This is a genomic window from Pseudomonas sp. GW821-FHT04D07, from assembly GCF_059420225.1.
In genome coordinates this window covers 694,604-751,485 of sequence record NZ_JBWKTH010000001.1, presented here as the reverse complement: position 1 = coordinate 751,485, position 56,882 = coordinate 694,604, and the positions used below count along the sequence as shown (strand labels likewise).

Genomic DNA, 56,882 nt, shown 5'->3' with positions numbered 1-56,882 from the left:
ATGGCCGGCGGGGTCGGCGACTGGCGCCAGCTGTCGAACATCAACGACCCGTTGCCCCAGGCGATGAAAGCGGTGGTCGGCAGCAACTCCAGCTGGATGCACATGCTGGTGTGGATCGGCCTGTTCGGCCTGGTGGCGAGCTTCCACGGCATCATCCTTGGCTACTCGCGGCAGTTCTTCGCCCTGGCCCGGGCCGGTTACCTGCCCGCCTACCTGGCCAAGCTGTCACGTTTCCAGACCCCGCATCGCGCCATCATCGCCGGCGGCGTGGTCGGCATCGCGGCAATCTACAGCGATGGCCTGGTCAACCTGCAGGGCATGAGCCTGACGGCGGCGATGATCACCATGTCGGTATTCGGTGCCATCGTGATGTACATCATCAGCATGCTGAGCCTGTTCAAACTGCGTAAAACCGAGCCGAACCTGGAGCGCAGCTTCCGCGCGCCGGGCTACCCGATCGTCCCGGGGATCGCGCTGGTATTGGCGGTGGTGTGCCTGATCGCGATGGCCTGGTTCAACACCCTGATCGGCCTGATTTTCCTCGGTTTCATGGCGCTGGGCTTCATCTACTTCCAGTTGACCGGGCAACTACGTGCCGCCGCACCGGCCGATGCGATGCTGACCGGGCTTTAAGGGCTATTCAGGCGGATCGGGCTTACAATGGAACCACTGAGAAATCTTTTGACTCAAAGTGGTAAGGGCCAACGTTGCGGATGAAATGCTCATCCGCAAACGGCCCCTCAAGGAGAACCTTATGCCCTGGTATGCCTGGCTGATCATCGTCATCGCCATCGGCTCCATCGTCGGCAGTCTGATGATGTTGCGCGACACCGCGAACAAAGTGGAACTGACCGACGAACAGCGTCGGCGCATCCAGGAACGTAATGCCGAGATGGACGCCCAGGACGCGAAAGATCGCTGATCGTCCATTCCCGCCGGTTATTTCTCCCAGGCCGCCTTGGCGATATGCAAACCATGCTGGCCTTTGTAGGCCGCTCGCTCGGGCGAGCTCCAACCGTCGAGCAATGACGGCTCCAGCCGATAGACCTCAACCCCCAACGGACGACAGACACTGAGCGGGTCCTGCGCCTCGGGCCCCCACATCGGCAGCGAGAGGTCACCGCCCGGACAGGTCGACAGCGCACACAGCAGATCGATCTCGGCGAAGAACTCCAGGTAATCGCCCTGCTGTGCCGGGCAGGCCTTCATGAAATACATGTCATCGTGATTGAGCCCGGTGCACTGGAAGATATTCAACACGTCGTGGACATCGAACTCGGTCAAACCATGGGGCAGGACGGCACGGGTCAGATTCGAGTGGCAGTGATGGTGGAAGTCCTCCCCGGTCAGCATCTTGTTCACATAGGGATCACAGCGCGTTCCCAGGAGATCGTGCAAACGCCCGCCATGCTCGTCGATCCCGTAGCCGGCCAGACTGTCGTCGGTGATGGTCACCAGCGGCCGCAGGAACGGCAGGTTCGACCAGAGCCGGTCATGGGTGCTGACATGGGCCCCTTGCAACTGACGGGTGCGAGCCGCCCAAAGGCGCTCGCGCGGGTCGTTGGCATTCCAGACGTTGAAGTCGCCGACCTGCGGGCCGACTGGCGTGGTCACCCGGAACACATGACCGGCCGGCACCTTCCAGGCGCGCCCGGTACGAATCGGCACCTCGAACTGTTCGATCAGCGTACGCCCTGCTTTTTCCTCGCGGATGCGCTCATAAAACGCAATGTCCACCTGCAAGGCCGAGCCTTTGCTGACCTGATAGGCGGCGGGATAGTCTTTATACATGCTCAAGATCCTCGATCAGTGATGGGGAGAACGGCTTAAAAAGTCGAGCAGCATCTGCTCGGAATCGTCGAGGTAGAGGCTCATCGCCTCCCCGGCGGCGCGCTTGTCCCCCTCGACGAGCAGGTCGTGGATATAGCGGTCTCGCGCCAGCCAGGGCGCTTGAAAACGCTGCTCATCGGGGGCCGCGCAAAACACCAGGCGCAACTGCGCGACGATGTTGGTGAAGAACTCATCGAACAGCGGGCTGCGCATCAAGCCGACGATATGCTGGTGAAATGCCAGGCTGTGGGTGCCCAGGGCTCGCCAGTCCTCCCGCTCGCGGGCCAGCTCGGCGGCCTCGATGGCTTCGAGCATGCGGTCGGACTGATATTCGCGCAGGGGCTTGCTGAGGCTGATGGCCTGCTGCTCCAGGGTGCGACGGACCTGAAACAGATCGCGCACCTCATCGAGGCCCAGGCGGCGCACCATCACACCCTTGTTCCGGACGTAACGGGCCAGGCCTTCCTGGCCGAGCCGATGGAGCGCCTCGCGAATCGTGTTGCGCGAGGCGTTGTAGGTATTGACCAGATCGCTCTCGACCAGCGGCATACCCGGCAGCAGGCGGCCGCCGATAATGTCGGCGCGCAACTCCAGGGTAATCTGGTCGGCCAGGGACAACTCCGCACTCATGATCATCGCCTTGGATTGTTCAACAATCGTAGATCAATGGGTAATCATTATTCATGCCATGTCTTCGCTTCCCACTCCGACTAGTCATTCCTCTCCCGGAAAAAACATGACGAATCGTCTATAAGTCACGGTTATCATGGCTTAATGATTTGGAGAGCCCGCCATGCGGTATTCGCAAGACCACAAAGCCCAAACCCACGAACGCATCATCAAGGAGGCTGCCGCACGCTTCCGACGTGATGGTATTGGCGCTACCGGCCTGCAACCACTGATGAAGGCGCTGGGGCTGACCCATGGCGGCTTTTACGCGCATTTCAAATCCAAGGACGAGCTGGTGGAAAAGGCGCTGCAGGAAGCCGCGGCCGAGCTGGACGTGCATTGCGATACGCTGTTCAGCCAGGACAAACCGCTGCAAGCCTTTATCGACAGCTATCTGTCCGAGTGGCACCTGACCACCCCGGATCACGGCTGCCCACTCCCGACCATGTGCCTGGAACTGGGGCAACGAGGGGAACCGAGCTCGACGACGGATACAGTGATAGAGTCGCGACTCAAGCAGGTAGAAGACGCCCTGGGGTCAGGGCCGGATGCACAGAATCAGAGCATTGTCATGCTGGCGACGCTGGTGGGGGCGCTGGTGCTGTCCAGAAGCGCCGAGGACGAGGCGTTGGCGCAGAAGATATTGGCGGTGACAAAGGCGCATCTGAAGGATCAGGTGGAGTAAACCGCGGCCTTGCGCCTGGAGAAGAGACCGATCACGGGAAAGGCCTCCTCTGCCGATGGCCGTCCTCAGTTGATATCAAGCTTGTCGCGATTCTTGTCGAGCAGCGACTTGCCGATGCCCTTGACTTCGAGCAACTCGTCCACTGAAGAGAAAGGGCCGTTCGCTTCACGATAGGCCACAATGGCCTGGGCTTTTGCCTCACCTATACCTGAGAGCTGGTGCTGGATGGCTTGAGCATCGGCGGTGTTGAGGTTGAGCTTGTCGGGCTTGGCGGCTGCCGCCGCCGAGCTTGAAGCGGGAGCCGCCGGGTCGGTCTTGGCGGTCGCGGCCGGCGCCGCATTGACCACACCCGTGATGCCCAGTAGCAGGGTGAACGCGAGGGACGAGAGAAAGCCTGTGTGCATAAGTGACACTCCATGACATCGTGAGAGGAAAGCAGCTTTTCCGAAGCTGCTTTCCAAACCTAGATGATGGGGCTCTCCTGTCAAAAATCACGTCATTACCAAGTGTGTAGCGATCAGGGGTCCATCCGCCGCTGCTGGTAAATCCAGTCGACAATCTCACCGTCGGGAGCGTAACCGCTTACGGTATCGCGCAACACTTGCCGTACGCGTACGTAATCATCGTTTTCAACGGCAGCCGTCAATTCATGCAGCCTGGACTTGAGCGCATCCCATGAAAGCATATCTTCGCGGGCACTCATGATCATCGGGTGCTGGGTCGCAGCGACGTTGTCACCGATCAGCAATTCTTCGTAAAGTTTTTCACCAGGCCGCAACCCGGTGAACTCGATCGCGATATCCCCATGAGGACTCTTGTCCGTGCGCACACTCAGGCCGGAAAGATGAATCATCTTTTCCGCCAGCTCGACGATCCTGACAGGCTCGCCCATGTCCAGAACAAAGACGTCGCCACCCTGCCCCATCGAACCGGCCTGAATGACCAATTGGGCGGCCTCTGGAATCGTCATGAAGTAACGCGTGATCTTCGGGTGAGTAACGGTCAGTGGTCCGCCTGCTTTTATTTGCTTGTGGAACAGCGGAATGACCGAGCCCGATGAACCAAGCACATTGCCAAAGCGAACCATGGTGAAGCGGGTCTTGTTTACCCGCGATACCTTGGCCTGATCGCCAAACAGCACAGGTGCAAGCTCACGACTGAGCGCCTGGAGCGTCATTTCGGCCAGGCGCTTGGTACTGCCCATCACGTTGGTTGGACGTACGGCCTTGTCGGTGGAAATCAGTACAAAGTTGGCAACACCCGCCTGCAAGGCGGCTTGTGCGGTATTCAAGGTACCGATCACATTGTTCAGTACGCCCTCGGCGATATTGTGCTCAACCATCGGCACGTGCTTGTAGGCCGCCGCATGGTAGACCGTCTCGACATGCCAGGTTTTCATGACCGACAGGAGTTTGTTCTGATTGCGCACGGAACCCAGGATCGGTAGCAAACGCACCGACAACGACTCTCGAGCAATACGCTGCTCAAGCTCGGAGAGGATACTGTAGAGATTGAACTCACTGTGCTCGTAAAGCAGAAGCATGGTAGGACGAAGCGCCAGAATCTGTCGGCAAAGCTCGGAACCGATTGAACCGCCGGCCCCGGTCACCAGCACCGAACGCCCGCTGATGCAGCGTTCAAGCAGCTCCTCCTGAGCGGGAACCGTATCGCGCCCAAGCAAATCCGCGATATCGACTTCCTGAATATCGTCGACCTTGACCCGCCCACTGGCCAGATCCATGAAGCCCGGCACACTTCGCACATGGAGCGGATAGCGTTCCAACAACGCCAGTATTTCACGGCGCCGGCCACGCGAAGACGACGGGATCGCCAGGAGTATCTCCTGCGCCCCCGTGGCATCGATCATCTGCTGGATATGCTTGGGCTTGTAGACCTGCAAGCCCGCGATATTGCGCTCGGCAATACCGCTGTCGTCATCGATAAAAGCCACAGGCCGCATGGCACGCCCCATGCGCAACGCGGCAACCAGTTGATTCCCCGCCGAGCCGGCGCCGTAAATCGCGACTTTGGGCAAACCATCATCACGATTGCTGAACGGCATATGCTGCGCGGTACCAAACCAGTCACCCAGGAAGTACTGACGCATCGCAAGCCGCAGACCGCCCACCATGACCAGACTCAGCCACCAATAGTTGAAAATGATCGAGCGCGGAACAACCACTTGGTGGTTGCTGTAGAGATAGACCACCACCCCCAGGATCAGCGACGAAAGGCTCACCGCCTTGGCAATGGTGATCAACGCATCATTGCCGAAATAACGCATCACCGCTCGATAAAGACCGAACCGAATGAAAAGTGGAATTGCGACAACCGGAGCGGCAATAAATAGCCAGCGGTGCTGGGTAAATGGATTGATCAGGTCGTCCACCCCCAAGCGCACGACAAACGCCATCCACAGTGCCAACCAAACCATGACGATATCGGTGAGCACCTGCAAAACGCGCTTCTTTCGACGTGGCAGACTTACCAAATAGGCTCGTATCTTATCCATAACCCCTCTATAGCTTACCTGCACAATGTCGTCGTCCTGGATCGACCATCAGCCAAACCTGTCCCAGGTCACGACAGATTAACCAACTCTCTCCAACTCACCCGCATGAAATCTGACCGCGATAAACACCAAAGGGACGTAAGCCAGCAGCATACCGGTGAAACCGTCCAGGACAGACAAGCCGACACACAAGCCGATGGGCAGCAACCAGACGACATTGATCCCGAGCACAGCCAGGGTCACGGGTAAATGACGCCCCACCTGACGCGAGGCAAATTGATAGGCGTGGCTACGGTGAGCTTCATACACCTTGTCTCCACGAAGCAGGCGCCGCCCCAGTGTAAAAGTCGCATCGACGATAAATACGCCCAGCAGAATCAACCATACCCACAGCAAATGGGGCGCCTGCCAAGCGGCTTGGAGCGAAAGCCCTCCCAGCATGACGCCCAGAAAACCGCTGCCCGCATCGCCCATGAAAATGCGAGCGGGTGGAAAGTTCCAATAAAGAAAGCCGGCAACGGCCATTGCCAGGCACAGCGGAGCCCAGAGCAAGCCCTCATACCCTCCCAGCTCATAGACAAGACAAGCACCGAGACATACAAAAATAGCCTCGATACTGGCAATCCCATCAATTCCGTCCATGAAATTATAGAGATTGAGCATCCACACCAAGTAAAAAGCCGCCAGGATATGACCCAGCCAGCCCAAATTGACCTCTGCTCCGAACAGATTGAAGGCTGGCGCGCCTCCCAGACAAAGCAGGATCCAAAAAGAGGCGAAAAAGTGCGCCAATAGGCGCCAACGAGCGGCTATATGTCCATGATCATCGAGAAACCCCACTATCGCGACAACAGCACCGGACGCAAAAAGTGCCCCGAACACCGGCCCTGGCAGCAGGCCCGCCCAGGCTAGAACCGGCAAAGCGATCAAGAAACCGAGCACGATCGCCACACCGCCACCACGCGGCGTAGCAACAGAATGAGAACTACGCCCATTGGGGACATCCAGCAAACTGCGCGCCAATGCATATCGGCGTAACACACCGGTCAACAATAATGAGCAGACCAATACGAACGCACACAGCAGCAAAATCATCATCTAGTTCAAAATTCCTGAAACATTGGCCACCCACAAGCCAAGGCAAAGAGCGAAGCCCGCGAATGCAATCGGCTATTCTACGCAACATCGCAATAGCGCGTCAGGCTCTGTCTGCCCGCAAAAAGCATTGGCAGCTCGCGGTCGGTATCGAGTCATCCGCCGTCAGGTGATGAGGCCAGCCTGGCCATAAGCCGCTGGCGAGTCTCAAGGCAAGTCTGTATCGCTCAACTCAAAGGGGCGGGGCAGGAAATCGAATTGGCGTTGAGCCTCGGCATGATCAAACACCAGATCCTCAACCATTCGCGAAGCCATGGCGGTGGATAGATGTCGATAACGAGGCAGACAACGTGCCACTGAAATGGCCAGGCGCAGAAAAGCCACGGGAATGCTGACAACACGCACCGGCAACCGTTGCGCCTCAAAGATACGTACCACCATCGCCCGATAAGAAAGCACTTCTCCCCCGGACAAGTTGTAGCCTCCCGCAACGACAGCGGGTACGGTCAAGGCCCGCAAGCAGACCTGTACCACATCCTCGACATGTATCGGCTGACGTAACCCCGTACCACCGCCAGCCAGCGGAAAAAAACCAAATCGACGAATGAAGCGGGCCACTTCAAAAATATTCTTGTCCCGCCCCAAGCCATAAATCATGGTGGGACGTAACACGACCCATTCGACCCCATGATCTCGAGCCCAATGCTCCAGCAACGACTCACTCGCCGCCAGGCGATCCGCCAGCTCACGCTCGGCACGGTCCGGTGATTCGCACTTGGTATATCGACTGGTTGAGGAGAGCGCAACGATACGTGTGACCTTGCTTCGAGCAAGATGCCGCAGATACTCGGGAAGGACCCAGATCGGCGCCAGGGAAACAAGGACGTCAAACTTCAGGTGTGGCCAATCATCAATGTGCCGCCACGGCACCAACGAGGAGGGACGTCGGGAACGGTCACGCGTAAAGGGGGTCACCTCAAAACGGGACTGCTGCAACAATGGAATCAGCCGCTCCCCGAGAAAACTCGCCCCCCCCAAGATCGCGACACGCACGTTATGCGTCTTTTTTCTGTTTAAAAAAGGCGACCACGCTCATGATCAAATGGCGAACAACAACCAAACTGAAGCGTAGCCAGACACCAGCCGCCACACCCACCCACAAAACCCCGGGATATTGGCGACGGAAAAATTTTTGATAAAAACGCAGCATTCCACGATGTTTGTGCCACGCCACGAAATAGGGACGACGCCGACTACACGCGCCAAACTGATGGCTTACCTTGGCACTCGGCACATACAAAACATCCCAACCCGCCTGTCGAAAACGCATGCACCAATCCAGATCCTCGCAGTGGAGAAAATAGCCCTCATCCCACAGCCCTACATCCGCAATGGCCTCACGCCGGACAAGCATGCAGGCACCGGAAATGGCCTCCACCACCACAGGTTGGCGTGGCAACGGTTGTTCGTGCAGCAAGAAGTCGGAAAATGAAGCCGGCAGGAACTTCGAAAACCGAGAGAGCCCGAATGCCCGCAACAAAGCCCTCTTGGGCGTCGGGAAAACGCGCCGGCCACCGGGCTGCTCCGTACCATCAGGGTTGCAGAGGAAGCCCCCCACCATCCCCGAACGCGGATAACTCACCAAGGCCTGAATCATGCCATTCAACGCATCGGCAGCCAGCACACAATCCGGGTTGAGAAATAACACATAAGAGGCCGATGTATGGTGGGTACCGATATTGCAAGCGGCAGAAAACCCGAGATTGGAGGCATTGCGCACAACGTGCAACTCTCCCCCCTGAACCGGCATCAAGGTGTCCAAGCTGCCATCCTTTGAGGCGTTGTCCACCACAATGACGCGGGAAGCGCCTGCCCGCCATGCGGACAAGACACTTTCAGAGAGAAACTCGCCTGCATTGTAGTTGACAATAACAACATCGCAATTATTGTCTAACGGTGCAGGCGACATTTCTGAAGAGCCCGATTCAAATGAAGCCAGCTCACGGCGGGTCAATAGAGAGTTCAAAACAGTTCAAATCCATATTCCACAGAGTAACAATTCCGATACCCACCTGTTACCTACTGCTAAAATCGTCGGCACGACGGTCAATGCGAATACTTCCCTGCAACCACAGTCCAATATATAGTAGCCACAGGCTTTGAAAATAGCTAATGATCGATAGATAAAGCGTATCGCCACTGAAATGACGCCACCGGAATGGCACCACAAAAAAAATAAACATTTCAACATCGCCCCATAAACACATCACCCATGAGTCGATGCTTGATCACGCGAGACACCAGCCTGATGCAGTCGTTCAACTCGTCCCCCCTCTCAATGCTGCGCAGCATTTTGAACAACAAGAGCCTGATCCGAGCGCTCATTTTCCGAGAGGTCACGGGTCGTTATAAAGGTTCAATATTCGGCCTTTTCTGGTCTTTCGCCACCCCGTTATTCATGTTATTAGTTTATACATTTTTCTTCAGTGTGGTCTTCAAGACCCGCTGGTCAGGAGGAAGCGACTCGAAGAGCGAGTTTGCACTGGTACTGTTTGCCGGCCTGCTACTCTTCAATCTGTTCTCCGAGTGTGTAAACCGTGCACCTGGCCTGATCTTGAGCAACCCCAATTACGTCAAGAAAATTGTCTTCCCCCTGGAAATCCTCCCGATCGTATCGCTCGGTGCCGCCCTATTTCACACCGCTATCAGCCTTCTGGCCTGGCTGCTTTTCTATGTCGTGCTGTTTGGCACGCCGCCTGTGACAGCCCTTTCACTACCGCTGATCATTTTCCCATTGAGTTTACTGATACTCGGGCTCAGTTGGTTCCTCGCGGCCCTGAGCATATACCTGCGTGATATTAGTCAGCTGATCGGCATCCTGACCACCGCGCTGTTGTTTATGTCACCTATTTTTTATCCTTTATCAGCACTCCCTGAAAATTATCATATCTTTCTCAAATCCAACCCTCTGACTTTTCCGGTGGAAATGGCCCGCAATGCTCTATTCTGGGGATCGTGGCCGCACTGGGAAGGCCTGGCAATCTATTATGTCGTCACATTCCTGGTGGCTTGGCTAGGTTTCGCCTGGTTTCAAAAAACACGAAAGGGTTTCGCTGATGTCATCTGAAATGGCGATCAGTGTTGAAAACCTCTCAAAGCATTATCACCTCTATGAAAAACCCTTTCACCGCTTGCTTCAAATGTTTGCGGGTCGGCGCAAACAGTATTTCAAAGCTATTCCGGTCCTGGATGATATTAACCTTCAAATAAAGAAGGGCGAAACCGTCGGCATCATCGGTCGCAATGGCAGCGGCAAATCCACCTTATTACAAATGATTTGCGGCACACTCAGCCCCAGCAGCGGCAGTATCAAAACGCATGGCCGTATCGCTGCACTGCTGGAGCTGGGGGCTGGTTTCAACCCCGAATTCACGGGACGTGAAAATATTTATCTCAACGGCATCATGCTGGGGTTGAGTGTTGGAGAGATCGACGAAAAATATGCCGCTATAGAAGCCTTCGCCGAAATTGGCGACTACATCGAACGACCGGTAAAAACGTACTCCAGTGGCATGTATGTCCGCCTGGCGTTTGCCATCCAGGCCAATATTGACCCCGAAATACTTGTCGTCGATGAGGCCCTTGCCGTTGGAGACGCCTTTTTCGTTCACCGATGCATGGACCGCCTGCATCAGCTGCAGGAGCGCGGAACCTCCATCCTGCTGGTGACCCATGACAGCCTGCTGGTCAAGCGTTTTTGTAACCGCGCCATCTGGTTGGACCAGGGTCGGATTCGCGCCATAGGCGCCTCCAGTCCGGTAGTGGATGAATATTTGACCTCACTGTTCCAGATTCAAAAGCCCGTGGAACCACCCTGCGTAGAACTGGCACACACAGCATCCGGTGTGGACATTGAAGAACACATCCCCAATCTAGGTCGACGCCTGGGGGACCAGAAATGCCAGGTCGTCGGTGCCCGGCTTTACGATAACCACAGAAATCCGATCGATAACGTCCAAGGAGGCTCGGATGTCATCCTCAGATTCTCGGTGGCCAACGTAAGCCTCACACCCGAGAATCAGCTGGTCTTCGGCTACATCGTCCGGAACATTCGAGGCGAGGAAATCGCCTCGACCAATACCCGTCTGGAGCAGATGGTACCGATGTCTTTTACCTCAATGCGCGAACGGATGACGGTGGAAGCCCGTATCCACATTCCGCTGCTTTATCCAGGCGATTACGCCCTCAGTGTGGGAGCCTCCTATGCGCCAGACACCAGAGCGCCACTGATAGTTGCGGACCGTATAGTCAATGCCATCATCTTCAACGTAAGCTGCCATAAAGAAATCTGCACACCAACCTATTTCGATACCACCTTCAGCATCGACCGGGTACTGTCGCCGGCCCTCCCCGACTGGCCAGAAAACACACATAAAAAGAAGACTCCAGGCTGTCGATCCAATGAATAGGCGCTCAGATCGACCGTTTTGCCCACTGGGAAATGAAAGCATGGAACAGATTGATCGCCTTCTCGAACGTATCGACAGGCTGACTTGCGCGGTAGAGCGTAAATCAGGCGAAAACGCGCAATTGCTCAAGGGCATCGAAAGCCGCGACCAGGCCATTGACCAGCTCCGCGTCGAGAAAAAGCGGCTCGATGATTGCCTGTCAGAGTTGGCGCGGCTGGCTGGGCACATAGAGCACAGCCAGCAACAGGCGCAAGCGGCATCGCAGAAACTCAAGAAAACCGAGAGGCTGCTCCAGGAGCAAAAAGCTCAAGCCCAGGCGCTGTCGGAGCAAGTCGCCAACCTGCATCACCAACTCGCGTCAAAGCAAACCGAATTACTAAGTCTCTCAGACTGGGCAATCACCATGGACCGTGCGCCGCTACGCCATCTGGTATACAAGCTTCTGTTTAATTCAGCTCGTTTTGTCTACATCCATCTACCACTTGCACACAGCAAGAAGAGTAAATTGGCCCACAGGGTCCGCCGCTGGCTGAAAGGCAACGCCGGGGCAATGACTCAAAACCGACCGTTTTCAACGCTGATGGCGACACCCGCGAACAGCCCTGAAGCGGCGTTTTGTGAACCGCAGGCCACCGTCCTAATTTTTGGGGTCATTGACTGGCATTTTCGTATCCAGCGTCCACAGAACCTGGCCAAAGAGCTGGCACGAACCGGCCAGGTGACGTTCTACATTTCCAATCAATTCATTGATAACGACAGCCCCGGTTTCGAAGTTGAACCCCTTGAAGGCGTGAGTGGACTGTTCCAGATCAAATTGAATGTATTGGGCGCGCCGGCCATCTACCACGCTCCGCCCACCCGCACCGCGATAAAACAACTACGCCTGAGTCTGGCAGAGTTGATGCAGTGGGCAAACGTCGGGAGGGCGCACTGCATTGTCCAACACGCCTATTGGTTTCCGCTCGCAAGATGCGTTCCGAACTCCACCCTGATCTATGACTGCATGGACCATCACGAGGGGTTTGGCAATGTCGCCCAGGAACTACTGAACCTGGAAAAAACCTTGATGCGCCGGGCAGACCTGCTGGTTGCCACATCGACCTGGATCGAACAGCACGGCAAACGCGAAAACCAGAACGTCAGCGTGATACGCAATGCCGCGGAGTACAGCGCTTTCTGTCAACCGCCAGAGCGGATTTATCGGGATCCGCAAAACAGAAATATCATTGGCTACTACGGAGCGATCGCGGAGTGGTTCGACCTTCAACTGGTCAAACAGCTCGCCCAAGCCTTTCCCCAACACCTGTTACTGCTCATAGGCAGCGATACGGTCAATGCAAAAAAATACTTCAAGGACTGCCCGAACATTATCATGCAGGGCGAAGTTCCCTATGCATCCCTGCCGTATTATCTTCATGCGATGGATGTGTGCCTGCTGCCGTTCAAGATCATTCCCCTGACACTGGCGACCAACCCGGTGAAAGTGTATGAGTACCTGAGCGCCGGCAAGCCCGTGGTATCGGTCAAGCTACCGGAACTGGATCAGTTCGGTAACCTGGTCAACACCGCTGAAAACCCGACGGCGTTTATTGCCGCCGTTCGAAGCGTCTTGGAACAGCTCCCCGAAACCTCCTTGGCGCGCTTGGCTCGCCAGCAGTTTGCGCAAGCCCAGACCTGGGAACATCGAGCCATCGCCCTGCGTCAGGCGATCGACAGTTTACCTGCGCCAAAAGTCAGCGTCGTGGTACTGACCTACAACAACCTGGAGTTGACCAAGGCCTGCCTCAACAGCCTGGTAAACGAAAGCGACTACGCAAACCTCGAGATCATTGTCGTCGACAACAACTCCACTGATGACACACCGGCCTTTCTGAGCGAATGGGCCGAGGCCGGTCCCGACCGCATTACCATTCTCAACCAAGATAACAAAGGCTTCGCCGCCGGCAACAACCAGGGGTTGGCAACCGCCAATGGAGACTATCTGGTCATACTGAACAATGACACGATTGTAACGGCAGGCTGGATCAAGGGTCTGATGCGCCATCTGATCGATAATGAGGATATTGGTATTATCGGCCCCGTCACCAACAATATTGGCAATGAGGCGCGCATTACCACACGCTATACCCACCTGGCGGCCATGCACGCCGAGTCCAAGAGCATTACCCGCAAACACATGGGGCAGTGGTTCGAAATCAATACGCTGGCCTTTTTCTGCGTGATGATACCGCGCTCACACTATGAGCAAATCGGCGGTTTATGTGAAGATTATGGATTAGGCTTTTTCGAGGACGATGACTATTGTCGTCGTATTCAACAACAGGGGCTACGCGCCGTCTGTGCCGAAGATGTCTTTGTCCATCATCACCTGTCAGCATCTTTCAACAAACTCGGTGCAGAAACAAAACAGGCACTATTTGAAAAGAACAAGGCAATTTATGAAGGCAAGTGGGGAGCCTGGATCCCCCATCGATATCGTGATGCATGAAAATATGCATCCGCCAGCCCTTCTGAATCTGCTGCCTACAAGAGAGACCTCATGTTGTTTAGAACCCCCATCCAACGCCTGCTAATAACGGCTGTCGTATTAGCCACCATCGCAGTCAGCTGGCACGGCCTCTCAACCCTCAGCTACCCGGCAGTGGACAACAGCATACGTTTCGTATTGTTGTTTGCCTTGAGCACAGCAGTGCTTTCGGCGTTACGCAAGGTGTCGCCGCTGATAATCGGTGCTGGCTTGATCGTGGCCATCACCCTGGCTTGCGGCCAAGCGTGGCCCATGCTCGTGGTTCTTCTGTTCGGCCTGTCTTCAAGCGTCTTGGGCCATAAGATTCTGGGGCGCTGGAAAAACAGCGAATGGTCGGTGCGGCTACTGCTCGGTGGCGGGATACTAGGCACCCTCACGGGGCTGGCGGCGCACTTCCCCATCAACTACCCCGGGTCATATACAGCGTTATTATTACTGCCCTTTCTAGTAAACAGCCAACACGCAAAAGAGCTTATCCGCCAGTTTTACAATGAAGCCGTAAACTATCGCCCAGCCTCGATATCTTGCAACGCTCTGGATATCGCTGCCTGTAGCCTGGCGGGCCTGTATGTCACTATTGCCTTCATGCCGGAAATTGGCTATGACGCACTGACCATGCACCTGTTTATTCCCGCTCATCTGGCACAGCAACACCAGTGGGGCTTCAATGCAGAACTTTATGTATGGGCCCTATGGCCCATGCTCGGTGATTGGATATATAGCCTTGTGTACATGCTCGCCGGCGAAACGGCAGCACGTCTGATCAACACGAGTTTTATACTGCTCGTGGCCTGGCAAATTCGTGAATTCGTAATATGGGCAGGAGGCAGTGCTAATCAATCTCGATGGGCCGCACTTATTTTTTTATCGACACCCATCGTATTTGCCGAGAATAGCAGTTTATTTATTGAGTCGGTCTGGACAGCGTTCACCATGGCGGGGACGCTATCGCTATTGAAAGTCTCTAGCAGTACACCTGACGAGCAAGACAGGTATATCCATCTGATGCTGGCCGGCGCACTGCTGGGCTTTGCCCTTGCCGCAAAAGCCGTGACGTTCAGCGTACTGCCCATTCTCATGTTGGTACTTTTATTACAATCCAAAGCCTGGATGAAGTCGGGTTTGCGCCCCTATCTGCTCTTGGGGCTTTTCTGCTTTCTACTGGTAGGCGTCATACCTTACGCCTACTCCTGGTACTCAACTGGCAACCCGGTCTTTCCTTTTTTTAATACGCTATTCCACTCCCCTCTGTGGCCCAGCACCGACTTTCAGGCACCGACAGCTTTTGAAAAAGGGGTCTCATGGGACACGCTCTACAGCATGACATTCTCGTCCAACCGCTACATCGAAGGGAAAGTCGGGGCAGCAGGATTTCAGTGGCTACTCATACCTGCCGCGATCATGATTTTGCTGTGCCGAAATCATAAAAAGGCACTCGGTATTTTACTGATAGCCATCGGTGCACTGGTCATGACCTACCATTCCACCGCTTATTTACGCTATGTGCTGCCCTCTTTTGCCATGATCAGCGCAGCACTGGCACTGTCTTTCTCGGGCGCATCGTGGCGGGCAAAAGCCTCGAGCGCTACGGTTGGAGGCATGCTACTAATCCTCAACCTCTGGTTTATCCAATCATCCACTTATTACGGGCAGCTACTCCTCTCCCCCCTATTCAGCACAGAGGGGCGAGATATCTATTTAACAAATATCCGCCCCACCCGAAAAATTATTGAAATGGTGAATATACTCAACGGCGCACGGCAGCCAGTTGCCCTCTTTGCCAATCCCTACAGCGCCGGTTTGAAAGGTGATGCTCTTTACCCGTCATGGTATAACTTGAAGTGGAGCACTGAATATAATGCGACCACCACCGAAAGCGCATTGGCTGACGCTTTTCTGAAAAGAAATGTCGAGTGGTTGATTATAGAACCTTCGATGCTTAAAGCCGAAAAACTACAGGCGCTGCTTAATATTTCAATCCCCATAGCAAAAGTTGGAGACGTGGAACTGAGAAGACTCAATGATGCGTATCGATACACTCAGGAAACGTTGAAAAATAGTGACCTTTCAAACCTGGAAGGATGGAATCTAAGCGCCCCCTCGAACTATGACCCTATCAACAAAATTTTTAATGTTGATGTAAAAAGCCCGGCCACTCAAGCCGTCAGCATAGAGGCCGGACGAAGCTATAAAGCGATCATTTCCGCTCGCTGCTCGACACAATCTACAAAAGGGCGAATTCAAGTCAACTGGATTAACGCTCAAGGCATTTTTATCACAACAAACATAGAGACCTATGAGTGCAGCAACGATTGGGTCACTCACGAAATGATCGTGACCGCACCAAAAGATGCAACAACGGCAATCATTTACGCTTCCGGCCACACGGAAACGCCGCTGGCGTTCAAGTCCGTCTCATTTAGAAAGTAGACAATGACCTCCATACCCCCAAAAATAGAGTTTTTCAGCGACGAAGAACGTGTTGCGGTAGTCATTCCTTGCTTCAAGGTGGTCGCTCACATACTGGAGGTCATCCGTAGCATAGGTCCCGACATATGGCGTATCTATGTCGTGGATGATGCCTGTCCGGAGAGCTCCGGCGCCCATGTGACAATGCACGCCAGCGACCCCCGCGTCCACGTATTGACTCATGAGTTAAATAAAGGTGTTGGTGGCGCGGTAATGACCGGCTATGCCGCGGCCATTGGCGACGGCGCAAGTATCATTGTCAAAATCGATGGCGACGGTCAGATGGACCCGCGTTTAATTCCGCTATTCATTGACCCCATCCTGGCGGGAGAGGCCGACTACACGAAAGGCAATCGGTTTTTCGATCTGGAACAAGTACAATCCATGCCCAAGGTACGCCTCTTTGGCAATGCTGTACTTTCCTTGATAGCCAAACTATCCACCGGCTACTGGGACCTGTTCGACCCCACCAATGGCTATACCGCCATACATCGTGACGTGGCCAAGCTATTACCCTTCGACAGAATCAGTCAGCGTTATTTTTTTGAAACCGACATTCTTTTCCGTTTGAACACGTTGCGCGCCGTTGCGATTGATGTGCCAATGGAAGCAAAGTACGGAAATGAGGTCAGCAACCTTAAAATATCCAATATAATCGGAGAGTTCCTGTTCAAGCATGCACGAAATTTCACAAAACGAATTTTTTATAACTATTACCTGCGCAATATGTCGTTGGCATCCATAGAACTCCCGGTGGGTATCCTTTTGCTATTGTTTGGTATCCTGTTTGGGGGACATCACTGGCTACAATCACTCTCCGATGGCCTTCCGACATCTGCGGGCACGGTCATGCTGAGCGCCCTTCCGGTACTCACCGGAATACAATTGATCATGGCATTCCTCGGTTACGATATTGCGGCAGTACCGAGCCGACCAAGGCACCTCAAGCGACGTAGAGCACAAGCGACAGGCGGCAAAACCCAGTGAGTATTATCAGGAATTTTTTAACCGATCCCACCTTGAAAAAGCTGGATATCGACGGTGCTGAACGTCTGGATCTGCATCAAAAAGTGCTGCAGCAAAAACCCATGCTGCGAGAAGTATTTAGCGACTTCCATCGTACCTTCAAACAGCTGGCAGAACGCTACCTTTACGCTGAAGGACTGGAAATCGAACTCGGTGCAGGGATTGCCCCCATGCGAGAGTCCTACCCGGGGGTTCTGGCTACAGATATCGTTTTCTCGCCCTCTTTGGACAAAGTACTAAATGCAGAAGCGATGGATATCGAAGACCACTGCACCCGGGTTTTTTATGGACAAAATTGCTTTCATCACTTCCCCCACCCCGATCTTTTCTTTGCCGAACTCAATCGCACACTCAAGCCAGGCGGCGGCGCTATTTTGATCGAGCCATTCTACGGCCCATGCTCCAGATTTCTTTATAAAAGGCTCTTCAAATCTGAAGGCTTCGACCCGCATTATAACTCTTGGGAAACGCCAGTCAGCGGCCCCATGAACGGCGCGAACCAGGCACTTAGCTATATTGTTTTCGTACGAGACAGGGAAGAGTTCGAGCGCAAGCATCCTGGACTTGAGATTGCGCACATGGCGGTATGTAACAACTACATTCGTTACCTGACATCCGGTGGTTTGAACTTCAGGCAATTACTCCCCGATGCGCTGACACCAGCACTCAAACTTATTGAAAAACTACTTTACCCAGCACGCTATCTTTTCGCGCTACACCACATCATCGTCATCAGGAAAAAGCCTTGACCTTTCTCCGCTATGCCATCATCCAGGTTCTGGCCTACGCGCTGGATATGGGGGCCTTTATTTTTCTGGTCTTTATATTCAAGGATGAACTGGTACTCATGAATATCACTGGAAAAGTAATTGCCGGCATTTTTGCTTTTTTTCTACACCGTCACTTCACCTTCGAATCAACACAAGGTAGTAAAAAAACTCAAGCGCTGCGCTATTTCTCCCTACTGACCATCAATATCCCATTCTCATCAGCTATATTTACAATTGGCTTGCATTTCCTCGATCATCCGACGCTGGTCAAATTCATCTCAGACGTCCTTTGCGTGATGTTGACCTACTGGATAAGTAAGCTATTTATCTTTCGCCTTGGAGCGGCTGATCGCTCCAGCCCCAACAGGACTGGAGAGTCATGAGCGTGAAGCTTCTGATTACCGGGGCAACAGGCTATATCGGCCGAGAGCTGGTGGCCCAGGCAAGGCGTGAGGGAAGTCAGATCATCTGCGCGACACGAACAGCATGCCCCCCCGAATACACGTGGCTTGCTTATGACCTGCACGGCCCCGCACCCGATTTCCCAGCCGATGTCGACGCAGTCATCCACCTGGCAGCGGACACCTCGAAGAGTATCGACTCGTCCCTTGAGTACGAAATAGAAGCGGCCAGAAGCCTGCTCGATAAGACGCTCAAGGCAAATGCGAGATTTATCTTCATCTCCAGTCAGACCGCGAGTCCGACAGCCCCCAGCGCCTATGGCCAGATAAAATGGCGTATTGAACAAGAAGTATTGAAGTCTTCGGGGATTGTCATCAGGCCGGGCCAGGTTTATGGCGGCCCGGAACGGGGATTATTCGGTCTGTTGGTGAACCTGGTCAGGCGCGTTCCGGTCATCCCGGTGTTCTTGCCAACGGCCTGGGTACAACCGATTCACGTCGAAGACTTGACCAGCGCCATACTGAGTATTGCCAACCGTGATGATATCCAGGGAGAAATCATCAGCCTGGGAGCAATACAGCCGATACCGTTTACTCGTTTTCTCAAGTCGATTGCTGCTGACAGACTCAACAAGTTTCGTCTGCCACTCCCCCTGCCGACCGGCCTCATCAAGCTACTGGGATGGCTACTCGGCCGCTCCCTGAGCGAGAGATTCGGGCTTGATCGAGTGCTCTCGCTGATCAAACTCCCCTCCCTGCAGTGCGAAGAGTCCTTGCAACGAACCCATCTTGTACTCCGTCCTTTGGCACAAGGCATGCACGGTGGGGGTCATAATAAACGCAGGCATCTACTTCGAGAGGGGACTACTCTCTTGAGCTATCTGCTCAAGACGGCCCCGAAACCCAGCTTGGTGCGACGTTACGTCTACGCCTTAGAACGCGCGGGCAAACGTGAAAGGCTGTTTTGTTCAAGCTTGATAGCACGCTGGCCGATACTGCTGGGGCTGCTGGACAACCCTGCCAACCTTCGACACCCACAAAACCAGGAACTTGCGTTGCGCCTGCAATATGCAATCCAGATTGCCGAGGCCAGTCCACAAGGCGCGCGAGTGTTTTTAGATCCCCAGCAACAGGGTGGGGCCCTGAGGGCGTTGTCTGCACTGGCAATAACGGCTTTCAAGGAACTCGTCTGGCGCTTGTTCGCAATGCTCTGTAAACCCTTTGCCCGTCAACTATTTATGGGAAGCGAGAGCAGGCGTGAAAGATAAATTCGACGTCATTATCGTAGGCAGCGGCCCAGCGGGAACCTCGGCCGCCTATCCACTCGTCCAATCCGGGTTGCGAGTGCTCATGGTGGACGCCCAGTGTGCATCTGACTCACCCGCGGCCCCGGATAGCCCATATATTCTCAATAGAGAACGCAATGAGCAGCAGTGGAAATGGATGATTGGCGAACGCTTTCATGCGTTTGAAAAGCTGGAGGCTGTTTCACCCAAGCTGAGAACGCCAACCCACGCTTATGTATTCGACAACTACAACACGGCCAACCTTATCCGCGCACAGGGTTTCATCGTGGTCGGTTCACTGGCCACCGGCGGTCTATCCAACGCCTGGGGATGCGGGGTTGCACGTCTTTCTGCCAGCGAATTCTCCGGTCTGCCCATTCCATACGAAGAAATGGAAAAATCGTATGAAACGGTCTCTCGGCGGATGGGCATCAGTGGCAATGCAGACGATGATCTTTCTGACTACTTCGGCCTTGACGAGTGGTCGCAGCCAGCTCTGCCCTTGGATAAACTCCATAAACGGCTCTATCAAAACTACAGCAAGCTCCAGGCACGCCTGCCAACGTCGGGCTTTCGTCTTGGCCGCTCAAGGGTGGCGGTTTTAAGCAAGGACCTGGATGGGCGAAAAGCCTGCGACTCACTGGGTAACTGTCTGTGGGGCTGTCACAACCAATCCCTCTACAGCGCCTCCCAGGAACTTTCAAAGCTCAAGCAATATCCTGGTTTTCAACACAGACAGGGAATGCTGGTGCATGATTTTTTCAAAAGCGACGATTTATGGACAATCACGGATAAACACGCCACCCAACAATTTTCTGGGCGACGCTTGCTACTGGCGGCAGGCACACTGGCGTCTACGCGATTAACGCTCAAGCGGCTTGGACACACATCACCTCTACCGCTGCTCTCCTCCCCCACTGCCGCTTTTCTCCTGTGGCTGCCGAGAATGCTCGGAACGCCAAGAGTCTCAACATTTGGCCTGGGTCAACTCTCCTTCGCGCTCGATCTTACAGCCGATATCACTGCTTTTGGCTCGACGTTCAGCACGACAGGTCTTCCCATCTCCGAGTTTGTCAGCCGACTGCCCATGAGCAAACGCTACAGCATTGAACTGTTGAAAAATCTGCTCAGCTCTTGCCTGGTAGGCAACCTGTTCTTGCCTGGCCACCTATCTGACAACACCGTAGAACTGGGGAACGATGGCGCTTTATTGGTCAAAGGAAAAGAACGGCAAGAGACAGTTTCGATCATGAACATGGCGCAGGAAAAATTACGCAAACACTATTTAAAAATGGGCGCCCTGTTAATGCCGATGAGTTTCAGTATTGGGAAGCCCGGAGCGGATATCCACTATGCAGGAACACTTCCGATGCACGCAACCCCTCAAGCAGGGCACACCAATATATTAGGTGAAGTGGCTGGCCTTCCCGGTGTCCATTTGATAGATGGTTCTTGCCTGCCAAAAATCACGGAAAAGTCTCACACACTCACTATTATGGCCAACGCTGATCGAATCGGACGAAAGCTGGCTTTAGTGCCATATTAAACAGGCGTAAAGATCTGTTATGCTTTATGGATAAATAACGCCACCCTGCCGACAGCAGCTAAGAGGCCGTCAACATAAGGGACGACGAATGTTAAATACAAGCAGGCGCGCGCGGCGCAGAGCTTTTGGGTATTTATGGTCGTCGCTATGACAGAGACCCTGCCCCAACGCCTCGGAGGGTACCGCTTGATGTTCAGTCCTGCTAAAGCGCCAGCAAGATTTTAGTCCGATAGCCTGCCCCTTTGTACAACGCACCTCAGCAACTCGCCATACGCATAACAGGATCGATAAAGTAATGACTCAGAAGGTACTCTGCATTATCGGTACACGTCCTGAGGCCATTAAAATGGCTCCAGTCATCAAAGCATTGCAAGCAGAAGCCAGCATCAACTGCCGAGTCCTCGCCACGGCCCAGCATCGCCATCTGCTGGACCAGGTCCTCGGGGTTTTTGACATTATTCCGGATCTGGACCTGGACATCATGCGTCCCAACCAATCCTTGGCAACATTGACCGCACGCCTGCTGGAAGGGCTCGATAAGGTACTGCTTGCCGAAAAGCCAGATGTCGTACTGGCTCAAGGCGATACCACGACGGTCATGGGGGCCGCACTGGCTTGCTTCTATCAACGCATTCCATTTGGACATATTGAGGCCGGATTGCGCACTGCCGACCTGTACAACCCATTCCCCGAGGAAGCGAACCGGGTCATCGTTGGCAAGCTGGCACGCTGGCATTTTGCGCCAACTCGGGGAGCCGTGGAGAACCTGTCGAAGGAGGGTATTGCCGCGACGGCGATCACCATGACAGGAAACACCGTCATCGACGCCTTATTGATAGCGGCAGCCAAGCCTCTTGCCCTTGATATGGAACTGGACGAGAGCAGACGCCTGGTGCTGGTGACCGCCCACCGTCGCGAGAACTTCGGCGAACCCTTCCGCTCGATATGCCAGGCACTCAAGACGATCGCTGAAAGAAACACCGATGTTCAGATACTTTACCCTGTGCACCCCAATCCCAACGTCAAGGATGTCGCTTACGAAATACTGGGCCAGACGCCCAACCTTATTCTTTGTGAGCCCCTGGACTATGCACAGTTCGTCGCAGCCATGAAACGCGCCTATTTGATCATCAGTGACTCCGGTGGTGTCCAGGAGGAAGCTCCGGCCCTCGGTAAACCCGTACTGGTGCTGCGGGAGGAAACCGAGCGCCCCGAAGCCGTCGAGCTCGGGGTGGTAAAACTGGTCGGTGCCGCTCAGCAGAACATCATCGGACAGGCTCAGCGATTGCTTGACGATCCCGCGGCCTATAGAGCCATGGCACGAGGCGTTTCGCCTTACGGGGATGGCCTCGCGGCCGGACGTATCGTCGAGGTTCTGGTACGGCATTTCCAAACATGCGCATGATCTATCTTTCCCCTGTCCCCTGGGCCAGCTTCAGCCAGCGCTCGCATCACTTCGTGGCTTGGTATCACGAGCAAACACAGGCGGAGGTACTGTGGATAGACCCTTATCCCACGAGACTGCCAAGACACTCTGATTTCAGACGCAGCCCCACTGTTCCAAGCGAAAAAGAGGTGCTGTTTCCTCAATGGCTTAAGGTCGTCAAGCCCAAGTTCCTGCCCATCGAGCCTATTCCGGGCTCGGGCTTGCTGCAAACGCTACTCTGGCGTGAGGTCATCAAGAAAGCCCTGGTCTTCGCTGCGCAAGATTCCTGCATGATTTGCGTCGGCAAACCTTCGGCACTTGCGCTGCTGCTACTTGAGTGCCTGCCCGAAAGCTATTCGGTTTACGATGCCATGGACGATTTTCCGGCCTTCTATCAAGGGCTATCTCGTCGCTCCATGGCCGCTTGCGAGCGATTGCTTGTAGAACGGGTATCGAAAATCCTGGTTTCCTCCACCGCCATCAGTAAAACGTTGGGTGCCCTGGCCGACAAGGTGGAGTTGGCAATGAATGCTTGTGACATACAGAAACTGGCCCCCATCGAATCGCTGGTGCTGGATACCAAACAACAATTGCTGGGCTATGTGGGAACGATTGGTAGCTGGTTCGACTGGGACCTGACCATCGCGTTGGCACAAGCCAACCCTGAAAACCGGATTCAACTGATTGGCCCCATATTTACCCGCCCTTCTTGTCCGCTACCCGGAAATATCGAATTATTACCTGAACGCCCCCATGCCGAGGCCATTGCCGCCATGGCGACGTTTTCGGTCGGTTTGATCCCATTCAAGCTCAATCGCCTGACAGCATCCGTCGATCCGATCAAATACTACGAGTACCGCTCGCTTGGCCTACCGGTGATCTCCACTCGCTTCGGTGAAATGGCATGGCGCGATGAGGAGACAGCGGTATGGTTGATCGATGAACATAGTGATCTGCGCCAGACGAGCCGGCAAGCGCTTGGCTATCGCTGCGACTTTTCAAGGATCCAGGCGTTTCGCCAGGAAAATCTGTGGAGCACACGCTTTTCATCAACCCGCCTGCTCTCAGATGCCCGTGCAGGTAGCCCCCTGCCTCAGGTCACTGACTGATTGCAGTATCTTGCCACCTGGCCGATATAAAATTTCATAACGTGTTCAACGGACCGCTCCTTTATGACCAACGCACAACCTCCACTTGTGATGTGGCACGCCAGTCAGGTGACAGAAAAAGACCGCCAGCAGTTGCTGGGGCAGAAGCCGATCACACTCTGGTTGACCGGCTTGAGCGCCTCGGGGAAATCGACCCTGGCCTTTGCATTGGAACGGCGCCTGCTGGATAAGGGGCAACTGTCTTTCGTTCTCGATGGCGATAATGTTCGCCATGGCCTTAATAGCAATTTGGGCTTCAGCGCCGAGGATCGCGCGGAAAATATCCGCCGCGTGGCAGAAGTGGCGAAATTGATGAACGATGCGGGGCTCATCGTCATCGCAGCCTTTATTTCCCCTTTCACCCAGGATCGCGCACTGGCCCGAACAATTATTGGCGCCGAGCACTTTCGCGAAGTCCATGTCAGTACCTCATTGGGGGTCTGCGAATCCCGTGACCCGAAAGGTATGTACAACAAGGCCAGATCGGGCAGCCTACCGAATTTCACCGGCATTTCTTCACCTTATGAAGCCCCCGAACAGCCACACTTGAGCATCGACACCCACAACGTGAGCCTGGGTGCCGGGGTGGATCAATTGCTTGCCTTGATCGAGCGCCCCTATTAGTCAGCTCTGCCGCTATCTGAACAAGGACGTGTAGGTAAACACCGTCGTTCGCGATCACTTTAGAAATCCAGAAGTGCTCGATGACAGCATTTTCGTCATTTTTGGTTGCAGGTACCGAAACGCATGCACTACCTATTTGATAATTTACTGGTTTCCTCGCCCAATGGAGGTGGGCTTTTATTTATTCATCGGGACCAGGCATTCCATCTGGACACGATCAACACCACGGGCATCAGCCTGAACGGGAGTACTCTACTAAGAGGTTTACAACCCCAAGGGTTGGTGCTTTATAAAAATCATCACGTTGAACAACACGATGTTCCTGACATTCATGATATTCATGATGTCCTGATCGCGGAGCCCTTCCTTTACACCGTCGGCACTACGGCCAATGAAATTCTGCAACTGGATGAACAGGTAAAAGAGGTTCGTCGCTGGACATTTGCTGGGGGACAAGATGCGAAACACCTCAACTGCCTGACACTCTGGAATCAACGTATCGTCTTTTGTGCCTTTGGTGATTTCACCGAGCCTCGTCAGTACAAGGGCAATACCGAACTAGCCGGTTTTGTTCAGGACCTGCACACCGGCGAACGTCTTATCAATGGTCTCTCACAGCCTCATAGCCTGTGCTCCGTAGGCGAGCACTTGTTACTGGCCAACTCCGAAAGCAAAGAGTTACGTGAATATGACCGCCGCGGACTACTCTTGCGAAGCAAGGTCCTGAAAGGTTATACCCGTGGCATTTGCGTGCAGAATGGCAAGATCTATATAGGACTGAGTCGCTCACGAAATATTGACAGCGATGGCTTGTCAAGCGCCCGCCTGGTCGCACTGGACAGTCAATCCTGGCAAGAGCTGGGCTATATTGACTTACCCGTGCCGGAGGTTTATTCGATTCATGGAATCGAAAACCCGGATGTTGTGCCTGCCTTGCTGGCAGGTATCAGCCAACATGCATCGACCCTGTACCAACACTCGATAAACGAGCGCGACATTAAACTTCAGACGCTCGCAGAATGTAGCGCACAACAGGAACGGCTCATTGCATCACTTGCACAACAACTCAACCAGCAAAATGAACAGCATCATCATGCCTTCTCTCTGTTGGCGGAGCGGGATGCGGAGCTGACGACAATGAGCCAGCGGTACGAGGAAGTCCGCCATCAATACGGGCAACTTCTAAGCAGCAACTCCTGGCTTCTGACCCAGCCGATAAGAAATATCCGTCGTTGGTTGAGATGGTAGACGAGCGTCTTCAAGGCCTCTGAGTCAGGGGCAGCCCTTTTCTGACGAAGTGCTCGTCGCACAAAAGAGCTGCTCGAACAAGAGTTTGCTCAAACGAGCATTACCCTTGATCCCAACATGGTCATGGTCGGCGATCTCATCATCCGCAAAGCCGAGCTCGTTCATATACAAGGTTCGAGCCCCTGTCTCACGCTCGATAATGCCATGCGGAATTCGCAGGTGCTCCAGGGGGGCAGCCTCAACGACGAAGATCGGTGTCTTGTTTTCCATCCTGACCCTATCGGCCAGACCATTCAAAAAGCGCAACACCGCAGGTTGCAAATCCGCCGCCTGCTGATCACGCCAAGTGACTTGCGCCTGTCTCGCCGGGTAGTTGTCAGGAATAATCAAACCATCACCATTGCGGAAGACCGCGACCCAACGCCGACTGTAGCGCAACAACATAAGCCCCCGCGCATCCTCACAAAGCCCCAAGCCTCGGGCAGCCTGAAGTTCGTTGAGCGGTGAGCGCCTGCTATTTTCATTACAGGGGTCATAATGTACATCGGGAAAGGTTTCACTGAACAATGCATTGATCGGCAAGGGCTCAAGCCACTCAATGAGAGATAACCCCTGCAAACAGGCCGGCGCCTGCTCCGCATAGAATGCCATGTCCGTCAACGTCCATCGCAGCGGGCAGCCTACAGCGCCGAGAAGAATCTCGGCGGGAATACTGATCACTACGGTTTTTTCAGCCGCTTTGGCTGCCTGCCGCACCATAAACGGAAAGTCCCAGGGCAGAATGCCTGGCGTTCCCAGGTTAAATACGCGATGCCCGTTTTGCTTGAAGTACTCGGTATTGAAGTGATTTTGTACTCTGGAAGAGCCTACCAACACCACTTCTGGCGCCGACTCCTGGGTATCCAGCAATAGCCCTTTCCAGACTTTACCTTCCTGCCAAAAACCTCGCTGAATAAGCAGTTTTGCAAATTCCACGCTGAACAGGTTAGCCAGAATCGTCAAAAGAGCCGCTATCGCAAGGAGCCATAGAACCGAACGTCGAAAACGGATGTAAAGAGCTGGCGCCAAAGGAGTAATCACTTCAGTAATGATAATAGTTAAATGGGCTTGGCGCATTGGACAGTACGCGCAACAAGGTCAATGCCAATAAACAGGACAGTATGAGCAGCCAGCCAATACCCGGTGTGACCAAGGGTAAACCCGCTATCCGCACGCCGGATAGTTTGGGGATCGTGCCCTGACGAAGTAAATTCGTCGAATCAAGCATGGGCCGATAACGCCCCAATAGCTGCATGGAATTAGGTGCAAACAAGCAGATCGACCAGGCCAGGAAAATCAGGCCCAGCGCCTCGATGGTTCCCGGCAGTGCCGATAGACTGTCAGGTGGGCTCATCCCCAGCAGGACCGCGGTGCCATTCAACCAGGTGGGGTGAAAACTCGAGGGCAGAACAACCTCCTGGGTACTACCGCCAAAACCGAACAAGGCGACCAGCACCTCCCATGCGCCCCCGAGTGTCTGCGTCTGAAAAATACATCCCAGGCAAATCAACAGCAGTTGAGTCTGCCCCCAACTCAATAACCGCCTTCCCGCCGGCAGATTGCGCGGTGGCGGGGTACGGAACACCAGGCGACGGGCATGTTGGTAAGTCACAATGGCTCCGTGCAATGTCCCCCAGAGCAGATAGTTGAACGTAGCACCGTGCCAGAAACCAGCAACGATCATCGTTAGGGGCAACGCTGCCAGATGTCGCCAGATCACCAATCGCTTTCCCGCCAAAGGACGAAATACGTGTTCACGGATGAACTGTGTCACCGTGATATTCCAGCGATTCCAGAACTCATCCATGCTCACCGCCTTCAACGGCGAATAGAAATTCAACGGAAGGCGTATACCGACGATCAACGCCAATCCACATGCCATATCGGAATAGCCGGAAAAGTCGAAATAGAAATTCAGGAAACCGGCCAGTGCGGCGATCCATGCGTTGAGCATATCCAATGCTTGCCCGCTGTCTGCGAGGCCGAAAAGACGGTGCGAATACGCTCCCAATGGATCGGCCAACAAGACTTTCTTGCTTAAACCAATAATAAACAGACTGGTTCCCGCAAACACATTGGCGGAACGCAACGCAAAGGTACGCGGCCAATTGAGCTGTTTAAGCATATCCCGATGGCGGACCAGAGGGCCGGCGACAAGGTGCGGAAAGAAACAAATGACAAACGTGTAATCCGCCGCTTTGGCCTTGCTCCCCGTGCGGTAGAGCGACACCAGGTAGGCTATTTGCTGAAAGGTAAAAAAAGAAATCCCCAGTGGCAGTGGGCGCTCGACAGGAACAGGCAGTCTCTGCCATTCGAGGCTCAGCAGGCTCAGGGCGTTTGAACCGACCTTGAACCAGATCAACAACAGCAAATTCGCACAGATACCAATGCCCAACAGCATAGCCCGCTGGTGCCCTTGCACTTTTGACAGCCCTTCCCCTATCACCCAGTTTGTACAAAGGGACAATAGCAACACCGGTATATCGGCTGGGTTCCACAATGCATAGAAGCCCAAGGACGCGAAAATCAGGAAATACTTGGGAGGCTGAGTACCCAACCGGTGAAGCAGGAGTGTGATGACGAGTACAAGGGAGGCAAGCGCCATAAAAGGCAGGCTGTTAAACAACATATACAGTCTCTGAAATCGGATGTTTGACGCCAATAAACCGAATACCGACCACTCTCACTTCGTCGATCTTTTCCAGCATAAAAGCAAGATGCCACTATCGCCTATTTGCCATATCGAATCTATGGAATAGACTGCTTCATATGGCCCGATAGATAATTTTTTTGCATGGATGCGAAGCATAGACCCTATTCATAAAAATACGTCGCCCGGGGATTCCTAGATGGTTGGTACCGAAAATGTTGTTCGTGAAGGCGCAAGCCCCCACGATTTTTTCAGTTATTTACGCAAACACGTCCTGCCCATCCGCCCCTCCCAGTACGATCTGTCCAATACCTGCAACCTGGTTTGCGAGGGCTGCCTGTTCTTCGCCGGCTCCGACCATGAAGGCCATGTCCCGATCACGGATCTGGAGCAGATCGATCGTTTTTTTGCAAAGGAGGCAGCTCGTGGCATCAACTATGCGGAAGTAGCCGGCGCTGAACCCTCACTGGTGGAAAGCAAGCTGGTGGTGATGGCTCGCCACATACCACACGGGGTTATTTACACCAACGGCACCAAAAAGCTGACAAAGGAACTGAATTACCGGCTGCAGATCTCGTTATGGGGCCTTCCCGAAGAAAGCGCCAAGCTGAGGGGGGCGGATATTTTTGCCAAGCAGGTGCGTAACTATGGCAACGATCCCAGGGCTATTTTCGTTTTTACCATTACCCGGCAAAACCTGACCAATATTCCCGAAATAGCCAGGCTCTGTGCCGACAAAGGTTTACGTCTGAGCTTCAATCATTACAGCCCGACAAGCGACTACCTGAATCGCCTGCACGAAGATCAGCCGGACCGCACAGACTATTTCCGCTTCAGCCAGGGCGACGACAATCTACTCCTCGGCCCCGATGAGCTCGCACGCTCACAGGCATTGATCGCGGAGGCCATGGAGAATTACCCCCACTCAATCCTCTACAATCATGACTTCAACAAGTGGGTGCATAAGCCGGACGGGTTGTACGATATCGATCCCGCCACGGGCAATGCTACCAACTGCGCAGCCCGCGTCACCTCCCACTACCGGCACTTTCATGTGGACCTGCAGGACGCCGGAGAAGTCAAATGCTGCACGCCCAACATCGATTGCCGCGCTTGCCGGCTCTACGCACAGTCCCTGGGAAGCGCGTTGCAAAGACAGACCGGCCGAACACGCAAAGGCGCTGACTTCGAGGCCTGGATGCAGTTGTGGCGGCTCTGGCATCTGTTGTTCTGGGGAGAACTCCCGGCCGAATTTGCTCAGGATGATATGACGAAGAGTCGTTTTTTGTCCGTGCGAACGTTGGACAGCTCTTTTGAGCAACAACGAAAATCGATAGTCGGCTGACGGCAAACAGCCAGTTGATCGGATCGCGGCAGGAATGGCAGTCATCTGCCTCCTCGCGCAGATCCGTATCTGCGGAATTACCGTATACAGTTCCTGCCTTGGATGTTGACGCCGAATTGAGTGATGGGAGAAGAATGTATCGGCGACTCACACCGACAGGGGATGAATATCCTCCCGTTGTGACTCACCCCTCTTCCTCATCCTCATTCACCCGATCCCTCAGTTCCTTCCCCGGCTTGAAATGCGGTACGAACTTCCCATCCAGACTCACCGACTGCCCGGTCTTGGGGTTTCGCCCGACCCGCGGAGCGCGGTAGTGCAACGAAAAACTGCCGAACCCGCGGATCTCGATGCGGTCGCCGGTTGCCAGGCATTGGGACATTTGCTCAAGCATGGTCTTGATGGCCAGCTCCACATCCTTGGATGAAAGCAGCCCCTGATGGGTGACAATTCGTTCGATCAGCTCCGACTTCGTCATATTTTTCCCTTCTTTTTCAAGCAGCTAGGAAAGTACTTCGAAGGTTTTAGCATGAGCGGAGGGTTTTGAACAGCCCATCTATTGACTTATCTGCACGCAGAAGAAACGAAGGACAGGATCACCTAATTACAAATCACCAGCATGGTGCGCGTGACAGCACCGGCCGGATTCCAACCGAAAAGATACCCATCCCCCTCATCCTTGGCATCACTGGACCGGGTGACGACCTTATAGCCCTGAGCCTTGCACTCCCGGGCCGCCCGCTTGTAGCACTTGTCCCAATCCGACCCAAGCCCCGAGCAGTCGATCGCGATACCGCTCACACCATGCCTGGCGTGAGTCCTCGACTGGGTGATACACCCCGCAAGCAACAACAACGCGAGGACAACCATTAGCTTGCTCATTCCTTTCCTTACTCACGCGCCCCTTGAACCGCTCACGGAGCATAAATCCATCGATCCTGACGACAAACGTTTTTACACCGATAAATAAGACCATCACCACCCCGAATTCGTTTCAGATTTTGAACGTCAAATTGCGGGCACAAAAAAGGGCGACCGAAGTCGCCCTTTTTCTATGGTCTGACAGAACTTAGTTCTGTTTTTCCATCTGTGCACGCAGCAGAGCACCGAGAGTGGTGTCGACTGGAGCATCCGAAGCAGCTGGCTTGTCGCGCAGGCTCTGGATGGCTTCTTTTTCGTCTTCAACGTCTTTCGACTTGATCGACAGCTGGATCACGCGGCTCTTGCGGTCAACGCTGATGATCTTGGCTTCTACTTCTTCGCCTTCTTTCAGAACGTTGCGCGCGTCTTCAACGCGGTCACGGCTGATTTCGGAGGCTTTCAGAGTCGCTTCGATATCGTCGGCCAGAACGATGATGGCGCCTTTGGCGTCAACTTCTTTCACGATGCCTTTAACGATGGCGCCTTTGTCGTTAACCGAGACGTACTCGGAGAACGGATCGCTTTCCAGCTGCTTGATACCCAGGGAGATGCGCTCGCGCTCTGGGTCAACCGACAGGATAACGGTGTCCAACTCGTCGCCCTTCTTGAAACGACGTACGGCTTCTTCGCCCACTTCGTTCCAGGAGATGTCGGACAGGTGAACCAGACCGTCGATGCCGCCGTCCAGACCAATGAAGATACCGAAATCGGTGATCGACTTGATGGTGCCGGAGATCTTGTCGCCCTTGTTGAACTGGCCAGAGAAGTCTTCCCATGGGTTCGACTTGCACTGCTTGATGCCCAGGGAGATACGACGACGCTCTTCGTCGATGTCCAGAACCATGACTTCCACTTCGTCGCCGACTTGTACGACTTTCGAAGGGTGGATGTTCTTGTTGGTCCAGTCCATTTCGGAAACGTGTACCAGACCTTCAACGCCTTCTTCCAGCTCAGCGAAGCAGCCGTAGTCGGTCAGGTTGGTAACACGAGCGGTGACGCGAGTGCTTTCTGGGTAACGGGCTTTGATAGCGACCCATGGATCTTCACCCAGTTGCTTGAGGCCCAGGGAAACACGATTGCGTTCGCGATCGTACTTCAGAACCTTGACATCGATCTCGTCGCCAACGTTGACGATTTCCGATGGATGCTTGATGCGCTTCCAAGCCATGTCGGTGATGTGCAGCAGGCCATCGACGCCACCCAGATCGACGAATGCGCCGTAATCGGTGAGGTTCTTGACGATACCTTTGACTTGCTGACCTTCCTGCAGGGATTCCAGCAGAGCTTCACGCTCGGCGGAGTTCTCGGCTTCCAGGACGCTGCGACGGGAAACGACAACGTTGTTGCGCTTCTGGTCGAGCTTGATGACCTTGAACTCGAGCTCTTTGCCTTCCAGGTGCGTGGTGTCGCGCACTGGACGGACGTCAACCAGAGAACCTGGCAGGAACGCACGGATGCCGTTAACGTCGACAGTGAAGCCGCCTTTAACCTTACCGTTGATAACGCCCTTGACCACTTCTTCGGCTGCGAAGGCTGCTTCCAGAACGATCCAGCATTCAGCGCGCTTGGCTTTTTCACGGGACAGCTTGGTTTCACCAAAGCCGTCTTCAACCGAATCCAGCGCCACGTGAACTTCATCACCGACGTTGATGTTCAGCTCGCCAGCATCGTTGTAGAACTGTTCCAGCGGGATCAGAGCTTCAGACTTCAGACCGGCGTGGACAGTGACCCAACGAGCTTGGTAATCGATATCAACGATAACACCGGTGATGATCGAACCAGCCTGAAGATTAAGGGTCTTCAAGCTCTCTTCAAAGAGTTCCGCAAAGCTTTCGCTCATTTTAATTCCTGTTGATAAGGGCGAAGAATACGCCCATCTGCCACACCCCAGACGGTGTGGGTTACGTTCATATGAAAGAAGCCATGCAGGACTATGACTGGTCCCCTGCACACCTCTTGGTCACCCGGCGATATCGCGAATGGCGATCTCGCTCATGATGCGTTCCAACACCTGCTCGATGGACAATTCCGTGGAATCCAGCTGTATGGCGTCAGCCGCCGGTTTGAGCGGGGCTACCGCTCGCTGGGTGTCACGCTCATCACGTGCACGTATCTCATCTAGCAGACTCGACAGACTAACATCATCGCCCTTGGCCTTCAACTGCAAGTACCGGCGACGAGCCCGCTCTTCGGAGCTGGCAGTCAGAAAAATCTTCAGCGGCGCATCGGGAAACACCACCGTGCCCATGTCCCGGCCATCGGCCACCAGGCCCGGCGGCTCCTGGAACGCCCGCTGGCGTTGCAGCAAGGCCTCACGCACCGCCGGCAACGCCGCCACCTGGGAAGCCCAGGCGCCGACCTGCTCGTTGCGGATATCCTCGGTGACGTCGTCGCCCTCAAGAATGATCCGCGCGGCACGATCGCTGGTCGCACCGACGAACTGCACGTCCAGATGGGCGGCCAGGGCCTTGAGGAGCTCCTCGTTGGTCAGGTCGACGCCATGGTTGCGCGCGGCGAACGCCAGCAACCGATACAGCGCGCCGGAGTCCAGCAGGCACCAGTTCAGGCGCTTGGCCAGGATCCCGGCGACCGTGCCCTTGCCCGAACCGCTCGGCCCGTCAATGGTGATAACTGGAGCTTGAATATTCACGACCGTGCCTCTTTGTGATCATCATTGGCGTTCAGGGTGCCCTTGCGGGCCCGGCGGGCCAGGATTCTGCCGAAATGCTCGCGCGCCGCTTGCGCACGCTGGAAGACCTCCAGCAACTGAGGCCCATCCCCGGCATCGACCGCATCGCGCAAGACATCCAGGTCACCGCGAAAACTATCCAGCGCACGCAGCACCGCTTCCCGGTTGGCCAGGAAGATATCGTGCCACATCACCGGATCGCTGCCAGCTATTCGCGTGAAATCGCGGAATCCGCCAGCGGCGTAGCGAAAAATATCCAGGTTCTCGTTGCGTTTGGCCAGCGAGTCCACCAGACCGAAGGCCAGCAGGTGCGGCAGATGACTGGTCGCCGCCAGCACTTCGTCGTGGCGCTCGACCTGCATATGCTCGACATCCGCCCCCAGGGCCCGCCAGAGCGCATCGACTGTCGCGAGCGCCGACGGATCGGTCTCGACCAACGGCGTCAGGATCACCTTGTGCCGACGGAACAGCGCGCTGTTGGAAGCCTGCACGCCACTCTGCTCGGATCCGGCAATCGGATGCCCCGGGACAAAACGCGGCGGCATGCCGCCAAAAGCCTGAGTGGCGGCGCGCACGACATTGCCCTTGGCGCTGCCAACATCCGTAAGGATCGCCTGGCCCAGATCCATGCCCGCCAGCAAGCTGAGCATTTTCTCCATGGCCAGGATCGGCACCGCCAGCTGAATCACATCGGCGCCCTGGCAAGCCGTCGTCAGGTCGGCCTCGCAATGATCGACCACACCCAGCTCGACCGCGAGTTCACGCGATAACGGATCCAGATCAACGCCGACCACTTCCCGACACAGACCGCTTTCCCGCAGTCCCTTGGCGAAGGATCCGCCGATCAAACCCAGGCCAACCACCACAAGGCGGCCGATCATAGGCTTCACAGGTTGCATCGACATGACATCAACCACGGGCCATGACCTTGGCCAGCGCCTCCAGCAAACGACTGTTCTCGCTGGCCAGGCCAATGCTGACCCGCAGGTGCCGCGGCAGGCCATAGCCGGCCACCGGACGCACGATCACACCTTCACGCAACAGGCCCTGATACACGGGAGCGGCCTCACGACCGACATCGACCGCGATGAAGTTGGCCTTCGAGGGAATCCAGCTCAGCCCCAACTGGCGAAAACCTTCTTCCAGTTGTTGCATGCCGGCTTCGTTCAAGCGCCGGCTCTGGGCGACATAGTCGACATCGTCGAGTGCCGCACGGGCCGCGACCAGCGCCAGGCTGTTGACATTGAACGGCTGGCGAACGCGATTGAGGATGTCCGCCACGGCGGGCGACGACAGCGCATAACCGACGCGCAAGGCCGCCAGACCATAGGCCTTGGAAAAAGTCCGCGAAACCAGCAGGTTCGGGTAGCTCGCCAGGTAGTTCAGGCCATCCGGCAGATCGACGCCTCGGGCGTACTCGATATAGGCCTCGTCCAGCACCACCAGGACATCCTGCGGCACCGCAGCGAGAAACGCCTCCAGCGCCTGCGGGCCGAACCAGGTGCCGGTCGGGTTGTTCGGGTTGGCGATAAACACCACCCGGGTGTTTTCGTCGATGGCCGCGAGCATCGCCGTCAGGTCATGCCCCCAGTCCTTGGCCGGCGCTACACGGGCCTCGGCATTCACCGCCTGGGTGACGATGGGATAGATCGCAAAGGCGTGCTCGCTGAACACCGCGTTCAACCCCGGCGCCAAGTAGGCACGGGCGACCAGCTCGAGAATGTCGTTGGAACCGTTGCCCAGGGTCACCTGGCTGGCCTGCACCCGGCACAGCTCGGACAGACGCTGCTTGAGCTCGAAACCATTGCCATCCGGATAACGGGTCAAATCCGCCAGGGCAGCGTGAATCGCCGCCAGGGCCTTGGGACTCGCCCCCAGGGGATTCTCGTTACTCGCCAGCTTGATGATCCGTGCCGGATCGATATCCAACTCACGGGCCAGTTCATCCACGGGCTTGCCCGGAACGTAAGGCGACAGTTGTTGCACGCCCGGCTGTGCCAGTGCGAGGAAGTTACCGCTCATGATCAACGCCTTTACAGAACCGCTTTCGGGTAGGAGCCCAGCACCTTGAGGGCCACCGCTTCCTGACTGATCTTCTCCAGCACACCCTTGACCAGCGGATCACGGTGATGGCCGACGAAGTCGATAAAGAACACATACGTCCATTTACCACTGCGCGAAGGTCGGGTCTCGATACGCGTCAGGTCAATCCCGTTGTCGTGGAACGGCACCAGCAGCTCGTGGAGCGCGCCAGGCTTGTTGCTCATGGAGACGATGATCGAGGTCTTGTCGTCGCCGGTAGGCGGCACTTCCTGGCTGCCGATCATCAGGAACCGCGTGGAGTTGTCCGGACGGTCCTCGATTTTCTCCGCCAGGCGGGTCAAGCCATACAGCCCGGCCGCCATATCGCCGGCAATCGCCGCCGAGTTCCACTCACCCTTGACCCGCTTCGCCGCTTCGGCGTTGCTGGAAACCGCCACCCGCTCGACGTTCGGGTAGTGGGCGTCGAGCCACTTGCGGCACTGGGCCAGGGACTGGGCATGGGAATAGATGCGGCTGATGCTGTCGGTCTTGGTGTTTTCGCCCACCAGCAGGTGGTGGTGAATACGCAGCTCGACCTCACCGCAAATCACCATGTCGTGCTCGAGGAAACTGTCGAGGGTGTGGTTGACCGCACCCTCGGTAGAGTTCTCTACCGGCACCACGCCGAAATTCACCGCACCCGCCGCCACTTCGCGAAAGACTTCGTCGATCGCCGCCATCGGCTTGCTGATCACCGCGTGGCCGAAATGCTTCATGGCCGCGGCCTGGGTGAAGGTGCCTTCAGGGCCCAGGTAAGCCACTTTCAGCGGCTGCTCCAAGGCCAGGCAGGAAGACATGATCTCGCGGAACAAACGCGCCATTTCTTCGTTGCCCAACGGTCCCTGGTTACGCTCCATGACCCGCTTGAGCACCTGAGCTTCACGCTCGGGACGATAGAACACCGGCACTTCGCCTTCGGCCAGCGAGGCCATTTTTACCCGCGCGACTTCCTGGGCGCAGCGGGCACGCTCGCTGATCAGTTCGAGAACTTTCTCGTCGAGGCTGTCGATACGCAGGCGCAGTGCCTTGAGTTCTTGCTCGGACATTAGCCGTGTTCCTTCTCGAACGCTGCCATGTACGCCACCAGCGCGTTCACCGCATTGATGTCGACGGCATTGTAAATGGAAGCGCGCATGCCACCCACCGAACGATGGCCCTTGAGGTTCAACAGGCCGAGCTCTTCGGCGCCGACCAGGAACGGTTTATCCAGACGGTCGTCGGCCAGGCGGAACGGCACGTTCATCCAGGAGCGGTTGGTCTTGTTGATCGGGTTGCTGTACAGGCCGCTGGCGTCGATGAAGTCATACAGCGTGCGCTGCTTGATTTCATTGAGTTTGCCGATGGCCTCGACCCCACCCTGCTCCTTGAGCCACTCGAAAACCAGGCCCGACAGGTACCAGGCCAGGGTCGGCGGCGTGTTGTACATGGAGCCGTTGTCAGCCGCGACCTTGTAGTCGAGCATGGTCGGGCAGATCGAACGGGCGCGACCCAGCAGGTCCTCACGCACGATATTGACGACGATGCCGCTCGGGCCGATGTTCTTCTGTGCACCGGCGTAGATCATGCCGAAGCGGGAAATATCCACCGGACGCGAGAGGATGTCCGAGGACATATCGGTGACCAGCGGTACATCGCCAGTTTCCGGAATCCAGTCGAACTCCAGGCCGCCGATGGTTTCGTTCGACACATAGTGAACATAGGCCGCGTCTTTCGACAGCTTCCATTCGTTCTGGCCGGGAATGGCAAAATAGTCGTAAGGCTTGGCGCTGGCGGCGACATTGACGTTGCCGAAACGCGAAGCTTCCTCGATGGCTTTCTTCGACCAGATACCGGTCTCGATGTAGTCGGCCTTGCCGCTTTCAGGCAGCAGGTTCAACGCCACCTGGGCAAACTGCTGGCTGGCGCCGCCCTGCAGGAACAGCACCTTGTAGTTCGAGGGAATATCCAGCAGGTCACGCAGATCCTGCTCGGCCTTGGTGGCGATGGATACGAACTCATCGCTGCGATGGCTCATTTCCATGACCGACAGGCCCTTGCCATGCCAGTCGAGCAGCTCGGACTGGGCACGCAACAGGACAGCTTCAGGCAGCGCAGCAGGACCCGCGCAGAAGTTATAGGCTCGTTTGCTCACATCCACTCTCGCTATGCTTTTCAATACACACCAGCCACTCTACGCCACACGCCTGCAGGAGCGAGCTTGCTCGCGATAAACGCAAGGGCATTTAGATCCCCCTGGCACAACGAAGCGGCCCAACAACGACCGCTTCGCGCTCGATCGCGAGCAAGCTCGCTCCTACAACAACAGCGACTGGCGCAGACGCTTAATTACTCTTGCGGCTCAGCTTCATCGGTTGCAGCGTCAAACGGCTGATCGTCGTTCAACACGTCGCCGTCAAACTCGACGTCCACCTCACCTTCCAGCTCCTCGCCTTCGACTTCCGATGGCTCCTGGACACGCTCCAGGCCCACCAGCGTTTCATCGCTGGCCAGCTTGATCAGCGTCACGCCCTGGGTATTACGCCCCAGGCTGGAGACTTCATCGACACGGGTCCGCACCAGCGTGCCCTGGTCGGAAATCAGCATGATCTCCTCACCATCAAGCACCTGCACCGCACCGACCAGACGACCGTTACGCTCGTTGCTGACCATGGCGATCACACCCTGGCCGCCACGCTTGTACTCGGGGAACTCGCTGATCGCGGTGCGCTTGCCGAAGCCGCGCTCGGAGGCCGTGAGAATCTGGCTGCCTTCTTCCGGGATGATCATGGAGATCAGCTTCTGCCCTTCGTTCAGGCGCATACCCCGCACACCGCGGGCCGTACGGCCCATGGCACGGACATCGGACTCTTTGAAGCGGGTGACCTTGCCAGCGTCGGAGAACAGCATGACCTCACGCTCGCCATCAGTGATCGCGGCGCTGATCAGCACGTCGCCTTCATCCAGTTCCAGGGCGATCAGACCGACGCTGCGCTGGCGACTGAAGGCTTCCAGCGGAGTCTTCTTCACCGTACCGTCGGCGGTCGCCATGAAGATGAAGTGACCTTCGGTGTATTCCTCTACCGGCAGCATGGTGGTGATGTATTCACCCTCATCCAGCGGCAGCAGGTTCACCAGCGGACGACCACGGGCGGCGCGGGAAGCTTCGGGAATCTCATAGGTCTTGAGCCAGTACACCTTGCCCTTGCTGGAGAACAGCAGCAGCGTGGTGTGGCTGTTGGCAACCAGCAGGTGGGCAATGTAGTCCTCGTCCTTGACGCCGGTCGCCGACTTGCCTTTACCACCACGGCGCTGGGCCTGGTAGGCCGCCAACGGCTGGGTCTTGGCGTAGCCACCGTGGGAGATGGTCACCACGCGCTCTTCTTCCGGGATCATGTCACCCAGGGTCAGGTCCAGACGGGCATCGAGGATCTCGGTACGACGCACGTCACCGTACTCGGCACGAATCACTTCCAGCTCTTCGCGGATCACTTCCATCAGGCGCGTGGCGCTGTTGAGGATTCGGATCAGCTCGCCGATCTGGTTGAGGATCTCCTGGTACTCGGCCAGCAGCTTCTCGTGCTCCAGGCCGGTCAGGCGGTGCAGACGCAGCTCCAGAATGGCTTGCGCCTGTTCCGGCGACAGGAAGTACTTGCCGTCACGCAGGCCGTATTGCGGGTCCAGGGTTTCCGGACGGCACGAATCGGCACCGGCACGCTCGACCATCGCCACAACCGCGGACGACTCCCAAGCCATGCCGATCAGCGCTTCCTTGGCTTCCGACGGCGTCGGCGAAGCCTTGATCAAGGCGATCACCGGATCAATGTTGGACAGTGCAACAGCCTGGCCTTCGAGGATATGACCACGCTCGCGAGCCTTGCGCAGCTCGAACACGGTACGCCGGGTCACGACTTCGCGGCGGTGACGGACGAAGGCTTCCAGCAGGTCCTTGAGGTTGAGGATCCGCGGACGACCGTCGATCAGCGCAACGATGTTGATGCCGAACACGCTCTGCAACTGGGTCTGGGCATAGAGGTTGTTGAGAATCACCTCTGGCACTTCGCCACGACGCAGTTCGATGACCACGCGCATACCGTCCTTGTCGGACTCGTCGCGCAGCTCGGTGATACCTTCGAGCTTTTTCTCTTTCACCAGCTCGGCGATCTTCTCGATCAGGCGGGCCTTGTTCAACTGGTACGGCAGTTCGGTGATGACGATCTGCTGGCGACCACCGACCTTGTCGATGTCCTCGATGGTCGAACGGGCACGCATATAGATGCGCCCACGACCGGTGCGATAGGCCTCGATAATGCCGGCACGGCCGTTGATGATCGCGGCGGTCGGGAAGTCCGGCCCCGGGATGTACTGCATCAGGTCATCGACGCTCAGCTCGGGGTTGTCGATGAGGGCCAGGCAACCGTCGATGACTTCACCGAGGTTGTGCGGCGGGATGTTGGTCGCCATGCCCACGGCGATACCGCTGGAGCCGTTGACCAGCAGGTTGGGGATACGGGTCGGCATGACCGCCGGGATCTGCTCGGTGCCGTCATAGTTCGGCACCCAGTCCACGGTTTCTTTATGCAGGTCGGCCAGCAGCTCGTGCGCCAGCTTGGTCATGCGCACTTCGGTGTATCGCATGGCCGCGGCGTTGTCGCCGTCCACCGAACCGAAGTTACCCTGGCCATCGACCAGCAGGTAGCGCAGGGAGAATGGCTGCGCCATCCGAACAATGGTGTCATAGACCGCGGTGTCACCGTGCGGGTGATACTTACCGATCACGTCACCGACCACACGGGCAGATTTCTTGTACGGCTTGTTCCAGTCGTTACCCAGTTCGCTCATCGCAAACAGCACACGCCGGTGCACGGGCTTCAAGCCATCGCGCGCATCAGGCAGTGCCCGCCCGACAATCACGCTCATCGCGTAGTCGAGGTAGGACTGTTTCAGCTCGTCTTCGATATTGACCGGGAGGATTTCTTTGGCCAGTTCGCCCATGAGAAGCCTGATTCCTTTTTCTGGTGAAACTTCGTCACATCCATATGGGACGAACGAAGCTCGCCGCCGCGGGCCTGATGCCCTGCAACGACTTACGACAAATCAACGAGTTATGCCTTGGATCTGCGCAGTGAAGGCAGCCGGTTCGGGCTGCCCTGGAAACCGTCGGATGTTATCACAATCGCCGCCACGCACCTACCCCGGCATAGGCAAGGAAGTAGACGGGCGGCCGCTGTAACCGACCGAGAGCGCGCCGAGAGGGGCTTAGAGGCAAGATGAGCGCGGCCAGGGCGCGCCAAATACTGCTTGGCCTGGGACAAAAGCCGGTCAATGCAGGCGTTTGCGGCACATCAACTGCGCCATCTTCGCGGTGTCCGGACGCTCGACGATGCCTTTTTCAGTCACGATGACATCGATCAGGTCCGCCGGCGTCACATCAAAGACCGGATTGAACGCATCGACCTCGGCCCCGACCCGATGCCCGCCGACACTCAACAGCTCGCTGCCGTCGCGCTCCTCGATCGGGATATCGTCGCCGCTGGCCAACTCCATGTCGATGGTCGAACTCGGCGCCACCACCATGAAACGCACGCCATGGTGCATCGCACAGACCGCCAGCTGATAGGTGCCGATCTTGTTGGCCACATCGCCATTGGCGGTGATACGGTCGGCCCCGACGATCACCCAGGTCACGCCCTTGGTCTTCATGATATGCGCGGCGGCCGAGTCGGCATTCAAGGTCACCGGAATGCCTTCGTTGGCCAGCTCCCAGGCGGTCAGGCGCGAGCCTTGCAGCCAGGGCCGGGTTTCATCGGCATAAACCTGCTCGACCATGCCCTCCAGGAAGGCGCCGCGAATCACCCCCAGCGCCGTACCGAAGCCGCCGGTGGCCAGCGCGCCGGTATTGCAGTGGGTCAGGATCGCCTGGGCATTGCCCTGGTGCTTGCGGATCAGGTCGACCCCCAGTTGCGCCATGGTCAGATTGGCCTCGCGATCGCTGTCATGGATGGCCACCGCCTCGGCCTCCAGGGCCGCCAGCGGATCGGCGCCATCCTTGACCCGCTCCAGACGCTCACGCATCCGATCCAGGGCCCAGAACAGATTGACCGCGGTCGGCCGCGAGTTCGCCAGCTGGGCAAAATCGGCGTCCATCGCCGCCAGCCAGTCGCCGCCCTCCGCCAGTCGCGCCCGCGCCGCCAGCACTACACCATACGCAGCGCTGATACCAATGGCCGGCGCACCGCGCACCACCATCGAGCGAATCGCCTCGGCGACCCCCGCGGCATTGTCGTAGGCCAGCCAGGTTTCCTCGAACGGCAGAATGCGCTGATCGAGCAGATACAAGGCACCATCACGCCAATCGATGGCCTTCACTTTTTCCGCAGCCAACAGTCGATTGCGCATGATTCACCCCACACACTGGAACAAAAGCCGCCGATTATAGCGATCCCCCGGTGAGGACGCTCGGGTATACTTCGCCATTATTTCAGATTAAAGCCCGGAAGCTGTCCACGATGCCGAATACCGCCGCCCCGCTCGATCTTCTCCTGCTGCCGACCTGGCTGGTCCCTGTCGAACCCGCCGGCGTGGTACTCAAGGAGCATGGCCTGGGCATTCGTGACGGACGTATCGCCTTTATCGGCCCCCGGGCCGAGGCCTTGAAACTCGGCGCCAAGGAAGTCCGCGAGTTGCCGCAGATGCTCCTCGCCCCCGGCCTGGTCAATGCCCATGGCCATGCCGCCATGACGCTGTTTCGCGGCCTGGCCGACGACCTGCCACTGATGACCTGGCTGGAACAGCATATCTGGCCCGCTGAAGCCAAATGGGTCGACGAAGCCTTCGTCCGCGATGGCACGGACCTGGCCATCGCCGAGCAACTCAAGGGTGGCATCACCTGTTTCTCGGACATGTATTTTTTCCCTAAAATCGCCAGCGAACGCGTGCACAACAGCGGCATTCGCGCACAGATCGCCATTCCGATCCTCGATTTCCCGATCCCCGGCGCCGCCAGCGCCGATGAGTCGTTGCGTCAGGCCGTCGAGCTGTTCGGCGACCTCAAGCACCATCCACGGATCAAGATCGCCTTCGGTCCCCATGCACCCTACACCGTTGGCGACGAAAATCTGGAAAAAATCCGGGTTATCGCCGAAGAACTCGACGCCGCGATCCACATGCACGTGCATGAAACCGCCTTCGAAGTGCAGCAGTCGCAGGAACAACGCGGCGAACGCCCGCTGGCACGCCTGGGCCGCCTGGGCTTGCTCGGCCCACGCTTCCAGGCCGTTCACATGACCCAGATCAGCGATGACGACCTGGCACTGCTGGTAGAAAGCAACACCAGCGTGATCCACTGCCCGAAATCCAACCTGAAACTGGCCAGCGGCTTCTGCCCGGTGGAGCGCTTGTGGCAAGCCGGCGTGAACGTGGCCGTGGGCACCGATGGCGCGGCGAGCAACAACGACCTCGACCTGCTCGGCGAAACCCGCACCGCCGCCCTGCTGGCCAAGGCCGTCGCTGGCTCCGCCACCGCCCTGGACGCCCACCGCGCGTTGCGCATGGCGACGCTCAATGGCGCACGTGCCCTTGGCCTGGAACAGGAGATCGGCTCGCTGGAAGTCGGCAAGGCCGCGGACATTGTCGCCTTCGACTTGTCCGGCCTGGCCCAGCAGCCGATCTATGATCCGGTGTCGCAACTGATTTACGCCAGCAGTCGCGACTGCGTGCAACATGTCTGGGTCGGCGGCAAGCCACTGCTCGAAGACCGGCGCCTGACCCGCCTGGATGAACAGCAGTTGGGCGCCACGGCCCGGGCCTGGGGCCAGCGCATTGGCGCTCAGGCACACTGATTGACGCGCCATAGAGCGCATTGAATTGAAGATGACGCAACGCCCGGCGGGCGGCATCAACCCGATTTCCAAGCTTTAGAGGATAGTCCATGAGCAACGTCGACCACGCTGAAATCGCCAAGTTCGAAGCCCTCGCCCATCGCTGGTGGGACCGTGAAAGCGAGTTCAAGCCGCTTCACGACATCAACCCGCTGCGGGTCAACTGGATCGACGAGCGGGTCAAGCTTGCCGGCAAGAAGGTCCTCGACGTCGGTTGCGGCGGCGGCATTCTCAGCGAAGCCATGGCCCAGCGCGGAGCCACCGTCATGGGCATCGACATGGGCGAAGCCCCCCTGGCCGTGGCCCAGTTGCACCAGCTGGAATCCGGGGTCAGCGTCGAGTATCGGCAGATCACCGCCGAAGCCCTGGCCGAGGAAATGCCCGAGCAGTTCGATGTGGTGACCTGCCTGGAAATGCTCGAACACGTCCCCGACCCGTCCTCGGTGATCCGCGCCTGCTTTCGCATGGTCAAGCCCGGCGGCCAGGTGTTTTTCTCCACCATCAACCGCAACCCCAAGGCCTATCTGTTCGCCATTGTCGGCGCGGAATACATCATGGGCCTGCTGCCACGCGGCACCCATGACTTCAAGAAATTCATCCGCCCTTCCGAGTTGGGCGCCTGGAGCCGCGAGGCGGGACTGGCGGTCAAGGACATCATCGGCCTGACCTACAATCCTCTGACCAAGCACTACAAGCTGGCGGCGGACGTCGACGTCAACTACATGATCCAGACCCTGCGCGAGGAGTAACCGATGCGCTTGAGAGCGGTTCTCTTCGACATGGACGGCACCCTGCTCGACACAGCGCCGGACTTTATCGCCATCTGCCAGGCCATGCTCGCCGAGCGCGGCCTGCCACCGATTGCCGACCGGTCGATTCGCGACGAGATCTCCGGCGGTGCCCGCGCCATGGTCGCCGTGACCTTCATGATGGACCCCGAGTCGCCGGGCTTCGAGGCTTTGCGCCAGGAATTTCTTGAGCGCTACCTCAAGGCCTGCGCCGTCCATAGCCGCCTGTTCGACGGCATGGCCGAGTTGCTGGCCGATATCGAGAAGGCCAATCTGCTCTGGGGCGTGGTCACCAACAAGCCGCTGCGCTTCGCCGAGCCGATCATGCAACAGCTGGGGCTGGCAGAGCGCTCGGCGCTGCTGATCTGCCCGGACCATGTGACGAACAGCAAACCCCACCCGGAGCCGCTGATCCTCGCGTGCAAGATGCTCGACCTCGACCCGGCCAGCGTCTTGTTCGTCGGCGACGACCTGCGCGATATCGAATCCGGACGGGACGCCGGTACCCGCACCGCGGCGGTGCGCTACGGCTACATCCACCCGGACGACAACCCCGATCACTGGGGCGCCGATGTGGTGGTCGATCATCCGCTGGAACTACGCAAGGTATTGGATAACGCGCTGTGCAGCTGTTGACCGATGATCTGGCAAACACCGCGCCTACGCATCTCTGTAGGCGCGAGCTTGCTCGCGATGGTGGTTCAGGCACCGCGGGGTATCAGACGCCCCGCGCTATCGCTGACGTCCATCGCGAGCAAGCTCGGCGCCTACAACGTGCGCGGTGAGCCGCCTATCTGTTTTACATTTGTAGAGGTTTAACCATGTTCGATTATTCCGCCCGCCCCGACCTGCTCAAGGACCGCGTCATCCTGGTCACCGGTGCCGGCCGTGGCATCGGCGCCGCTGCCGCCAAGACCTTCGCCGCCCACGGCGCCACCGTACTGCTGCTGGGCAAGACCGAAGCCAACCTGAGCCAGGTCTATGACGAGATCGAAGCCGCCGGCCACCCTCAACCGGCGGTGATCCCCTTCAACCTGGAAACCGCCCTGCCACACCAGTACGACGAACTGGCGGCCATGATCGAAACCGAGTTCGGCCACCTCGATGGTCTGCTGCACAACGCCTCGATCATCGGCCCGCGTACGCCACTGGAGCAGTTGTCCGGGGAAAATTTCATGCGGGTCATGCACATCAACGTCAACGCCATGTTTATGCTGACCAGCACCTTGCTGCCCCTGCTCAAGCTGTCCCAGGACGCCTCGGTGATCTTCACTTCCAGCAGCGTCGGCCGCAAAGGCCGCGCCTACTGGGGCGCCTACGGCGTATCCAAGTTCGCCACCGAAGGCCTGATGCAGACCCTGGCCGATGAGCTCGAGACAGTCGCACCGGTGCGCGCCAACAGCATCAACCCCGGCGCCACCCGCACCGGCATGCGCGCCCAAGCCTATCCTGGCGAGAACCCGGAGAACAACCCGACGCCGCAGCAAATCATGCCGGTCTACCTGTACCTGATGGGGCCCGACAGCAGCGGCGTCAACGGCCAGGCTTTCGACGCCCAATAACCCCCTCCGCGTCATCCCGCCGCACGCGCCGGAATACCGGCGCACAGTGAAATAATCCAAAAAAGCCATCAGCGCAAGTCAAACAACTGCCGCCCCTGTCGGCTGCTGGCGCTCGCCCCGAAAAATCAACACCCTGAATTCAAACGACTTTTATTCGGTTGAAGCGATTGGCACGACTTTCGCTCTAACTTCTTTAATCACGCAGCGCGAGAGCGGCCCCAAGCCGCTCTCGCCCACCCTGTAAGACCGTATGCTGTGCTTAGGGGCTTGCCACCATGAAAACGCCGACCCAGACCAACGCAATTGATTTTGATCGCGCCAGATTGCAACGTCTGGGCTTTGGCCAACTCCCGTCCAGCCAACAACGCCCCATCAGCTTGGCTCAACTGCGCCATCAACTGGCCCAGCAGTTGCAAACCAGCCTGGAGCCTGAGCGTATCCTGGACATCTTCTTTCGCGAGATCCAGCGCGTGGTACCCCTGGACGCCTTGAGCTACCTGCACCCGGGCAGCGACTTGCGTCTGGAGTTCGGCCATCGCGGCCATCACTCGATCAGCTACAGCCTCAGCCATGAAGGTGAGCATCTGGGCGAACTGATATTCCGCCGTGGCACCCGCTTCAACGAACAGGAACTGGGCAATCTGGAATCGTTGCTGGCAAGCCTGTTGTACCCCATGCGCAACGCCCTGCTCTATCGTGCCGCCACGCGCTGCGCACTGCGCGACCCGCTGACTGAAACCGGCAACCGTATCGCCATGGAGCTGGCCTTGCAGCGGGAGTTCGAGTTGGCGCGTCGCCATGGCCAGCCGATCTCGGTGCTGATGCTCGATATCGATCACTTCAAACAGATCAATGACAACCACGGACACTGCGCCGGCGACAAGGTGCTCAAGATCGTCGCGGCCTCGATCAAGGAGCAACTGCGCAATGTCGACCGGGTATTCCGCTATGGCGGCGAAGAGTTTTTGATCCTGCTGTCCAATACCCATCGCGAGGCCGCGGCAATGGTCGGTGAACGCCTGCGCTATGCGGCGCAAGCCCAGGACCACGAATGCGATGGCCAACGGATCAATCTGACGGTGAGCCTGGGTTGCGCCACGCTGTTGCCGGGCGAATCCACGGAAAGCCTGCTGCGCCGCGCGGACAACGCGCTGTATGTGGCCAAGCGCGAAGGTCGCAACCGCCTGGCAATGGCGGGCTGAACCCACGACACAAACCGGAAATTCAAGACTGCACGCAATCCCTGTAGGAGCCAGCTTGCTGGCGATGAGGCCAGTGAGCCTTGCATCGCCTGATCGGCCGCTATCGCCGGCAAGCCGGCTCCCACAGTGACTGCATCGAACTCAGGATCGAGGTGCTACCCACATGACCAGTCAACCCTCGGCGAGAGCGGCCTGGCGCTCACGGGCGACCGGAGCCTTTTCCGCGTGCTCCAGTTGCATGCACCGTTCGAGGAACAGGTACATGTAGTCGTAGCTCTTGCAGATCGCCTGCCGTAGCTCGACCTGCAAGGCCTTGGCGGGATTGTTGCCGGCCAGGGTGCAGATGATCTCCAACGCTTCCCACGGATGGGCATCATCGTACTGAGCGTGCATCTTCAACCATTTCATCGCACGCTTGCGGTCTTCATCCGCAAATGCCGCGGCATAGACCCCCGTCGAACAGACCAGCGCCGACCACTCGCCAGTGGCTCCTTCGATCGCGTAGTTGGTCGCGGCAATCGCCACGATCAGTGGATCGGCCGAACTGGTATGCCAACACCAATGACTCAACGCATGCAACTCGGGCGCTACCAACTGCGCCTGCAGGTCCTCGAGGGTCACGCCGTGAGCGCGGCTCCAATGCAACCAATAGTCGGCGTGATTCAGCTCCACACGGATATTGCGCATCAGCCAACGCCGCGCCATGTCCTCGCCGGGATGACGGGCAAAACGGGTCTTGGTGAGGTTCTGTGCCATGTATAACGCAAACTGTTCAACCACCGGCCAGCCGCCAATAAGATAGTGGCGCATGGTTTTCGCGCTCAGCCTGTTGTCGCGCATCCGCTGGTAAAGTTCGTGTTCGACAACCCGGCGCTTGCTCTCGCTACAGTCCTGAATGAGCTGCTGCGCCCACACGGGGTAGCTGGAGGCCTCCATAAGCGGGCCGGTTCTGCTGAAAATGTCGATCACTGTCGGGCTCCTTCTGAGTGGTGATTTAAGCAGATCAGCAAAGGTTTCAGCGGAATGTGCCAGGCGCCTTGAACAGCAGAGGCCGAGGTCGCGCGGGTCGACACAACAGACTGTCACAGGTGAACAACTGCGGTCGCTCGATAATGTAGCCCTGAGCATAGTCGACACCGATCTCGAACAGGGCCTGCTCGATCTGCGGTGTTTCAACGAATTCAGCAATCGTTCGCTTCCCCATGACATGGCCGATGTGATTGATCACCTCGACCATGGCGCGGTTAATCGGGTCGTCCAGCATATCCTTTACGAAACTTCCATCGATCTTCAGGAAGTCTACAGGCAAATGTTTGAGATAAGCGAACGAAGACATTCCCGCACAAAAGTCATCGAGGGAGAACCGGCAGCCCAAGTTCTTGAGTTCATTGATAAATCGGATAGCGCTGCCAAGGTTGGAAATGGCGCTGGTTTCAGTTATTTCGAAACAAATCATATCCGGCGGAATGCCGTGCTGCTTGAACTGCTCATGCAGGAAGCCGAGGAAACCCTCGTCGCCAATGGTGGTGCCCGACAGATTGATCGCGCACATCGCCATCGCCCCCTCGCGTTGCTGGGCAATGCATTCGGCGATGACCTTGAAGACGTTCTGCACCACCCAGCGATCGAGCTGGGTCATCAGACCATAACGCTCGGCGGCCGGGATAAAGCTGTCGGGCAGGATCATCCGCCCGGCCTCGTCGTGCAAACGCAGGAGGATTTCCACATGGCCACCGCTGTGATCGGCGTGCCCCAGCGCGGCGATTTCCTGGGCGTACAGGCAGAAACGATTTTCCTCCAGGGCCATGTGCAAACGCTGGACCCAGGCCATCTCGCCAAAGCGCAAGGACAGCTCCGAATCGTCCGCGTGATAGACCTGAACCCGGTTGCGGCCCTTTTCCTTGGCCATGTAGCAGGCCATGTCCGCCGCCCGCAGCGAGGCCTCCAGGGTGGCCGGAGCCTGGGCGATGTGCACCAGGCCGATACTGACCGTGGTCACGAACGGGCGCCCCTTCCAGACAAAATGCAGGTTCTGCACGGTCTGTCGCAGGCCTTCGGCAATTTTTTCCGCCGCCTCCGACGGGCAATTTTCCAGCAATATGCCGAACTCGTCACCGCCCAGGCGGGCCAGGGTATCGCCCTCGCGCAACCCCGATTGCAGCAAGGCACAGATGTGCCGCAGCAATTCATCGCCGGCCGCATGACCACAGGTGTCATTGACCAGCTTGAACTGGTCCAGATCGAGGAACATCAACGAATGACGGGCCGGCTGGCGGCTCAGGTTATACAGCGCCTGTTCCAGGCGATACTCGAATTCGCGCCGGTTGGCCAGGCCCGTCAAGGCATCGTGGGTGGCCTGCCAGGACAGGTTGGCGATGTACTGTCGCTCCTGGGTCATATCGTGCAACACCAGCACCGTGCCACTGACCTTGCCGGCGTTGCGGATCGGCGCCCCCACCAGGGTCACCGACACGGTGCTGCCGTCCAGGCGCTGGATCAGCTTGGAATGCTCGCTGCCACCGCTCAGCCGGCCACTGAGAATATGTTCGATCAGGGTAAAACCTTCGTCCTGGGCATTTTCGTCGAGCAGGTTGAACAGCGCCGCCAGGGGTAAGCCATAGGCCTGCCCGGCTTTCCAGTGGGTCAGGTGTTCGGCGGCCGGATTCATATAGGCGATGGCGCCTTCCACATCGGTGGTGATGACCCCGTCGCCAATCGACTCCAGGGTGATCTGCGCCCGCTCTTTTTCCAGCTGCAAGGCATCGGCAAAGGCATGGCGCTGGGCCAGCAACTTGTGTGTGCGCAGCAAGGCCAGGGCAATCAGCCCCAGGGCGGTGGCCAGGTTGGTGATCAACAGCAAGCGCAGGATGACCCGTGAACCTTCGCCCAGGGCGTCGCTGAAGGCTTTCGCCGCTGGCGTCACGCCATCATTGATGGCAAAGATCTGGCTCTTCCAGCGCTGGATATCGCTATTGCTCTCCTGGTTGACGGAGATCGCCCGGTGCATCTGCTGGGCGACACTGTCCAGCCGCACCAGATAAGTGTCGCCCACCGTCCATTTTTCAATGGCCCGCTCCAGATAGCTGAAGTGTCGGAAGTTCAGGTACAACCAGATGATGCTGGAGACATCGTCGGGGTGGTTGCCGCCTTGCAGGATTCCACGCCGAGCGGCCGCCAGGTCCGGAGTCGGCGCATCCAGGGCGATCCGCAGGTCGTGGCCGCCCTGGGGCACGGCAATCGCCTCCTGGTATTTGCGGAAAATCGTTTCGTCGCGGCTGTCGGCGTACAGGTTGAGGTAATAGATAGCGTCCTTCTGGCCTTTGGACCAGAGGCTCTCGCCCGCCACATAACCGCGCACGGCGGAAAGTACATACAAGCTCAGGCCACCCAGCAAGGCCTGAAACAGGACAACAGCGATAAATGGCCAGACGATGCCCAACAGCCGTGGCGTTCCGAGAGTCCGCGTTTGCTTCATGAGATCCCTTGCATCAGCACTGCCAGATGAGCACTCGAGAGAAATCCACTCCTGATAGCACAGACTAGGCTAATTTCCACGATATCGAAGGGATCAGCGCCGCCCTTCCAGATATCTGGATATCAATCCATCGCTCGCACGCACAGAGAAAAAAGTATTTCCGTCAGCCAATTCAATCACTAAGCACAGAAAACCCGGCAAAACTCAAGTGCGTCAAATTTTTTGCAGATGCCCGTACAGCTTGGCGTATAGGCCACCATCGGCAATAAGCTGCTGATGATCACCATCCTCGGCGATCCGCCCGCCATCGAACACCAGCACCCGATCCGCTTGTTTCACCGCGGACAGGCGATGGGCAATGATCAACGTTGTACGACCACTGAGAAACCGGCCCAGGGCCTGATGCAGGTTGTACTCGGTGGCCGCATCCAGCGCCGAGGTCGCTTCGTCGAGGATCACCACCTTGGGCTCGGCCAGGACCATCCGGGCAATCGCCAGGCGCTGACGCTGGCCACCGGACAAACGCACCCCGGAACGCCCGACAATGCTGTCCAGGCCCTGCGGCAACACTTTGATCGTAGCGTCGAGCTGGGCAATTTCCAGTGCCCGCCAGCAAGCTTCATCCGTGCGCTCGCGGCCCATGGTGAGATTGGCGCGGACCGTATCATTGAACAGCGCCGGGTGCTGCAATACCACCGCGACGTTCTCGCGCACGGTGTCCAGGCCGATATCGGCCTGGGACGCGCCACCGAAGCGAATGGTCCCGGAGCGGGGGGTGTACAGCCCCAGCAGCAGTTGCACCAGGGTGCTTTTGCCGCCGCCGCTGGCCCCGACGATCGCGACCTTTTCACCGGGAGCGATGGACAGGTCCAACTGATCGAGCACCGGCTCCTCGCCATAGGCAAAACTCAGGGCCTGTACCTCGATACCCACGGTGTCGCGCCCAGCGAAGGGGTCGACGCCACCGGGGTACTGCGGCTCGTCGGCACGCGCCAGCAGTTCGTTGATCCGTTCAAGCGCACCGCCGGCGGCATAGAAGGCATATTGCAGGTTCAACAACTGCTCCACCGGCCCGATCATGAACCAGAGGTAACTGAACACCGCGAGCATCTGGCCGATGGACAGGTCGGAGAACAGCACCGTGAGCATCGCCGCCGCGCGGAAGATATCGATGCCGAACTGGAACAGCAGCCCCGTGGCCCGGCTCGAAGCATCGCTTTTCCATTGCGAAGCCACCGCGTAGTCACGTACTTCCCGGGCCCGGGTACCCAGGCGGCCGAGGAAAAAGCCCTGGCGATTGCCGGCGCGGACTTCCTGGATCGCATCGAGGGTCTCGGTCAGGGCCTGGGTAAAACGCGAGGTGCTGTCGTTTTCCAGTTTCTTCAGGTGCTTGACCCGCTTGCCCAACTGTACCGTGGCATAGATCACCAACGGGTTGAACAGCAGGATCAGCAGCGCCAGCTTCCAGTGCATCCAGACCAGGATCGCCGAGGTGCCCAGCAGCGTCAGCATCGCCACCAGAAAGCGGCTCAGGGTTTCGCCGACGAACTTGTCCAGGGTGTCCAGGTCGGTCACCAGGTGCGTGGTCACGGTGCCGCTGCCGAGGCTTTCGTACTCGCCCAGGGAAATGCGCTTCAAGCGTTCGATCAAGCGGATACGGATGCGGTAGACAATGTCCTTGGCCAGCCCGGCGAACAGCCGCGCCTGCACCACGTTGAACACCAGGGCCCCACAGCGCAGGGTCAGGGTCACCAGCAACATCAGGCCGATATAGCCGACGGCGCGCTGCCAGGTGTCGGGCAGCAGGTGGTTCATCACCTTGAGTGCGGCATCGCCGTGCCCTAGCAGGACCTCGTCCACCAACAGCGGCAACAGCAGGGGGATTGGCACGCTGCACAAGGTCGCCAGCACGGCCACCGTGTTGGCGATCCACAGCGCTTTTTTATGCCGCAGCGCCAGCAGCCGAATTTCGGCCCAGCTCAGGCGGTCCGCAGGTGGTTTGACGGCTTCAGGGGCGGGCGGCTCAAGCACAGGCCGCGCGCTCCAGCCAACGGCCGAGCAGCGGAGCAAGTTCAGCCAGTGGCTGGTAGCCATTGGTCAGCAGCGCCAACTGGCCATTACGCTCGGCCAGCAAGGTCGGGAAACCGGCAATCCCCAGGTCCTGGACCCAGGTAAAATCGGCGGCGGTGGCCGCATGCTGCTCGGCCGTGTCGAAGGCACCGGCAAACTCGATGCGCGGTAAACCGGCTTGCTCCGCCAGCTCCACCAGCACACTGGCTTGGGTGACATCCCGTCCCTCGACATAAAAGGCCCGCTGGATCAGTCCCACCAACGTCCACGCACAGTCCGGCGCCAGGCTACGGGCGGTGATCACGGCCCGACAGGCCGGCTCGGTGTCGTAGACAAAACCGTCGGGCAAGGCACCCTCGAACTTGAACGGCTGGCCGCTGGTCTCGGTGACTGCCTGCCAGTGTTCGAGGATATAACGCCGGGTCGTCGGCTCCAGCGCGGCGCCGCTGCCGGTGCGCAAGCCGCCCATCACCAGGTGCAGTTCGACACCCGCCGCCTGCGCCTGCTTGACCAGTGCCTCGGCCACCGGGGCAAACCCCCAGCACCAGGAACACATCGGGTCCATGATATACAGCAGGCGCGCGGACATGATTCAGCCCTCGGAAGATTGACGGTAATTGTAACCAATCGGGTGCGGCTGGTTACGCGCCTTGGCCAGTTCGATCTGCTTCTGGCGGTCAATGGCGCTGCGACGGGTTTTCTCGCTCAAGGTGTCCCAGCAATGTGGGCAACTGATCCCGGCCACATAGTGCTCCGAGGCACGCTCCTCGACGCTGATCGGTGTACGGCAGGCATGACATTGATCGTAGTCGCCTTCGCTCAGGTCATGGCGCACGGTAACGCGATTGTCGAAGACAAAGCAGTCGCCCTGCCACTTGCTCTGCTCCTGGGGCACCTCTTCGAGGTACTTGAGAATCCCGCCCTTGAGGTGATAGACCTCGTCGAAACCCTGGCTGAGCATATAGCTGGAGGCCTTTTCGCAGCGAATGCCACCGGTACAGAACATCGCGACTTTCTTGTGCCGGGACGGGTCGAAATGGGCTTTGATGTAGTCGGGAAATTCGCGAAAGCTGGTGGTTTTCGGGTCGATGGCGCCTTCGAAGGTACCGATCGAGACTTCATAATCGTTACGGGTGTCGATCAGCAGCACTTCCGGATCGGCGATCAGCGCATTCCAGTTCCGCGGATCGACATAGGTGCCGACCTGCTTGTTCGGGTCCACGCCCTCGACGCCCAGGGTGACGATTTCCTTCTTCAGCTTGACCTTGGTCCGATAGAAGGGCTGATCGTCGCAATAGGATTCCTTGTGGTCGATGTCGACCATCCGCGGATCCAGCTTGAGCCAGGCCAGCAGGCCGTCGATACCTTCGCGGCTACCGGAAACGGTACCGTTGATGCCCTCTTCGGCGATCAGCAGGGTGCCCTTGATGCCGTTGTCGACCATGGCCTGCAACAGTGGCTCGCGCAGGGCAACGTAATCTTCCAGAGTGACGAACTTATAAAGTGCCGCCACGACTATGGGTTGAGTCATGGGTGATGCTCTCCAGGTGGCTGCCCTCGCAAAGGGCGAACCGGGTGCAAAAAAAACGCGCCGACAGTGCGGCGCGTTGCGGATTCTAGCAAAAAAACACCGGTCAAAAAACCAGCATCAATGCCCTCCGCCGGCGCAGACCGGCGATGCCGGGGCCGCGCCGATTTTCACCCACTCTTCAGGGGTGTAGGTATGCAGGGCCAACGCATGGAATTCGCTCATCAGATCACCCAGGGTGGCGTAGACCTTCTGGTGGCGCTTGACGCTGTTCAACCCGACAAACTGTGCGCTGACCAGCACCGCCTTGAAGTGGGTCTGCAACCCACGGCTGTGCATATGGCTTTCGTCCAGGACTTGCAGATGCTCGGGTTGCAGGGCGCTCAGTGCGGTTTCGATACGTTGCTGCATGCTCATTTCAGGCTCCGCTTACGGCTTTTTCTTGACCGCAGGTGCTGGCGCCTTCGGCGTCAGCTCGTTGGTCATGTCTTCCAGCAGCTTGTTCACCACCGGTACCGCGCTTTCCAGCTTGGCCTGGGTCATCTGGGCCGATTGCTGGGTCAGCTGCGGCATTTTCTCCAGGACCTTCTTGCCCAGCGGCGACTGGTAGAACGCGACCAGGTCCTTGAGTTCGGATTCGCTGAAGTTGTCGGTGTAGAGCTTGACCATGTCCGGCTTCAGCTTGTTCCAGCCGATGGCCTGGTCCAGGGCGGCATTGGCCTTGGCCTGGTAGGTGTCGAGCAACGGCTTTTTCGAGGCCGGTGCCTGGGTCTGCTCGAAACGCTGGGCAAACATTTGCTGCACTTGCGCGTAGACCGGGGTTCCCAGCTTGTCGGCATGGGCCAATGTCAGAAAAGCTTCGGCACTGGCATTGTGGCTGGCGGTATCGGCGAAAACCTGGCCGCTGGCGCATACCAGAGCAACCGCGGTACAGATGGCACGAAGACGGGTCATCGGGTGTCCTTTCTAAACAGGCGAGGTAAAACCCCAAGGGCGACCATTCTGCGCCTAACAAAGTGTGTCACTCAACCCCGTGGCAAGCGCGGGGTGTCCAACGGTCGCGAAGAGAGTAAAACCTGGAAGGGAACCCAAGCGTTCGATCAGGACCTAAACTGCGCTAACCCGCCATCAGGAGTGAAACCGCATGAGTCGCATCGAAACCGACAGCCTGGGTCAGGTGGACGTACCGGAAGAGGCCTACTGGGGCGCCCAGACCCAGCGTTCGCTGATCAACTTCGCCATCGGCACGGAAAAAATGCCCCTGGCGGTCATGCATGCCCTGGCACTGATCAAGAAGGCCGCGGCCCGGGTCAACAACCGCAATGGCGACCTGCCCGCCAATATCGCCCGACTGATCGAACAGGCCGCCGACGAAGTGCTCGCTGGCAAGCATGACGACCAGTTCCCGTTGGCGGTCTGGCAGACCGGCAGTGGTACCCAGAGCAACATGAACGCCAACGAAGTGATTGCCGGACGCGCCAATGAGCTGGCCGGCAAGGGCCGCGGCGGCAAGTTGCCAGTACACCCCAACGATCACGTCAACCGCTCCCAGAGCTCCAACGACTGTTTCCCTACCGCCATGCACATCGCCGCCGCCCAGGCGGTGTATCAGCAGTTGCTGCCAGCGATTACCGAACTGTCCGGTGGGCTGGCGGAACTGGCGGCACGGCATATGAAGCTGGTGAAGACTGGGCGCACCCATATGATGGATGCCACGCCAATCACCTTCGGCCAGGAGGTCTCGGCCTATATCGCCCAACTGAACTATGCCGAGCGGGCGATTCGCTCGGCATTGCCGGCGGTCTGCGAACTGGCCCAGGGCGGCACCGCCGTCGGCACCGGGCTCAATGCGCCCCATGGTTTTGCCGAAGCGGTTGCCGCCGAACTGGCGGCGCTGTCCGGCTTGCCGTTCATCAGTGCACCGAACAAGTTCGCCGCCCTGGCCGGCCATGAGCCCTTGACCACGCTCTCCGGCGCCCTGAAAACCCTCGCCGTGGCCCTGATGAAAATCGCCAACGACCTGCGCCTGCTCGGCTCCGGGCCCCGTGCCGGGTTTGCCGAGGTCAAGTTGCCGGCCAACGAACCGGGCAGTTCGATCATGCCCGGCAAGGTCAACCCGACCCAGTGCGAGGCGTTGTCGATGCTGGCCTGCCAGGTCATGGGCAATGACGTGACCATCGGCTTTGCGGCCAGCCAGGGTCATCTGCAACTCAATGTCTTCAAGCCGGTGATCATCCATAACCTGCTGCAGTCGATCCGCCTGCTCGGGGATGGTTGCAGCAACTTCCAGCAGCACTGCATTGCCGGACTGGAACCCGACCCGGTGCAGATGGCCGCGCACCTGGAGCGTGGCCTGATGCTGGTGACCGCGTTGAATCCGCATATCGGCTACGACAAGTCGGCACAGATCGCCAAGAAGGCCTACAGCGAAAACCTCACCTTGCGTGAGGCGGCGTTGGCCCTCGGTTACCTGACCGATGCGGAGTTCGACGCCTGGGTCCGACCGGAGAACATGCTCGAATCCGGAAAGAACGGCTAATGCCGAACGCGCGCGCCCTCTGTAGGAGCGAGCTTGCTCGCGATGATAACCGGAGCACCGCGAACCATCAGGATTCCCGCGTCATCGTCGACGACCATCGCGAGCAAGCTCGCTCCTACAGAAGGGCGCAAATACCTGCAACGGGGTCGTTATGGATTCACCGCCTGGCGCACACGCCGGGCCTTGAGCCCGGCCATCAGCGACGGCCCCAACGCCACCAGCGCCGAGCCCAGCACCACCAGCAACGCGCCGCCATACCCCAGGCCATTGATGTCTTCGGGCTGCACGAACCCGGGCCACAGCCAGGCCGCCAGGGCCACCGCGGCAAAGGTCACCAGGGGCGTGATCGCCAGGGTCGCGCTGACCCGCGAGGCTTCCCAGTGCGCCAAGGCTTCGGCAAAGGCG

General features: G+C 57.5%; 49 protein-coding genes and 1 pseudogene (1 of these 50 cut by a window edge). 23 read left to right on the top strand and 27 right to left on the bottom strand.

From position 1 onward, the window contains the following. Positions 1-633: amino acid permease (locus tag AC07T0_RS03520; RefSeq protein ID WP_494999866.1), on the top strand; the 633-nt coding region annotated here is incomplete at its 5' end. Between the two features lie 121 nt (positions 634-754). After that, positions 755-922 carry a DUF2897 family protein gene (locus AC07T0_RS03515; RefSeq protein ID WP_494999865.1) on the top strand — a complete coding sequence of 56 codons (168 nt, stop codon included), beginning with the start codon at positions 755-757 and terminating at the stop codon, positions 920-922. A 17-nt stretch (positions 923-939) separates the two neighbouring features. On the opposite strand, the gene AC07T0_RS03510 is transcribed toward AC07T0_RS03515, so the two are convergent. Together AC07T0_RS03510 and AC07T0_RS03505 are read right to left on the bottom strand one after the other, a co-directional pair. Then, positions 940-1,791 carry an urea carboxylase-associated family protein gene (locus AC07T0_RS03510; protein WP_494999864.1) on the bottom strand — a complete coding sequence of 284 codons (852 nt, stop codon included), beginning with the start codon at positions 1,789-1,791 and terminating at the stop codon, positions 940-942. A gap of 15 nt (positions 1,792-1,806) precedes the next feature. Beyond that, positions 1,807-2,460 (bottom strand): GntR family transcriptional regulator, encoded by a 654-nt coding sequence (locus AC07T0_RS03505; protein WP_494999863.1) that lies wholly within the window; start codon positions 2,458-2,460, stop codon positions 1,807-1,809. A gap of 163 nt (positions 2,461-2,623) precedes the next feature. Between AC07T0_RS03505 and AC07T0_RS03500 the strand changes: the two genes are divergently transcribed. Further along, complete coding sequence (locus AC07T0_RS03500; protein ID WP_494999862.1) at positions 2,624-3,184, top strand: TetR/AcrR family transcriptional regulator; 561 nt, start codon at positions 2,624-2,626, stop codon at positions 3,182-3,184. Positions 3,185-3,249: 65 nt separating this feature from the next. Here the strand turns inward: AC07T0_RS03500 and AC07T0_RS03495 are convergent, their stop codons facing one another. The 5 genes from AC07T0_RS03495 to AC07T0_RS03475 all read right to left on the bottom strand — a co-directional run bounded on the left by AC07T0_RS03495 (position 3,250) and on the right by AC07T0_RS03475 (position 8,817). Next, positions 3,250-3,588: a ComEA family DNA-binding protein gene (locus AC07T0_RS03495; protein WP_494999861.1), complete on the bottom strand. Its 339-nt coding sequence runs from the start codon at positions 3,586-3,588 to the stop codon at positions 3,250-3,252. Positions 3,589-3,701: 113 nt separating this feature from the next. Further along, positions 3,702-5,696: a polysaccharide biosynthesis protein gene (locus AC07T0_RS03490; RefSeq protein ID WP_494999860.1), complete on the bottom strand. Its 1,995-nt coding sequence runs from the start codon at positions 5,694-5,696 to the stop codon at positions 3,702-3,704. 78 nt (positions 5,697-5,774) lie between these two features. Then, positions 5,775-6,794 (bottom strand): MraY family glycosyltransferase, encoded by a 1,020-nt coding sequence (locus AC07T0_RS03485; protein ID WP_494999859.1) that lies wholly within the window; start codon positions 6,792-6,794, stop codon positions 5,775-5,777. A 204-nt stretch (positions 6,795-6,998) separates the two neighbouring features. Continuing rightward, positions 6,999-7,844 carry an NAD-dependent epimerase/dehydratase family protein gene (locus AC07T0_RS03480; protein ID WP_494999858.1) on the bottom strand — a complete coding sequence of 282 codons (846 nt, stop codon included), beginning with the start codon at positions 7,842-7,844 and terminating at the stop codon, positions 6,999-7,001. Position 7,845: 1 nt separating this feature from the next. Further along, entirely contained in the window at positions 7,846-8,817 is a 972-nt protein-coding gene (locus tag AC07T0_RS03475) for a glycosyltransferase family 2 protein (RefSeq protein ID WP_494999857.1), read from the bottom strand. Positions 8,818-9,099: 282 nt separating this feature from the next. On the opposite strand from AC07T0_RS03475, the gene AC07T0_RS03470 reads away from it, so the two are divergent. The 13 genes from AC07T0_RS03470 to AC07T0_RS03410 all read left to right on the top strand — a co-directional run bounded on the left by AC07T0_RS03470 (position 9,100) and on the right by AC07T0_RS03410 (position 25,731). Then, positions 9,100-9,918, top strand: coding sequence for an ABC transporter permease (locus tag AC07T0_RS03470; protein WP_494999881.1), 819 nt, complete (start codon positions 9,100-9,102; stop codon positions 9,916-9,918). After that, positions 9,908-11,260 (top strand): ABC transporter ATP-binding protein, encoded by a 1,353-nt coding sequence (locus tag AC07T0_RS03465; protein ID WP_494999856.1) that lies wholly within the window; start codon positions 9,908-9,910, stop codon positions 11,258-11,260. Before AC07T0_RS03470 ends, AC07T0_RS03465 begins: the two co-directional genes overlap by 11 nt. A gap of 40 nt (positions 11,261-11,300) precedes the next feature. Further along, positions 11,301-13,748, top strand: a complete 2,448-nt coding sequence (locus AC07T0_RS03460; RefSeq protein WP_494999855.1) for a glycosyltransferase — start codon at positions 11,301-11,303, stop codon at positions 13,746-13,748. A gap of 51 nt (positions 13,749-13,799) precedes the next feature. Continuing rightward, entirely contained in the window at positions 13,800-16,217 is a 2,418-nt protein-coding gene (locus AC07T0_RS03455) for a phospholipid carrier-dependent glycosyltransferase (RefSeq protein ID WP_494999854.1), read from the top strand. A gap of 3 nt (positions 16,218-16,220) precedes the next feature. Beyond that, entirely contained in the window at positions 16,221-17,243 is a 1,023-nt protein-coding gene (locus AC07T0_RS03450) for a glycosyltransferase family 2 protein (protein ID WP_494999853.1), read from the top strand. Between the two features lie 32 nt (positions 17,244-17,275). Continuing rightward, the gene (locus AC07T0_RS03445) at positions 17,276-18,031 is read left to right on the top strand and encodes a class I SAM-dependent methyltransferase (protein ID WP_494999852.1); all 756 of its coding nucleotides are present in this window, start codon (positions 17,276-17,278) and stop codon (positions 18,029-18,031) included. Beyond that, positions 18,028-18,435 carry a GtrA family protein gene (locus tag AC07T0_RS03440; protein WP_494999851.1) on the top strand — a complete coding sequence of 136 codons (408 nt, stop codon included), beginning with the start codon at positions 18,028-18,030 and terminating at the stop codon, positions 18,433-18,435. The genes AC07T0_RS03445 and AC07T0_RS03440 overlap by 4 nt, the downstream gene beginning before the upstream one ends. Beyond that, entirely contained in the window at positions 18,432-19,721 is a 1,290-nt protein-coding gene (locus AC07T0_RS03435; protein ID WP_494999850.1) for an NAD-dependent epimerase/dehydratase family protein, read from the top strand. Before AC07T0_RS03440 ends, AC07T0_RS03435 begins: the two co-directional genes overlap by 4 nt. Then, positions 19,711-21,285, top strand: a complete 1,575-nt coding sequence (locus AC07T0_RS03430; RefSeq protein ID WP_494999849.1) for an FAD-dependent oxidoreductase — start codon at positions 19,711-19,713, stop codon at positions 21,283-21,285. Before AC07T0_RS03435 ends, AC07T0_RS03430 begins: the two co-directional genes overlap by 11 nt. Before the next feature lie 295 nt (positions 21,286-21,580). Beyond that, on the top strand, positions 21,581-22,690 hold the full coding sequence (gene wecB / locus AC07T0_RS03425; RefSeq protein ID WP_494999848.1) for a non-hydrolyzing UDP-N-acetylglucosamine 2-epimerase: 1,110 nt from the start codon (positions 21,581-21,583) through the stop codon (positions 22,688-22,690). Next, the gene (locus tag AC07T0_RS03420) at positions 22,681-23,820 is read left to right on the top strand and encodes a glycosyltransferase family protein (protein WP_494999847.1); all 1,140 of its coding nucleotides are present in this window, start codon (positions 22,681-22,683) and stop codon (positions 23,818-23,820) included. The genes wecB and AC07T0_RS03420 overlap by 10 nt, the downstream gene beginning before the upstream one ends. A gap of 63 nt (positions 23,821-23,883) precedes the next feature. Further along, positions 23,884-24,483, top strand: coding sequence for an adenylyl-sulfate kinase (cysC, locus tag AC07T0_RS03415; RefSeq protein WP_494999846.1), 600 nt, complete (start codon positions 23,884-23,886; stop codon positions 24,481-24,483). A gap of 123 nt (positions 24,484-24,606) precedes the next feature. Next, complete coding sequence (locus tag AC07T0_RS03410; RefSeq protein WP_494999845.1) at positions 24,607-25,731, top strand: DUF4915 domain-containing protein; 1,125 nt, start codon at positions 24,607-24,609, stop codon at positions 25,729-25,731. Between the two features lie 24 nt (positions 25,732-25,755). Here AC07T0_RS03410 and AC07T0_RS03405 read toward each other — a convergent pair whose 3' ends face one another. Next, on the bottom strand, positions 25,756-26,847 hold the full coding sequence (locus tag AC07T0_RS03405) for a hypothetical protein (RefSeq protein WP_494999844.1): 1,092 nt from the start codon (positions 26,845-26,847) through the stop codon (positions 25,756-25,758). Next, on the bottom strand, positions 26,813-28,399 hold the full coding sequence (locus AC07T0_RS03400; protein WP_494999843.1) for an MBOAT family O-acyltransferase: 1,587 nt from the start codon (positions 28,397-28,399) through the stop codon (positions 26,813-26,815). The genes AC07T0_RS03405 and AC07T0_RS03400 overlap by 35 nt, the downstream gene beginning before the upstream one ends. A gap of 220 nt (positions 28,400-28,619) precedes the next feature. Here AC07T0_RS03400 and AC07T0_RS03395 point away from each other — a divergent pair, with 220 nt between their 5' ends. After that, positions 28,620-29,765: a hypothetical protein gene (locus AC07T0_RS03395; RefSeq protein ID WP_494999842.1), complete on the top strand. Its 1,146-nt coding sequence runs from the start codon at positions 28,620-28,622 to the stop codon at positions 29,763-29,765. A gap of 184 nt (positions 29,766-29,949) precedes the next feature. On the opposite strand, the gene ihfB is transcribed toward AC07T0_RS03395, so the two are convergent. The 10 genes and pseudogenes from ihfB to mtnA all read right to left on the bottom strand — a co-directional run bounded on the left by ihfB (position 29,950) and on the right by mtnA (position 41,832). Beyond that, the gene (gene ihfB / locus AC07T0_RS03390; protein ID WP_121138149.1) at positions 29,950-30,243 is read right to left on the bottom strand and encodes an integration host factor subunit beta; all 294 of its coding nucleotides are present in this window, start codon (positions 30,241-30,243) and stop codon (positions 29,950-29,952) included. 122 nt (positions 30,244-30,365) lie between these two features. Next, on the bottom strand, positions 30,366-30,647 hold the full coding sequence (locus AC07T0_RS03385) for a hypothetical protein (protein ID WP_494999841.1): 282 nt from the start codon (positions 30,645-30,647) through the stop codon (positions 30,366-30,368). 187 nt (positions 30,648-30,834) lie between these two features. After that, positions 30,835-32,526, bottom strand: a complete 1,692-nt coding sequence (gene rpsA / locus AC07T0_RS03380) for a 30S ribosomal protein S1 (RefSeq protein WP_100939090.1) — start codon at positions 32,524-32,526, stop codon at positions 30,835-30,837. Between the two features lie 120 nt (positions 32,527-32,646). Next, complete coding sequence (gene cmk / locus AC07T0_RS03375) at positions 32,647-33,336, bottom strand: (d)CMP kinase (RefSeq protein WP_218224151.1); 690 nt, start codon at positions 33,334-33,336, stop codon at positions 32,647-32,649. Between the two features lie 5 nt (positions 33,337-33,341). Then, a pseudogene (locus AC07T0_RS03370) lies at positions 33,342-34,292 on the bottom strand (prephenate dehydrogenase/arogenate dehydrogenase family protein); the annotation flags it as partial. Continuing rightward, a complete protein-coding gene (hisC, locus tag AC07T0_RS03365; RefSeq protein ID WP_494999840.1) occupies positions 34,285-35,397 on the bottom strand; it encodes a histidinol-phosphate transaminase in 1,113 nt (370 codons plus the stop codon). The pseudogene AC07T0_RS03370 and the gene hisC, both read right to left, overlap by 8 nt. Before the next feature lie 11 nt (positions 35,398-35,408). Further along, the gene (gene pheA / locus AC07T0_RS03360; protein ID WP_017129662.1) at positions 35,409-36,503 is read right to left on the bottom strand and encodes a prephenate dehydratase; all 1,095 of its coding nucleotides are present in this window, start codon (positions 36,501-36,503) and stop codon (positions 35,409-35,411) included. After that, the gene (gene serC, locus AC07T0_RS03355) at positions 36,503-37,588 is read right to left on the bottom strand and encodes a 3-phosphoserine/phosphohydroxythreonine transaminase (protein ID WP_494999839.1); all 1,086 of its coding nucleotides are present in this window, start codon (positions 37,586-37,588) and stop codon (positions 36,503-36,505) included. The genes pheA and serC overlap by 1 nt, the downstream gene beginning before the upstream one ends. Positions 37,589-37,782: 194 nt before the next feature. Continuing rightward, the gene (gene gyrA, locus AC07T0_RS03350) at positions 37,783-40,428 is read right to left on the bottom strand and encodes a DNA gyrase subunit A (protein WP_494999838.1); all 2,646 of its coding nucleotides are present in this window, start codon (positions 40,426-40,428) and stop codon (positions 37,783-37,785) included. Positions 40,429-40,755: 327 nt separating this feature from the next. Continuing rightward, on the bottom strand, positions 40,756-41,832 hold the full coding sequence (gene mtnA / locus AC07T0_RS03345) for an S-methyl-5-thioribose-1-phosphate isomerase (protein WP_494999837.1): 1,077 nt from the start codon (positions 41,830-41,832) through the stop codon (positions 40,756-40,758). A 110-nt stretch (positions 41,833-41,942) separates the two neighbouring features. Here mtnA and AC07T0_RS03340 point away from each other — a divergent pair, with 110 nt between their 5' ends. The 5 genes from AC07T0_RS03340 (at position 41,943) to AC07T0_RS03320 (ending at position 46,865) form a co-directional block, all read left to right on the top strand. Continuing rightward, a complete protein-coding gene (locus AC07T0_RS03340) occupies positions 41,943-43,274 on the top strand; it encodes a TRZ/ATZ family hydrolase (RefSeq protein WP_494999836.1) in 1,332 nt (443 codons plus the stop codon). Between the two features lie 89 nt (positions 43,275-43,363). Further along, positions 43,364-44,062, top strand: a complete 699-nt coding sequence (gene ubiG / locus AC07T0_RS03335) for a bifunctional 2-polyprenyl-6-hydroxyphenol methylase/3-demethylubiquinol 3-O-methyltransferase UbiG (RefSeq protein ID WP_100939083.1) — start codon at positions 43,364-43,366, stop codon at positions 44,060-44,062. Between the two features lie 3 nt (positions 44,063-44,065). Beyond that, a complete protein-coding gene (gene mupP, locus AC07T0_RS03330) occupies positions 44,066-44,737 on the top strand; it encodes an N-acetylmuramic acid 6-phosphate phosphatase MupP (protein WP_494999835.1) in 672 nt (223 codons plus the stop codon). A 185-nt stretch (positions 44,738-44,922) separates the two neighbouring features. Further along, positions 44,923-45,663 (top strand): YciK family oxidoreductase, encoded by a 741-nt coding sequence (locus AC07T0_RS03325; RefSeq protein WP_494999834.1) that lies wholly within the window; start codon positions 44,923-44,925, stop codon positions 45,661-45,663. A 275-nt stretch (positions 45,664-45,938) separates the two neighbouring features. Further along, positions 45,939-46,865, top strand: coding sequence for a GGDEF domain-containing protein (locus AC07T0_RS03320; protein ID WP_494999833.1), 927 nt, complete (start codon positions 45,939-45,941; stop codon positions 46,863-46,865). A 171-nt stretch (positions 46,866-47,036) separates the two neighbouring features. On the opposite strand, the gene AC07T0_RS03315 is transcribed toward AC07T0_RS03320, so the two are convergent. The 7 genes from AC07T0_RS03315 to AC07T0_RS03285 form a co-directional block, all read right to left on the bottom strand. Then, entirely contained in the window at positions 47,037-47,801 is a 765-nt protein-coding gene (locus tag AC07T0_RS03315; RefSeq protein WP_494999880.1) for an iron-containing redox enzyme family protein, read from the bottom strand. Positions 47,802-47,880: 79 nt separating this feature from the next. After that, positions 47,881-50,340, bottom strand: a complete 2,460-nt coding sequence (locus tag AC07T0_RS03310) for an EAL domain-containing protein (RefSeq protein WP_494999832.1) — start codon at positions 50,338-50,340, stop codon at positions 47,881-47,883. Between the two features lie 213 nt (positions 50,341-50,553). Further along, the gene (locus AC07T0_RS03305; protein ID WP_494999831.1) at positions 50,554-52,434 is read right to left on the bottom strand and encodes an ABC transporter ATP-binding protein; all 1,881 of its coding nucleotides are present in this window, start codon (positions 52,432-52,434) and stop codon (positions 50,554-50,556) included. Further along, entirely contained in the window at positions 52,364-52,966 is a 603-nt protein-coding gene (locus AC07T0_RS03300) for a DsbA family protein (RefSeq protein ID WP_494999879.1), read from the bottom strand. Before AC07T0_RS03300 ends, AC07T0_RS03305 begins: the two co-directional genes overlap by 71 nt. 36 nt (positions 52,967-53,002) lie before the next feature. After that, positions 53,003-53,941 (bottom strand): oxygen-dependent tRNA uridine(34) hydroxylase TrhO, encoded by a 939-nt coding sequence (trhO, locus tag AC07T0_RS03295; protein ID WP_494999830.1) that lies wholly within the window; start codon positions 53,939-53,941, stop codon positions 53,003-53,005. A 117-nt stretch (positions 53,942-54,058) separates the two neighbouring features. Further along, positions 54,059-54,355, bottom strand: a complete 297-nt coding sequence (locus AC07T0_RS03290) for a BolA family protein (protein ID WP_494999829.1) — start codon at positions 54,353-54,355, stop codon at positions 54,059-54,061. Between the two features lie 12 nt (positions 54,356-54,367). Then, on the bottom strand, positions 54,368-54,892 hold the full coding sequence (locus AC07T0_RS03285) for a DUF2059 domain-containing protein (protein ID WP_494999828.1): 525 nt from the start codon (positions 54,890-54,892) through the stop codon (positions 54,368-54,370). A gap of 190 nt (positions 54,893-55,082) precedes the next feature. Between AC07T0_RS03285 and AC07T0_RS03280 the strand changes: the two genes are divergently transcribed. Continuing rightward, positions 55,083-56,477, top strand: a complete 1,395-nt coding sequence (locus AC07T0_RS03280; protein WP_494999827.1) for a class II fumarate hydratase — start codon at positions 55,083-55,085, stop codon at positions 56,475-56,477. Between the two features lie 149 nt (positions 56,478-56,626). On the opposite strand, the gene AC07T0_RS03275 is transcribed toward AC07T0_RS03280, so the two are convergent. After that, on the bottom strand, positions 56,627-56,882 hold the final stretch of the coding sequence (locus AC07T0_RS03275; protein ID WP_494999826.1) for a DMT family transporter. It continues 707 nt past the right edge of the window; the window shows 256 of its 963 coding nt (coding positions 708-963); the start codon falls outside the window, past its right edge; its stop codon occupies positions 56,627-56,629.

Coding starts and splice junctions, on each gene's coding strand:
- AC07T0_RS03515 (WP_494999865.1), top strand. CDS start 755: ATGCCCTGGTATGCCTGGCTGATCATCGTCATCGCCATCGGCTCCATC.
- AC07T0_RS03510 (WP_494999864.1), bottom strand. CDS start 1,791: ATGTATAAAGACTATCCCGCCGCCTATCAGGTCAGCAAAGGCTCGGCC.
- AC07T0_RS03505 (WP_494999863.1), bottom strand. CDS start 2,460: ATGAGTGCGGAGTTGTCCCTGGCCGACCAGATTACCCTGGAGTTGCGC.
- AC07T0_RS03500 (WP_494999862.1), top strand. CDS start 2,624: ATGCGGTATTCGCAAGACCACAAAGCCCAAACCCACGAACGCATCATC.
- AC07T0_RS03495 (WP_494999861.1), bottom strand. CDS start 3,588: ATGCACACAGGCTTTCTCTCGTCCCTCGCGTTCACCCTGCTACTGGGC.
- AC07T0_RS03490 (WP_494999860.1), bottom strand. CDS start 5,696: ATGGATAAGATACGAGCCTATTTGGTAAGTCTGCCACGTCGAAAGAAG.
- AC07T0_RS03485 (WP_494999859.1), bottom strand. CDS start 6,794: ATGATGATTTTGCTGCTGTGTGCGTTCGTATTGGTCTGCTCATTATTG.
- AC07T0_RS03470 (WP_494999881.1), top strand. CDS start 9,100: ATGCAGTCGTTCAACTCGTCCCCCCTCTCAATGCTGCGCAGCATTTTG.
- AC07T0_RS03465 (WP_494999856.1), top strand. CDS start 9,908: ATGTCATCTGAAATGGCGATCAGTGTTGAAAACCTCTCAAAGCATTAT.
- AC07T0_RS03460 (WP_494999855.1), top strand. CDS start 11,301: ATGGAACAGATTGATCGCCTTCTCGAACGTATCGACAGGCTGACTTGC.
- AC07T0_RS03455 (WP_494999854.1), top strand. CDS start 13,800: ATGTTGTTTAGAACCCCCATCCAACGCCTGCTAATAACGGCTGTCGTA.
- AC07T0_RS03450 (WP_494999853.1), top strand. CDS start 16,221: ATGACCTCCATACCCCCAAAAATAGAGTTTTTCAGCGACGAAGAACGT.
- AC07T0_RS03435 (WP_494999850.1), top strand. CDS start 18,432: ATGAGCGTGAAGCTTCTGATTACCGGGGCAACAGGCTATATCGGCCGA.
- wecB (WP_494999848.1), top strand. CDS start 21,581: ATGACTCAGAAGGTACTCTGCATTATCGGTACACGTCCTGAGGCCATT.
- AC07T0_RS03420 (WP_494999847.1), top strand. CDS start 22,681: ATGCGCATGATCTATCTTTCCCCTGTCCCCTGGGCCAGCTTCAGCCAG.
- cysC (WP_494999846.1), top strand. CDS start 23,884: ATGACCAACGCACAACCTCCACTTGTGATGTGGCACGCCAGTCAGGTG.
- AC07T0_RS03410 (WP_494999845.1), top strand. CDS start 24,607: ATGCACTACCTATTTGATAATTTACTGGTTTCCTCGCCCAATGGAGGT.
- AC07T0_RS03405 (WP_494999844.1), bottom strand. CDS start 26,847: ATGCGCCAAGCCCATTTAACTATTATCATTACTGAAGTGATTACTCCT.
- AC07T0_RS03400 (WP_494999843.1), bottom strand. CDS start 28,399: ATGTTGTTTAACAGCCTGCCTTTTATGGCGCTTGCCTCCCTTGTACTC.
- AC07T0_RS03395 (WP_494999842.1), top strand. CDS start 28,620: ATGGTTGGTACCGAAAATGTTGTTCGTGAAGGCGCAAGCCCCCACGAT.
- ihfB (WP_121138149.1), bottom strand. CDS start 30,243: ATGACGAAGTCGGAGCTGATCGAACGAATTGTCACCCATCAGGGGCTG.
- AC07T0_RS03385 (WP_494999841.1), bottom strand. CDS start 30,647: ATGAGCAAGCTAATGGTTGTCCTCGCGTTGTTGTTGCTTGCGGGGTGT.
- rpsA (WP_100939090.1), bottom strand. CDS start 32,526: ATGAGCGAAAGCTTTGCGGAACTCTTTGAAGAGAGCTTGAAGACCCTT.
- hisC (WP_494999840.1), bottom strand. CDS start 35,397: ATGAGCGGTAACTTCCTCGCACTGGCACAGCCGGGCGTGCAACAACTG.
- pheA (WP_017129662.1), bottom strand. CDS start 36,503: ATGTCCGAGCAAGAACTCAAGGCACTGCGCCTGCGTATCGACAGCCTC.
- gyrA (WP_494999838.1), bottom strand. CDS start 40,428: ATGGGCGAACTGGCCAAAGAAATCCTCCCGGTCAATATCGAAGACGAG.
- mtnA (WP_494999837.1), bottom strand. CDS start 41,832: ATGCGCAATCGACTGTTGGCTGCGGAAAAAGTGAAGGCCATCGATTGG.
- AC07T0_RS03340 (WP_494999836.1), top strand. CDS start 41,943: ATGCCGAATACCGCCGCCCCGCTCGATCTTCTCCTGCTGCCGACCTGG.
- ubiG (WP_100939083.1), top strand. CDS start 43,364: ATGAGCAACGTCGACCACGCTGAAATCGCCAAGTTCGAAGCCCTCGCC.
- mupP (WP_494999835.1), top strand. CDS start 44,066: ATGCGCTTGAGAGCGGTTCTCTTCGACATGGACGGCACCCTGCTCGAC.
- AC07T0_RS03325 (WP_494999834.1), top strand. CDS start 44,923: ATGTTCGATTATTCCGCCCGCCCCGACCTGCTCAAGGACCGCGTCATC.
- AC07T0_RS03320 (WP_494999833.1), top strand. CDS start 45,939: ATGAAAACGCCGACCCAGACCAACGCAATTGATTTTGATCGCGCCAGA.
- AC07T0_RS03315 (WP_494999880.1), bottom strand. CDS start 47,801: ATGGAGGCCTCCAGCTACCCCGTGTGGGCGCAGCAGCTCATTCAGGAC.
- AC07T0_RS03310 (WP_494999832.1), bottom strand. CDS start 50,340: ATGAAGCAAACGCGGACTCTCGGAACGCCACGGCTGTTGGGCATCGTC.
- AC07T0_RS03305 (WP_494999831.1), bottom strand. CDS start 52,434: ATGGCTACCAGCCACTGGCTGAACTTGCTCCGCTGCTCGGCCGTTGGC.
- AC07T0_RS03300 (WP_494999879.1), bottom strand. CDS start 52,966: ATGTGTTCCTGGTGCTGGGGGTTTGCCCCGGTGGCCGAGGCACTGGTC.
- trhO (WP_494999830.1), bottom strand. CDS start 53,941: ATGACTCAACCCATAGTCGTGGCGGCACTTTATAAGTTCGTCACTCTG.
- AC07T0_RS03290 (WP_494999829.1), bottom strand. CDS start 54,355: ATGAGCATGCAGCAACGTATCGAAACCGCACTGAGCGCCCTGCAACCC.
- AC07T0_RS03285 (WP_494999828.1), bottom strand. CDS start 54,892: ATGACCCGTCTTCGTGCCATCTGTACCGCGGTTGCTCTGGTATGCGCC.
- AC07T0_RS03280 (WP_494999827.1), top strand. CDS start 55,083: ATGAGTCGCATCGAAACCGACAGCCTGGGTCAGGTGGACGTACCGGAA.